The 54,628-nt window shown below is 71.5% G+C and carries 55 protein-coding genes (2 of these 55 running past the window's edge); 26 read left to right on the top strand and 29 right to left on the bottom strand.

The features are described 5' to 3' along the window. Positions 1-426, bottom strand: partial view of an AAA family ATPase gene (locus AC2D9U_RS17625; RefSeq protein WP_484751487.1) — the start only. Its footprint begins 579 nt before the window's first position; 426 of the gene's 1,005 nt are visible here — the first part of the coding sequence; the start codon lies at positions 424-426; the stop codon falls past the left edge of the window. 303 nt (positions 427-729) lie between these two features. On the opposite strand from AC2D9U_RS17625, the gene AC2D9U_RS17620 reads away from it, so the two are divergent. Next, the gene (locus tag AC2D9U_RS17620; protein WP_484751485.1) at positions 730-1,272 is read left to right on the top strand and encodes a DUF1285 domain-containing protein; all 543 of its coding nucleotides are present in this window, start codon (positions 730-732) and stop codon (positions 1,270-1,272) included. Then, positions 1,269-1,868, top strand: a complete 600-nt coding sequence (locus AC2D9U_RS17615) for a CoA pyrophosphatase (protein ID WP_484751483.1) — start codon at positions 1,269-1,271, stop codon at positions 1,866-1,868. Before AC2D9U_RS17620 ends, AC2D9U_RS17615 begins: the two co-directional genes overlap by 4 nt. Before the next feature lie 166 nt (positions 1,869-2,034). Here the strand turns inward: AC2D9U_RS17615 and AC2D9U_RS17610 are convergent, their stop codons facing one another. Both AC2D9U_RS17610 and AC2D9U_RS17605 read right to left on the bottom strand, forming a co-directional pair. Further along, on the bottom strand, positions 2,035-2,481 hold the full coding sequence (locus tag AC2D9U_RS17610) for a MarR family winged helix-turn-helix transcriptional regulator (RefSeq protein ID WP_484751481.1): 447 nt from the start codon (positions 2,479-2,481) through the stop codon (positions 2,035-2,037). Continuing rightward, a complete protein-coding gene (locus AC2D9U_RS17605; RefSeq protein ID WP_484751479.1) occupies positions 2,478-3,584 on the bottom strand; it encodes an Acg family FMN-binding oxidoreductase in 1,107 nt (368 codons plus the stop codon). The genes AC2D9U_RS17610 and AC2D9U_RS17605 overlap by 4 nt, the downstream gene beginning before the upstream one ends. Before the next feature lie 135 nt (positions 3,585-3,719). Between AC2D9U_RS17605 and AC2D9U_RS17600 the strand changes: the two genes are divergently transcribed. Next, on the top strand, positions 3,720-4,952 hold the full coding sequence (locus AC2D9U_RS17600; protein ID WP_484751478.1) for an MFS transporter: 1,233 nt from the start codon (positions 3,720-3,722) through the stop codon (positions 4,950-4,952). Between the two features lie 102 nt (positions 4,953-5,054). Here the strand turns inward: AC2D9U_RS17600 and AC2D9U_RS17595 are convergent, their stop codons facing one another. The 4 genes from AC2D9U_RS17595 to AC2D9U_RS17580 all read right to left on the bottom strand — a co-directional run bounded on the left by AC2D9U_RS17595 (position 5,055) and on the right by AC2D9U_RS17580 (position 8,486). Then, entirely contained in the window at positions 5,055-6,230 is a 1,176-nt protein-coding gene (locus AC2D9U_RS17595; RefSeq protein ID WP_484751476.1) for a cupin domain-containing protein, read from the bottom strand. Between the two features lie 7 nt (positions 6,231-6,237). Continuing rightward, the gene (locus AC2D9U_RS17590; protein ID WP_484751474.1) at positions 6,238-6,762 is read right to left on the bottom strand and encodes a hypothetical protein; all 525 of its coding nucleotides are present in this window, start codon (positions 6,760-6,762) and stop codon (positions 6,238-6,240) included. An 81-nt stretch (positions 6,763-6,843) separates the two neighbouring features. Beyond that, positions 6,844-7,269, bottom strand: coding sequence for an OmpA family protein (locus tag AC2D9U_RS17585; protein WP_484751472.1), 426 nt, complete (start codon positions 7,267-7,269; stop codon positions 6,844-6,846). Then, entirely contained in the window at positions 7,266-8,486 is a 1,221-nt protein-coding gene (locus tag AC2D9U_RS17580) for a cupin domain-containing protein (RefSeq protein WP_484751470.1), read from the bottom strand. Before AC2D9U_RS17580 ends, AC2D9U_RS17585 begins: the two co-directional genes overlap by 4 nt. A gap of 92 nt (positions 8,487-8,578) precedes the next feature. On the opposite strand from AC2D9U_RS17580, the gene AC2D9U_RS17575 reads away from it, so the two are divergent. Both AC2D9U_RS17575 and AC2D9U_RS17570 read left to right on the top strand, forming a co-directional pair. Next, positions 8,579-13,249 carry an NAD-glutamate dehydrogenase gene (locus tag AC2D9U_RS17575; RefSeq protein ID WP_484751468.1) on the top strand — a complete coding sequence of 1,557 codons (4,671 nt, stop codon included), beginning with the start codon at positions 8,579-8,581 and terminating at the stop codon, positions 13,247-13,249. Continuing rightward, positions 13,246-14,490, top strand: coding sequence for an MFS transporter (locus AC2D9U_RS17570; protein WP_484751466.1), 1,245 nt, complete (start codon positions 13,246-13,248; stop codon positions 14,488-14,490). Before AC2D9U_RS17575 ends, AC2D9U_RS17570 begins: the two co-directional genes overlap by 4 nt. Positions 14,491-14,656: 166 nt before the next feature. Here AC2D9U_RS17570 and AC2D9U_RS17565 read toward each other — a convergent pair whose 3' ends face one another. Then, positions 14,657-15,355: a CBS domain-containing protein gene (locus AC2D9U_RS17565; protein ID WP_484751464.1), complete on the bottom strand. Its 699-nt coding sequence runs from the start codon at positions 15,353-15,355 to the stop codon at positions 14,657-14,659. Between the two features lie 167 nt (positions 15,356-15,522). Between AC2D9U_RS17565 and AC2D9U_RS17560 the strand changes: the two genes are divergently transcribed. The 5 genes from AC2D9U_RS17560 (at position 15,523) to dut (ending at position 20,982) form a co-directional block, all read left to right on the top strand. Continuing rightward, complete coding sequence (locus AC2D9U_RS17560; protein ID WP_484751462.1) at positions 15,523-16,500, top strand: TAXI family TRAP transporter solute-binding subunit; 978 nt, start codon at positions 15,523-15,525, stop codon at positions 16,498-16,500. 196 nt (positions 16,501-16,696) lie between these two features. After that, entirely contained in the window at positions 16,697-18,724 is a 2,028-nt protein-coding gene (locus AC2D9U_RS17555; protein WP_484751460.1) for a TRAP transporter permease, read from the top strand. Continuing rightward, positions 18,721-19,311: a YjbF family lipoprotein gene (locus AC2D9U_RS17550; RefSeq protein ID WP_484751458.1), complete on the top strand. Its 591-nt coding sequence runs from the start codon at positions 18,721-18,723 to the stop codon at positions 19,309-19,311. Before AC2D9U_RS17555 ends, AC2D9U_RS17550 begins: the two co-directional genes overlap by 4 nt. After that, the gene (gene coaBC / locus AC2D9U_RS17545; RefSeq protein ID WP_484751456.1) at positions 19,308-20,516 is read left to right on the top strand and encodes a bifunctional phosphopantothenoylcysteine decarboxylase/phosphopantothenate--cysteine ligase CoaBC; all 1,209 of its coding nucleotides are present in this window, start codon (positions 19,308-19,310) and stop codon (positions 20,514-20,516) included. The genes AC2D9U_RS17550 and coaBC overlap by 4 nt, the downstream gene beginning before the upstream one ends. Positions 20,517-20,520: 4 nt before the next feature. Then, positions 20,521-20,982, top strand: coding sequence for a dUTP diphosphatase (gene dut / locus AC2D9U_RS17540; RefSeq protein WP_484751454.1), 462 nt, complete (start codon positions 20,521-20,523; stop codon positions 20,980-20,982). A gap of 150 nt (positions 20,983-21,132) precedes the next feature. Here the strand turns inward: dut and rpsO are convergent, their stop codons facing one another. From rpsO to dapB, 11 genes are all read right to left on the bottom strand, one after another. Beyond that, a complete protein-coding gene (gene rpsO / locus AC2D9U_RS17535; RefSeq protein WP_484751451.1) occupies positions 21,133-21,402 on the bottom strand; it encodes a 30S ribosomal protein S15 in 270 nt (89 codons plus the stop codon). A 2-nt stretch (positions 21,403-21,404) separates the two neighbouring features. Then, positions 21,405-22,412: a tRNA pseudouridine(55) synthase TruB gene (gene truB / locus AC2D9U_RS17530; RefSeq protein WP_484751449.1), complete on the bottom strand. Its 1,008-nt coding sequence runs from the start codon at positions 22,410-22,412 to the stop codon at positions 21,405-21,407. After that, on the bottom strand, positions 22,409-22,789 hold the full coding sequence (gene rbfA / locus AC2D9U_RS17525) for a 30S ribosome-binding factor RbfA (protein WP_484751689.1): 381 nt from the start codon (positions 22,787-22,789) through the stop codon (positions 22,409-22,411). The genes truB and rbfA overlap by 4 nt, the downstream gene beginning before the upstream one ends. Positions 22,790-23,038: 249 nt before the next feature. After that, on the bottom strand, positions 23,039-26,080 hold the full coding sequence (gene infB / locus AC2D9U_RS17520; protein WP_484751447.1) for a translation initiation factor IF-2: 3,042 nt from the start codon (positions 26,078-26,080) through the stop codon (positions 23,039-23,041). A 107-nt stretch (positions 26,081-26,187) separates the two neighbouring features. Beyond that, positions 26,188-26,868, bottom strand: coding sequence for an RNA-binding protein (locus AC2D9U_RS17515; protein WP_484751445.1), 681 nt, complete (start codon positions 26,866-26,868; stop codon positions 26,188-26,190). Next, positions 26,849-28,468, bottom strand: a complete 1,620-nt coding sequence (gene nusA, locus AC2D9U_RS17510) for a transcription termination factor NusA (protein ID WP_484751688.1) — start codon at positions 28,466-28,468, stop codon at positions 26,849-26,851. Before nusA ends, AC2D9U_RS17515 begins: the two co-directional genes overlap by 20 nt. A gap of 10 nt (positions 28,469-28,478) precedes the next feature. Next, positions 28,479-29,084 (bottom strand): ribosome maturation factor RimP, encoded by a 606-nt coding sequence (gene rimP, locus AC2D9U_RS17505; protein WP_484751443.1) that lies wholly within the window; start codon positions 29,082-29,084, stop codon positions 28,479-28,481. Between the two features lie 119 nt (positions 29,085-29,203). After that, positions 29,204-29,944: a tRNA (guanine(46)-N(7))-methyltransferase TrmB gene (gene trmB, locus AC2D9U_RS17500; RefSeq protein ID WP_484751441.1), complete on the bottom strand. Its 741-nt coding sequence runs from the start codon at positions 29,942-29,944 to the stop codon at positions 29,204-29,206. A 164-nt stretch (positions 29,945-30,108) separates the two neighbouring features. Next, positions 30,109-31,296, bottom strand: a complete 1,188-nt coding sequence (metK, locus tag AC2D9U_RS17495) for a methionine adenosyltransferase (RefSeq protein ID WP_484751439.1) — start codon at positions 31,294-31,296, stop codon at positions 30,109-30,111. A gap of 104 nt (positions 31,297-31,400) precedes the next feature. Further along, positions 31,401-31,952 (bottom strand): DUF7002 family protein, encoded by a 552-nt coding sequence (locus AC2D9U_RS17490; protein ID WP_484751438.1) that lies wholly within the window; start codon positions 31,950-31,952, stop codon positions 31,401-31,403. Continuing rightward, positions 31,952-32,728: a 4-hydroxy-tetrahydrodipicolinate reductase gene (gene dapB, locus AC2D9U_RS17485; RefSeq protein WP_484751436.1), complete on the bottom strand. Its 777-nt coding sequence runs from the start codon at positions 32,726-32,728 to the stop codon at positions 31,952-31,954. The genes AC2D9U_RS17490 and dapB overlap by 1 nt, the downstream gene beginning before the upstream one ends. A gap of 69 nt (positions 32,729-32,797) precedes the next feature. On the opposite strand from dapB, the gene AC2D9U_RS17480 reads away from it, so the two are divergent. Next, entirely contained in the window at positions 32,798-33,811 is a 1,014-nt protein-coding gene (locus AC2D9U_RS17480; RefSeq protein WP_484751434.1) for a glycosyltransferase, read from the top strand. On the opposite strand, the gene AC2D9U_RS17475 is transcribed toward AC2D9U_RS17480, so the two are convergent. The 4 genes from AC2D9U_RS17475 to murJ all read right to left on the bottom strand — a co-directional run bounded on the left by AC2D9U_RS17475 (position 33,787) and on the right by murJ (position 37,514). Continuing rightward, positions 33,787-34,530, bottom strand: coding sequence for a GDSL-type esterase/lipase family protein (locus AC2D9U_RS17475; RefSeq protein ID WP_484751433.1), 744 nt, complete (start codon positions 34,528-34,530; stop codon positions 33,787-33,789). The two genes, AC2D9U_RS17480 and AC2D9U_RS17475, sit on opposite strands and share 25 nt — an antisense overlap. A 1-nt stretch (position 34,531) precedes the next feature. Next, positions 34,532-35,203 carry an ABC transporter permease gene (locus tag AC2D9U_RS17470; protein WP_484751431.1) on the bottom strand — a complete coding sequence of 224 codons (672 nt, stop codon included), beginning with the start codon at positions 35,201-35,203 and terminating at the stop codon, positions 34,532-34,534. Next, positions 35,200-35,874, bottom strand: a complete 675-nt coding sequence (locus tag AC2D9U_RS17465) for an SGNH/GDSL hydrolase family protein (RefSeq protein ID WP_484751429.1) — start codon at positions 35,872-35,874, stop codon at positions 35,200-35,202. The genes AC2D9U_RS17470 and AC2D9U_RS17465 overlap by 4 nt, the downstream gene beginning before the upstream one ends. Before the next feature lie 95 nt (positions 35,875-35,969). Continuing rightward, a complete protein-coding gene (gene murJ, locus AC2D9U_RS17460) occupies positions 35,970-37,514 on the bottom strand; it encodes a murein biosynthesis integral membrane protein MurJ (RefSeq protein WP_484751427.1) in 1,545 nt (514 codons plus the stop codon). A 130-nt stretch (positions 37,515-37,644) separates the two neighbouring features. On the opposite strand from murJ, the gene AC2D9U_RS17455 reads away from it, so the two are divergent. Then, positions 37,645-38,208, top strand: coding sequence for a nucleotide exchange factor GrpE (locus tag AC2D9U_RS17455; protein WP_484751425.1), 564 nt, complete (start codon positions 37,645-37,647; stop codon positions 38,206-38,208). 204 nt (positions 38,209-38,412) lie between these two features. Here AC2D9U_RS17455 and AC2D9U_RS17450 read toward each other — a convergent pair whose 3' ends face one another. The 3 genes from AC2D9U_RS17450 to AC2D9U_RS17440 are packed head-to-tail and all read right to left on the bottom strand — an operon-like array spanning position 38,413 to position 41,147. Next, on the bottom strand, positions 38,413-39,300 hold the full coding sequence (locus AC2D9U_RS17450; RefSeq protein WP_484751422.1) for a prephenate/arogenate dehydrogenase family protein: 888 nt from the start codon (positions 39,298-39,300) through the stop codon (positions 38,413-38,415). Next, positions 39,293-40,378: a histidinol-phosphate transaminase gene (gene hisC, locus AC2D9U_RS17445; RefSeq protein WP_484751420.1), complete on the bottom strand. Its 1,086-nt coding sequence runs from the start codon at positions 40,376-40,378 to the stop codon at positions 39,293-39,295. Before hisC ends, AC2D9U_RS17450 begins: the two co-directional genes overlap by 8 nt. Positions 40,379-40,394: 16 nt before the next feature. After that, entirely contained in the window at positions 40,395-41,147 is a 753-nt protein-coding gene (locus tag AC2D9U_RS17440) for a chorismate mutase (protein ID WP_484751418.1), read from the bottom strand. Positions 41,148-41,251: 104 nt separating this feature from the next. Between AC2D9U_RS17440 and metX the strand changes: the two genes are divergently transcribed. Together metX and metW are read left to right on the top strand one after the other, a co-directional pair. Then, positions 41,252-42,403: a homoserine O-acetyltransferase MetX gene (gene metX, locus AC2D9U_RS17435; RefSeq protein ID WP_484751416.1), complete on the top strand. Its 1,152-nt coding sequence runs from the start codon at positions 41,252-41,254 to the stop codon at positions 42,401-42,403. A 98-nt stretch (positions 42,404-42,501) separates the two neighbouring features. Further along, on the top strand, positions 42,502-43,101 hold the full coding sequence (metW, locus tag AC2D9U_RS17430; RefSeq protein WP_484751687.1) for a methionine biosynthesis protein MetW: 600 nt from the start codon (positions 42,502-42,504) through the stop codon (positions 43,099-43,101). A gap of 11 nt (positions 43,102-43,112) precedes the next feature. Here metW and AC2D9U_RS17425 read toward each other — a convergent pair whose 3' ends face one another. Next, positions 43,113-43,313, bottom strand: coding sequence for a hypothetical protein (locus tag AC2D9U_RS17425; protein ID WP_484751414.1), 201 nt, complete (start codon positions 43,311-43,313; stop codon positions 43,113-43,115). Positions 43,314-43,566: 253 nt separating this feature from the next. On the opposite strand from AC2D9U_RS17425, the gene phbB reads away from it, so the two are divergent. Together phbB and AC2D9U_RS17415 are read left to right on the top strand one after the other, a co-directional pair. Next, positions 43,567-44,289 (top strand): acetoacetyl-CoA reductase, encoded by a 723-nt coding sequence (gene phbB, locus AC2D9U_RS17420; RefSeq protein WP_484751412.1) that lies wholly within the window; start codon positions 43,567-43,569, stop codon positions 44,287-44,289. A gap of 124 nt (positions 44,290-44,413) precedes the next feature. Further along, positions 44,414-45,055: a YciI family protein gene (locus AC2D9U_RS17415; protein ID WP_484751408.1), complete on the top strand. Its 642-nt coding sequence runs from the start codon at positions 44,414-44,416 to the stop codon at positions 45,053-45,055. Here AC2D9U_RS17415 and AC2D9U_RS17410 read toward each other — a convergent pair. Both AC2D9U_RS17410 and AC2D9U_RS17405 read right to left on the bottom strand, forming a co-directional pair. Next, positions 45,031-46,521 (bottom strand): amidohydrolase family protein, encoded by a 1,491-nt coding sequence (locus AC2D9U_RS17410; RefSeq protein ID WP_484751406.1) that lies wholly within the window; start codon positions 46,519-46,521, stop codon positions 45,031-45,033. The two genes, AC2D9U_RS17415 and AC2D9U_RS17410, sit on opposite strands and share 25 nt — an antisense overlap. 2 nt (positions 46,522-46,523) lie before the next feature. Further along, positions 46,524-47,567: an ABC transporter substrate-binding protein gene (locus tag AC2D9U_RS17405; RefSeq protein WP_484751404.1), complete on the bottom strand. Its 1,044-nt coding sequence runs from the start codon at positions 47,565-47,567 to the stop codon at positions 46,524-46,526. 122 nt (positions 47,568-47,689) lie between these two features. Between AC2D9U_RS17405 and hisB the strand changes: the two genes are divergently transcribed. The 10 genes from hisB to AC2D9U_RS17355 form a co-directional block, all read left to right on the top strand. After that, positions 47,690-48,322 carry an imidazoleglycerol-phosphate dehydratase HisB gene (gene hisB, locus AC2D9U_RS17400; protein WP_484751402.1) on the top strand — a complete coding sequence of 211 codons (633 nt, stop codon included), beginning with the start codon at positions 47,690-47,692 and terminating at the stop codon, positions 48,320-48,322. Continuing rightward, on the top strand, positions 48,323-48,718 hold the full coding sequence (locus tag AC2D9U_RS17395; RefSeq protein ID WP_484751400.1) for a DUF2628 domain-containing protein: 396 nt from the start codon (positions 48,323-48,325) through the stop codon (positions 48,716-48,718). Then, on the top strand, positions 48,718-49,371 hold the full coding sequence (hisH, locus tag AC2D9U_RS17390; RefSeq protein WP_484751686.1) for an imidazole glycerol phosphate synthase subunit HisH: 654 nt from the start codon (positions 48,718-48,720) through the stop codon (positions 49,369-49,371). The genes AC2D9U_RS17395 and hisH overlap by 1 nt, the downstream gene beginning before the upstream one ends. Further along, positions 49,368-49,946 (top strand): GNAT family N-acetyltransferase, encoded by a 579-nt coding sequence (locus tag AC2D9U_RS17385; protein WP_484751399.1) that lies wholly within the window; start codon positions 49,368-49,370, stop codon positions 49,944-49,946. The genes hisH and AC2D9U_RS17385 overlap by 4 nt, the downstream gene beginning before the upstream one ends. Beyond that, a complete protein-coding gene (gene hisA / locus AC2D9U_RS17380) occupies positions 49,943-50,671 on the top strand; it encodes a 1-(5-phosphoribosyl)-5-[(5-phosphoribosylamino)methylideneamino]imidazole-4-carboxamide isomerase (RefSeq protein ID WP_484751397.1) in 729 nt (242 codons plus the stop codon). The genes AC2D9U_RS17385 and hisA overlap by 4 nt, the downstream gene beginning before the upstream one ends. Before the next feature lie 139 nt (positions 50,672-50,810). After that, complete coding sequence (locus tag AC2D9U_RS17375) at positions 50,811-51,908, top strand: family 8 glycosyl hydrolase (protein WP_484751395.1); 1,098 nt, start codon at positions 50,811-50,813, stop codon at positions 51,906-51,908. Beyond that, positions 51,905-53,095, top strand: coding sequence for a type 2 periplasmic-binding domain-containing protein (locus AC2D9U_RS17370; RefSeq protein WP_484751393.1), 1,191 nt, complete (start codon positions 51,905-51,907; stop codon positions 53,093-53,095). Before AC2D9U_RS17375 ends, AC2D9U_RS17370 begins: the two co-directional genes overlap by 4 nt. An 82-nt stretch (positions 53,096-53,177) precedes the next feature. Next, positions 53,178-53,960 carry an imidazole glycerol phosphate synthase subunit HisF gene (gene hisF / locus AC2D9U_RS17365; RefSeq protein WP_484751391.1) on the top strand — a complete coding sequence of 261 codons (783 nt, stop codon included), beginning with the start codon at positions 53,178-53,180 and terminating at the stop codon, positions 53,958-53,960. Next, a complete protein-coding gene (locus tag AC2D9U_RS17360) occupies positions 53,960-54,499 on the top strand; it encodes a phosphoribosyl-ATP diphosphatase (RefSeq protein WP_484751389.1) in 540 nt (179 codons plus the stop codon). The genes hisF and AC2D9U_RS17360 overlap by 1 nt, the downstream gene beginning before the upstream one ends. A 14-nt stretch (positions 54,500-54,513) precedes the next feature. Next, positions 54,514-54,628: the 5' end (the start) of a histidine triad nucleotide-binding protein gene (locus tag AC2D9U_RS17355; protein WP_484751387.1), read on the top strand. 269 nt of this gene lie beyond the right edge of the window; 115 of the gene's 384 nt are visible here — the first part of the coding sequence; its start codon is at positions 54,514-54,516; its stop codon lies off the right edge, out of view.

Below are 54,628 nucleotides of genomic sequence, written 5' to 3'. Positions count from 1 at the left end.
CATCGCCTGCAGCAGCGCCGATTGGGTGCGCGGGCTGGCGCGGTTGATCTCGTCCGCCATCAGCAACTGGCCGAAGATCGGGCCCTTGATGAAGCGGAAGGCGCGCCGGCCATGCGCGTCCTCTTCCAGCACTTCCGAGCCCAGGATGTCAGAGGGCATCAGGTCTGGCGTGAACTGCACCCGCTTGGCATCCAGCCCGAGCACCGTGCCGAGGGTTTCCACCAGCTTGGTCTTGCCCAGGCCGGGCACGCCGACCAGCAGCACATGGCCACCCGAGAGCAGGGTGATGAGCGTGCGCTCCACCACCGTCTCCTGGCCGAAGATGACGCGACCCACCCCTTCGCGGACACGACCCAGGCGCTGGGCGAGGGATTCAGCTTCCCGCACCAGAGTTTCAGCTTCGAGGGCATCCGCTACTTCAACCATGCGGGTCGGGCTCCCTATATGCGTGCCACGGATATGGGGCGAGGATGCACTTCGCCCACCCGTCGCGCCACTGTCGCGTTGCTGCGATGCGATATTTCGCGCAACGGGTTCCGGGCAGCGGCCGGGTGTCGGGCTGGGGAGCCTGGGCATGTCCGAACAGCGGGGAACTTCCTGCCCGCAGGATCGATGGGTGCAGTGGCGATGAGCGAAGGCCAAGCGGAAAAGACGGTCCAGGGCATGGCGGTGCCCGGCCTCTCCATGCCAGGGGCGACCCGTCGCCCCAGGCAGGGCGCGGGGGGCGGGATGCCCCGGCTGGTCCCGGAATGCGGCCATTTCTCCATGCGCATCGCCCGCGACGGCACCTGGCACTATCGCGGCAGCCCGATCGGGCGGAAGGAACTGGTCTGCCTCTTCGCCTCGGTGCTCAAGCGCGAGGCGGATGGCAGCTACTGGCTGGAAACCCCGGTCGAGCGCGGGCGGATCGAGGTGGATGACGCGCCCTTCGTCGCCGTCGAGATGTGGTGGCGCAATTGCGCCGACCCCTTCTCCCCCAATCCCGAGCCGCGGCAATGCCTGACCTTCCGCACCAACCTCGACGAAATGGTGACGGCCGACGCGCAGCACCCGATTCGCGTGGTGATCGACCCCAAATCGCGTGAGCCGCGCCCCTACATCACCGTCCGCCCGGGGCTGGAGGCGCGCATCAACCGCGCCGTCTTCTACGAACTCGTCGCCCTGGCCGAGCCCGAGACGGTCGATGGCAAGGCCCTGCTCGGCGTCTGGTCCGAGGGCGTGTTCTTCCCGATCGACGAGGTGCCCGCCGCGCAGCGCCAGGCGGCCGAGTGAGGCTGGGGCGGCAGGAGATCGCGGCGCGGCTGGCCGACCCCGCCGCGCTGGCCCGCGCGGTGCCGACCCTCTCCGACGATGCCGAGGCCGCGGCGGCGTCGGGCCGCCTCGTGGCGGCGGCGGTGCTGGTGCCGATCATCTGGCAGCCGGCCGGCCCGAGCGTGCTGCTGACGCTGCGCTCGCCGCGCCTGTCGTCCCATGCCGGGCAGGTGGCCTTCCCGGGGGGGCGGATGGAGCCCGGCGAAAGCCCCGAGCAGGCCGCGCTGCGCGAGGCGGCGGAAGAGGTGGGGCTCGACCCGGCCCTCACCACCCTCACCGGCGCGCTGCCGGAACACCTGACCGGGACGGGCTATCGCGTGACGCCGGTGATCGGCTTCCTCGACGGGCCGGTGCAGGTCACGCCCGATCCGGGCGAGGTCGCGGCGGTGTTCGAATTGCCGCTCGCCGTCGTGCTGGACCCCTCGGCCCCGCAGCGCCGCCGGGCGGAGCATCGCGGGCGGATGCGCGAATTCTGGGTCTGGCCGCATGAGGAACACCTGATCTGGGGCGCCACGGCCTCGATCCTGGTGAATCTGGCGCGGGTGCTGCGCGGGTAGCCCTAGGGCCTGTGGACAATTGGTTTACGGGCGCATCCGGCGGCGCTTTTTTGCGCTGGGTGCGTTGGCCATGCTCGCCGATGGATAGCCATCGGCTCCGCTGTCCGCCTTCCCAGCGCAAAAAATCCCTCGCCGGCCGCATCCCGGCCCCAACTGTCCGCAGGCCCTAAGCCTCATTGTCGCGCGCCGCGTCGAGCACGGCACGCAGCCGCCGCAGCAGGGGCATCGCCGCTTCGATCTCGGCCGGGGTGATGTCCGCGGCGATGGGCTTGATCGCGGCCTCCGCCGCCGCCACCGCCATGGCGCGCGCCGCCCGCCCGGCCTCGGTCAGGAATACCCGCTTGCCGCGCCCGTCCTGCGGGTCGGGCTCGGTGCGCACCAGGCCGCGCGCCTCGAGCTTCTGGATGGTGTTGGTCATCGCCGGGCGCTCGACCTGCACGGCCCGGGCGATGCGCGCGAGGCTGCGCCCGTCGCCCAGCCGCGTGAGGTGGTTGAGCACGACGAAGTGGGAGGCGCGCAGCCCATCCGGCAGGGCGCGTTCCAGCCGGTTGCGCGCAAGGTGCTCGATGATCGCCACCTCGTTCAGCAGGGCGAAGAGCGGCGGATCCTTCATGCCGGGCGAAGACGGGTCTCGACCGGCCAGCGCGGCGTCGGCGGCACGGCCGGGCCATAGCCGAGGCGCCCGAGCATCTGCGTGGTGCCGCCCTCGCCCAGCAGGGCCTGCGCCTCGCGATAGGGGCCGGCCATCTCGGGAAACTCCTGCAAGGCCTGGCTCACCGGGTGCAGCGACAGGCCGAGCCCGGTGGCGGCGAGGTTCACGCGCAGCCAGTCCCGCCCGGCGGCGAGCGCCTCGCTGCGGGTGTTGCCGGGTGTGGCAAGCCAAACATAGGCGGGCGTGGCCTCCAGCATGGTTCGATAGCGTTCCACCATCAGGGCGTAGCCGGGGCGGCCGGGAAGCATCGCTTCAGGCGTAATCTGCCCCGCAGCGACCGCCTGGTCGAGCCCGGGCCCATAGATGCTGATGCCATCCGGCTGCGCCGCCACGGCCGCGCGGCCCAGACGCATGAGGTCCACGCTCTCCTGATGCGCGGCCGGCGTTGCGGCCTCGATCTCCCAGGCGCGCCAGGCGAGATCCCGGATGGCGGCGACGCGCGCGGGCGCCGCCGTGCCGCCGAAGCGCACGCCCGGCCCGGCCGCGGCGGCGAGCGCGTGGAAGGCCTCGACCGGCACGGGCCGGGCCATGTCGAAGGGCCGCTTCACCGAGCGCCGCGCGGCGGCATGGGCGAAGAGCGGGTCGGGCGCGCCGCCGGGGGCGATGCGCATCAGCGCGATCGGCCGGCTGTCGAGCCGCGTACCGGGCTCGCCCTCAGGGAAGGGCGTGATCGTCGCGCGCAGCCCCTCGGCCGCGGTGGCGAGGCGGAACAACTCGGCGAAGCAGCCCAGCCCGATGGTGATCTGCCGGTCGAAGGGATCGGTCACGGGCAACAGGCGGGTGAGGTCGCAGCGCAGCACCACGGTGTCGGGCGCGGCGCGCGGCAGCTCCGCGATCCAGGGCTGGCGGTTGTGCGGGTTGGGCGCGAGCACCGCCCAGGCCAGGGCGCGGATGCGCGGGTCCGGATGCTGCGCCGCGGTGACGCTCTGGCCCTGGGCCGTCGTGGTCAGGGCCAGGCCGGCGGTGCCGGTGGCGCGTAGGAAGAGGCGGCGGGAGAGGGGCATCATCGGCTCCATATGTTCGACATCGAACAAAATAGTTCGACATTTAACATTAGGCAAGTGCCGATTGTGTGACCGCCCCCACGACAGCCCCGTCGAAGAGCGCTAGCCTCCGCCTCGGCAGGAAAGCGGACGCGCATGATGGATGCGGCACGGCGGCAGATCTGGTTCGTCAACGCGGCGCATGTCTTCACCCATTACGGGCTGCTGATCCTCGCCACCGCCGTGCTGGCCATGGTGCTGCAGGAACCCGAGGGCTTCGGGATCAGCTACGGGCCGATCCTGGCGCTCGGCACCACCATGTTCGTGATCTACGGCCTGGGCTCGCTGCCCATGGGCTGGCTGGCCGAGCGTGTTGGCCGGCCGGCGCTGATGGCGGCCTTCTTCCTCGGCACGGGGGGCGCCATGGTCGCCGCCGGCCTCGCGCCGGGGCCGCTCAGCCTGGCGGTGGCGCTCGGCGTGATGGGCGGGTTCAGCGCCATCTACCATCCGATCGGCACGGCCATGCTGGTGGATGCGGCCGGCGAGCGCGTGGGCGCGGCGATGGGCGTGAACGGCGCCTTCGGCAATCTCGGCGTCGCCCTGGCCCCGGCGGTGACGGCCTTCCTCGCCGCCACGCTGGGCTGGCGCTACGGCTTCATCATCCCGGGCGTGCTCTGCGCCCTGGTCGGCCTGCTCTATCTGCGCGAGGGCCCGGCCGACAGCGCCAAGGCGCGTGCCGCCGGCCGGCCCTTCCCAACGATCCCGCCGGCCATCGTCCGCCGCGCCGTGATCGTGCTGCTGCTGCTGGCCACCGTCAGCGGCTTCGTCTTCAACGCCTTCACCCTGCTGCTGCCCAAGCTGATGCAGGAGCGCCTGGCCGATGAACCCGCCCTGCTGCCCATCGTCGGTGCGTTGGCGCTGCTGGCCACACTTTGCGGCGGTGTCACGCAGTTCACCGTGGGCAGGCTGATCGACCGCAATACGCTCAAGCGCGTCTTCCTGCCGCTCGCCTGCGTGCAGATGCCGGGCTTCGCCCTGCTGTCCGTGCTGGAAGGCTGGGCGGTGCTGCCGCTGTCCGGCCTTCTGGCGGCGGCGATCTTCGGCCAGGTCACGGTGAACGAAACGATGACGGCGCGCTACGTGGCCCCCGCCCTGCGCGCGAAGCTCTACTCCATCCGCTTCTTCGTGGGCTTCCTCGGCGCGGCGGCGGCCAGCCCGGTGATCGCCTGGCTGCATGGCACGACGGGCGGCTTGGGTGCCGTGCTGCTGGTGCTGTCGGGCTTCGCGACCGTCACCTTCCTCTGCGCCCTGGCCTTCCCGGACCGGCGCGAGGAGCTCAGCCCCGAACGCTGGGCGGAGGCGATGCCCCGCGGCGTGCCGGCGGAGTAGCTAGAGCACGCTGCGTTCTCGTGAACGCAGCTCGTGCTCTGGAAGTTATTGAGTCTAGAGCAAGAAATGCGTTCAGATGTTTCCATCTGAACGCATATTGCTCTAGGCGGCCTGAACGAGGCCGAGCCGCAGGAGGCGCGTGCAGAAGTCGAGCGCGCCCTCGCCCAAGGCGGCGGGCGTCACACCCTCGGCCAGGGCTTCCACCCAACTGGCCTCGGTGTCGGTCAGCGTGATCGGTTCGCCCGCCCAGCGGAGGCTGGCGCCGCCTTCGGCTTCCGGCACCAGCGCATGCAGCACTTCGGGAACGAGGCGCAGCACGGTCTCCGGCGTCGGGTCTGTCACGAAGAGCCCGCGTCCGAGCAGCGCCGGGCGTTCCAGCGCCAGCCGGTCGAGCAGGGCCAGCGCCGTGCGCTCCAGCGCGGCGGGCTGGGCCAGCCGCGCGGCCAGGGGCTGCGCCAGGGCGGCGAGCGCGCCCGGCCCCTCGGCCAGGCGCCAGGTCGGGAAGGATTGGCGCAGCGCCGGATCCTCGCTCTCCAGCAGATCCACCGCGAGGCGCAGCACCGAGGCGAAGGAGGGCTCCATCAGCCCGATGGTGATGTGCAGGGACGGCTCGGTCCCCTCATGCGCCTGCGCGTCATGCAGCACGCCGCGCGGGACATAGAGCGTGTCGCCGGGCCGAAGGGTGAGGGATTCGGCTTCGCCCAGCGGTTCGACGCCGCCCTGCCAGGGGGTGCGGCGCGTCGGCTGCGGGAAGGGCTGGCCCGGCCAGATGCGCCAATGCTTCTCGCCCGTCACCTGCAGCACCAGCACGTCATGCGTGTCGTAATGCATGCGGAAGCCCTGCGCGCCCGGCGGGGTGAGGTAGATGTTGGCCTGGACCGGATGCAGGAAGACCTGCTCCAACCCCCGGCAGAAGCGCGCCAGCGCCGGGTGGATCTCATGGAATTGCGAGACGACGAGCGTCGCCCCCGCATCGAAGGCGGCAAACAGGCGCGGCAGGTCGGCGCGGCCATCCTCATGCAGGTAGTCGTCCTGCGGCACGGCGGCACTGCCCTGGCGCCGGCCCAGCGCCATCGACAGGCGCGGCGCGCGGGCAGCATCCGTGGCCAGGAAGGCGTCGAGATCCGCGATCGAGAGCAGCGGCTTGTGCCGCCCCGGATCGCGGCCGGGAAAGAGGCGGGAGAGCGCCGCCTCCCGCAAGGCGATGCCCTCTTCCACGGGCAGGTCGCCGAAGGCCTGGGTCCAGGCGGCCTCGGCCGGCGTGCCGCTGCTGCTCACGCGCGGCTCAGTAGCCGCGGCGGCCGCGGCCCGGGGCGTCGGAGGGGTCGGAATCGCTCACGCCGCTGCGGCGGACGCCGCCACGCCCATAGCCTGCCCCGTCGGAGGGATCGGAATCGCTGATGCCGGTGCGCACACGGTTGCTGCCGCGATAGCCGCCCCGTCCCCGGCCCGGGGCGTCGGAGGGGTCGGAATCGCTGATGCCGGTGGCGCGCTGGCCGCCGCGGCCATAGCCGGGCGCATCATTGGGGTCGCTGTCGCTGACACCGCTGCCGCGCTGCCCGCCACGGCCCTGGCCGGGCGCGTCCGAGGGGTCGCTGTCGCTGATGCCGGTGCCCCGGCGCACCTGTGCGGGGGCGTAGTAGACGGGCTGCTGCTGCGGCACGCAGGCCGCGGCCGCGCTGCCGGCACCGCCAAGGGCAGCCAGGCGCAACACGAACAGGCGCCGGCGCAAGGGCGGCTTGGCCTCGTCGGTCGCCACGGCCTCTGCGGCGGGCGTGATCTTCGTGGAGTCGTCCGTATCCTGAGCCATGGCCTGCTCCTCCCCTGACGATTCAGTCTGGACCAGCGATTGCGGCGCGCCCACGGCAGGGTGAGATAAATGACAAAAATTTCAGTTAAGCGACGGCATCACCACGATGGTCACGGCGCGGGCGAGGGGTTCGCGCTGCCGCCCGCTATAGGCGCCCACGCGGGCCTCGGCGCGGATGCGGTCGCGTTCGATGCGTTCCTGCGCCGAGAGCGCGGCCGCCACGGCGCGCGCGCGCTGTGCCGCCGTCTGGGTGCTGGTCGAGGCGCCGGCGGTGCGGTCGGCATGGCCGAGCACGCAGATGTTGCGCTCGGGTGCTTCCCGCGCGAGGGCCGCTGCCGCCGCCACGGCGCTGCGCCCGGCATCGCCCAGCCGCGTGCTGCCCTGGGCGAAGGGCACGGCGAAGACGTCATCTTCCAACTGCTCGGCACCGACGCAGGAAAAGGCGCGCGGCTGCGCCTGGGCGAGGCCAGGCCAGATGAGAATTGCTGCCAGCAGCAGCGCCCTCATGCCGCCGCCACCAGCAGGCCCGCGCTGCCCAGGCGCGCCAGCAGACCTTTTGCGTCGATGCCCGGATGCGCCGCGGCGAGTTCCGCGGCGGTCACGTCCGGCCGCGCGAGCAGCCAGGCGGCCGCCTCGGCCTCGGCCGGGGTGAGCGTCACCACCCCACCCGGCGCCTTCACCACCCACTCCGCGCCGCGCCGCACCGGCTTGGCACCGCCCGCGACGATGCGGAAGGCTTCCCCTTCCGTCGCCGGGCCGGCCGCAGCCGCGGCAATCCCGCGCGCCGCGAGCAGGTCGTAGCCGCCGCGCCCGAACCGGTAATTCGCCACGAACTGGCCCAGCACCTCCATCACCTTGGGGTCGCGGCAGAGCTCCGCCAGGCGCTGGCCGAGCAGCCCGGCACGCTGGGTGAGGGCGAATTTCGCCGGCACCGAGCCATCCTGGCGCGGCAGCGGCTTGCGGAACTCGGCATCGTAGAGAACGCGCTCGACCAGGATGTTCATCAAGTCCATGCCCAGCGGCGCATGCACCCCATAGGCGACGTGCACGCTGGCCTGCCCCTCGGCCAGGGCGTCGTGGTACCAGCCGCGCGGCAGGTAGAGCAGGTCGCCGGGCTTCATGCGCACCACCTCGCGCAGCGCCCCGCGCGCCTGGTCGTGATGCGCCTGGGGCTGGCCCTTGAAGACGGGGTGCGGGATGGGCCACTCGCCACGGCCTTCCCAGATGTTCCAGTCCTTCTCGCCCTCGACCTGCACGGCCCAGACGTCATGCGTGTCGTAATGGGTGCGGAACGCCTTGTGCGCCTGCCAGCTGATGTAGACATTGGCCTGCGCCTTCCCCAGCCCGGCATTCTCCAGCGCGGCGGAGATGCTGGCGAGGCCGGGGGTGAGGCTGTCCACGTCGTTCATCACGAGGCTGGCGCCCTTGGCGATCCAGCCCTGCACGAGCTTCGCGTCCGGCTGCATCACCGGCGTGCCGTCGCGGCTGGTCGCGCGGGTGCAGAACTGCTCGGCCGGCACCGTCACGCTGTCCAGCACCAGCTTGAGCGAGGTGCTGGTCCAGATATGCGTCATGTCCAGCAGCCGGTTGATCTGCCGCCAGGAGAGCACCTGCGCGAACTTCGCCGCGCCGCCCCGTATGTGCAACGGTGCCTTGTCATGGTGCTCGGCGAAGAAGCGCTCCGGCGTGACGGGCGCGAGCAGGGCGGCGAGGTCGTCGATCATGCGCGAATCCTAGCAGCAGAAACGCGGCCCGTGCAGCCGGTGCTTGCGGTGCGCGCCCCTCTGCCCGCACCCTGCGGGTAGAGGAGACCGCCATGACGCAAGCACCGAGCCCCGCCGATGGCGTGCGCGCCGAATTGTTCCGTGCGGCCGAGGCGGCGCTCACGCGCCTTGCCCCCGCCCTGCCGCCCCTGGCCGCCGATTTCCTGCGCCGGCTGCATGAGGCGGTGCCGACTGCCGAACTCGCCGCCACCGCGCCCGAGGCCCTGGCCGAGGCCGCCTCCAGCCTGTTCGGCTTCGCCCAGGCGCGCCGGCCGGGCGAGACCCGGCTGCGCGTGCTGCCGCCCGGCCCCGGGCGCGGCGCCCTGGCGGTCGTCGAGATCGTCACCGACGACATGCCCTTCCTGGTGGACAGCGCCCTGGCCGCGCTCGCCGTGCGCGGGCGGGCCGTGAAGCAGTTCCTGCACCCGATCATGCCGGTAACGCGCGACGCGGCCGGCCGGCTCGTCGCGCTGGGGGAGGGCGCGGCGGAGAGCATCATGCGCATCGCCATCGGCATCGGCGGCGCCGCCCTGCCAGGCACAGGCGGCCCGGCGCCGGCGGCGGACGAGCAGGAATGGGCGGCGGTGGAAGCGGCGCTGACCCGCGCCATGGCTGATGTGCGACGCGCGGTGACGGATTTCCGGCCCATGCTCGCCGCCCTCCAGGGGGCGGCGGTCGAGGCCGCGGGCGAATCGGAGCGCGCCTTCCTCCGCTGGCTGGCCGAGGACAATTACGTGCTGCTCGGCCATCGGCGCCTGGCCATCGAGGCAGGCCTCGTCAGCGTGGTGGCCGAGGAGAATCTCGGCCTGCTGCGCGATCCCGACCTGCCGGTATTCGACGCGCTGCGCGACCTGCCGCGCCTGCCCGATGCGGTGCGCCATGCGCTGGCGGGCTTCGCGACGATCACGGTGGCGAAGGCCAATATGCGCGCGACCGTGCATCGCCCGCAGCACGCCGATGTGGTGATCACCCCGATCCGCGACGGGCAGGGGAAGCTGGTCGGCTTCCGGCTGTTCCTCGGCCTCTTCTCGGCCGAGGCCTACAACCGCAACCCGCGCGCCATCCCGCTGTTGCGTGAGAAGGTCATGCGCGTGCTCGGCCTCGCCGGTGTCGAGCCCGACAGCCATGACGGGCGCGCCCTGCGCAACATCATCGAGACCTGGCCACGCGATGAGCTGTTCCAGGCGCCCGAGGGCGCGATCCTGGAGGGCTCGCGGCTGGCGCTCGATCTCTCCATCCGCCCGCGCAGCGCGCTGCTGCTGCGCCGCGATCCCTTCGAGCGCTTCGTCTCCGCCATCGCCTGGCTGCCGCGCGACCAGTTCGACACCGCGCTGCGCGCGCGCATCGGCGGGCTGCTGGCGCGTGCCTTCCACGGCCGGCTCTCGGCCTTCTACACGCTGCTGGGCGATGGCGCGCTGGCGCGCGTGCACTACGTGATCGGCACGACGCCGGGGCAGGTGCCGGCGGTCGATGACGCCACGCTCGAAGCCGCCATGGCCCAGGCCGCGCGCGGCTTCGGCGAGAGGCTGGAAGAGGCGTTGACGAAAGAGCGCGGGGAGGCCGATGGCGCGCGCGCGCTCGCCCGCTGGCGCGACGCCTTCCCGCCCGCCTATCGGCAATCCGAGAGCGCCGAGCAGGCGCTGGCCGACATCTTCCTCGCGCAGGAACTGACGCATGGCGGACGGGCGAAGGCCGCGCTCTCCCGCCCGCCCGGGGCGGATGCGCGCAGCCTCATGCTGCGCCTCGCCAATCCGGGCGGGCCGCTGCCGCTGGCCGACGCGCTGCCGCTGTTCGAAAGCCTCGACCTGCGCGCGATCGAGGAAGTGCCCTATCGGCTGGATCCGCTCGGCGGGCCGGTGGTGGTGCTGCATGTCTATCGCCTGGAGGCCCGCGCCGATTGCGACGAGGATGTCCTGTCCGACCTGACCGGCGCGCTGCATGCGCTGCTCGCCGGCCATGTCGAGGCCGATGGCTTCAATCGCCTCGTGCTGCGCGCCGGGCTGTCCTGGAAGGATTGCTGGCAGCTGCGCGCGATGTATCGCTGGCTGAAGCAGGTCGGCTTCCCCTTCGCGCAGGAGAGTGTGGAGGCCGCGCTCGCCGCCAACCCGCAGGCGGCGCAGCTGCTGATGGAGCTGTTCCATCTGCGCTTCGACCCGGCCATCACCGATCGCGATGAGACGCGGCTCGACGAGGCCTGGCGCATGCTGCTGGAGAGCGTCGCCAACCCCGATGAGGATCGCATCCTGTCGCGCCTGCGCGCCGTGCTGGATGCGATGCTGCGCACCAACTGGTATCAGGCGAAGCCCTACCTGTCCTTCAAGCTCGACAGCGCCCTGGCCGGTGACATGCCGGCACCGCGCCCCTATCGCGAGATCTTCGTGCATTCGCCGCGCATGGAAGGCTGCCATCTGCGTGCCGGCCCCGTCGCGCGCGGGGGGATCCGCTGGTCCGACCGGCGCGAGGATTTCCGCACCGAGATCCTGGGCCTGATGAAGGCGCAGCGCCTCAAGAACGTGGTGATCGTGCCGACGGGCGCGAAGGGCGGGTTCATCCTGAAGCATCCCCCGGCCGAGCGTGCCGCCTTCATGGAGGAAGGCATCGCGGTCTATCGCACGCTGATCCGCGGCATGCTCGACCTCACCGACAATCTGGCCGAGGACGGGGCGGTGGTGACGCCGTCGAACGTGGTGCCGCGCGACGGGGCGGATCCCTACATCGTCGCCGCCGCCGACAAGGGCACGGCGAGCTTCAGCGACATCGCCAACGGGCTCTCGGCCGAGTACGGCTTCTGGCTCGGCGACGCCTTCGCCTCCGGCGGCTCCGCCGGCTATGACCACAAGGGCATGGCCATCACCGCGCGCGGCGCCTGGGTGATGATCGATCGCCATTTCCAGGAACTGCGCGGCGCGGGCGTGCAGGAGGCGCCCTTCACCTGCGCCGGCGTGGGCGACATGTCGGGCGATGTCTTCGGCAATGGCCTGCTGCTGTCGAAGCAGACGCGCCTGCTCGCCGCCTTCGACCATCGCCACATCTTCCTCGACCCCGATCCGGACCCGGCGGTCTCCTACGCGGAACGCGCGCGGCTTTTCGCGCTGCCGCGGTCGAGCTGGGCGGATTACGAGGCGCGGCTGCTCTCCAAGGGCGGTGCGGTGCTGCCGCGCAACGCCAAGACCCTGCCGCTGAGCGAAGAGGCGCGCGCGCTGCTCGGCATCGCCGAGGAACGCGCCGAGCCGGCCGCGATCCTGCGCGCCATCCTCAGGCTGCCGGTCGACCTGCTCTATTTCGGCGGCATCGGCACCTATGTGAAATCCAGCACCGAAACGAATGCCGAGGCCGGCGACCGCGCCAATGACGCGATCCGCATCGACGGGCGGGAGCTGCGCGCGCGCATCGTGGGGGAGGGGGCGAATCTCGGCATGACCCAGGCCGGGCGGATCGAGGCGGCGCGGGGCGGCGTGCGGCTCAACACCGATGCGCTGGACAATTCCGCCGGCGTCTCGACCTCCGACCATGAGGTGAACATCAAGATCCTGCTCGCCGCGGCCGAGCGCGAGGGCGCGCTGACGCGCCAGCAGCGCGACTCGCTTCTGGCCGAGATGACGGAGGAAGTCGGCGAGCTTGTGCTGGCCGACAACCACGCCCAGTCGCTGGCGATCTCGCTGGAGGCGCTGCACGCGCCCGCCGACCTGCCCGCCCATGCCGCGCTGATCGAGCGGCTGGAACGGGAGGGGCTGCTCGACCGCGCCGTCGCGGGCCTGCCCGACGCCGCCGGGCTGCGCGCCCGCGCCGCAGCGGGGGAGGGCCTCACCCGCCCCGAACTCGCCGCGCTGCTGCCCTTCGGGAAGCTCTGGCTGACCGAGGCGGTGGAGGCGAGCGACCTGCCCGATGCGCCGGCCTTGGCGCCCTTGCTGGTCGCCTACTTCCCCTCTGCCCTGCGCACCCGCTTCGCGGCGCCGATCGCGCAGCACCGGCTGCGGCGCGAATTGGTGGCGATGAGCCTGGTCAATGGCGTGGCCAACCAGCTTGGCGTCGGGGCGCTGGCGCGCCTTGCCGGCGCGGGCGGTTCCGGCGCCGCCGTGGCGCGCGCCGCCTGGCTCGCTTCCAGCCTCTTCGGGCTCGAGGCCGCGGCCGCTGCGATCGATGCCGCGCCCGCCCCGGCGGCGACGCGGCTCGAGGCACTGGCCGGCCTTCGGCGGCTGCAGGAAGGGGCGGCGCGCGACCTGCTGCTGCTGACGGACGCGCCGCTGGAGGATGCGCTGGCCGCCCTCGCCCCGGGCATCGCTGCGCTGCTGGCGGCCGAGGCCGCGGCACCCGGCCCGGCGGCGCAGGCCCTGATCGCGGCCGGGCTGCCGGCCGGGGCGGCGGTGCTGGCCGCCGGTGCGGCGCGCCTCGCCGCCGCGCCGGCCATGGTGCGCCTGGCCGCCGAGGCCGGCGTGGCGCCCAACATCGCCGCCGCCGCCTGGGCCGCCACCGGCGAGGCCTATGCGCTGGAGGCGCTGCGCGCCGCCGCCGAGGCCGCGCCCGCCGCCACGCTGCTCACCGCGCGCGCCAAGGCCGAGGCGCTGACGAGCCTCGCTTCCCTGCAGGCGCGCCTTGCCCGCGCGAAGCTCGCGGGCCATGCGCCGCCGGCCGAGGCGGCCGCGCTGCTGGCCCGCGAGGCGGCGGCGGAGGGTGGGCTGGTCGCCATCGGCGTTGCACTGCGCAGCCTGATGGCCCTGCCATGACCAAACGCGCCTGGGCCTGGGCGCTGTATGACTGGGCGAACAGCAGCTTCCCCACCGTCGTCTCCACCTTCGTCATCGCCGCCTATTTCGCGCAGGGCATCGCTGCCGACCCGGCAACGGGCCAGGCGCAATGGGGCTGGATGCAGTCGGCGGCGGGGCTGTGCATCGCGCTGCTCTCGCCCTTCCTCGGCGCGGTCGCGGATGCGGGCGGGCGGCGGCGATTCATGCTCGGCCTCGCCACGGCACTCACGGCGCTGTTCACGGCGATGCTGTGGTTCGCCAAGCCGGACCCGGCCTTCGCCCTCTACGCGCTGACCTGCGTGGCGCTGGCCACCATCGCCTTCGAACTGGCCACCGTCTTCTACAACGCCATGCTGCCGGAGGTGGCGCAGCCCGGCGAGATCGGCCGCGTCTCGGGCTTCGGCTGGGGGCTGGGCTATGCGGGCGGGCTGGTCTGCCTCGCGCTGTGCCTGGTGCTGCTGGTGCAGCCCAACCCCTCCCTGTTCGGGCTGGACCGTGGCGAGGCCGAGCATGTGCGCGCCACAGCGCTGCTGGTCGCCCTCTGGCTGCTCGTCTTCGGCTGGCCGGTGCTGGTGGCGATGCCCGATCCGCCGGGCGAGCGGCCGCGCTGGGGGCTCGCCATCGCCCGCGGCCTGGCCGAGATCATCGCGGTGGTGAAGGCCCTGCCGCGCAACCCGGACCTCGCGCGCTTCATCATCGCGCGGCTGTTCTACACGGATGGGCTGAACACGCTCTTCGCCTTCGGCGCGATCTATGCGGCGGGCGTCTTCGGCATGGGCATCGACAAGATCCTGATCTTCGGGATCGCGATGAACGTCACCGCCGGCGCGGGGGCGGCGGGCTTCGCGCTGATCGAGGATCGCGTGGGGGCACGGCGCATGGTGGTGCTGGCCCTGGGCGCGATGATCCTGCTCGGCACGGGGCTGCTGCTCGCCACCGAGGAGATGTGGTTCTGGATCCTCGCCCTTGCGCTCGGCCTGTTCTTCGGCCCGGCCCAGGCGGCCAGCCGCAGCTTCATGGCGAAACTCGCCCCGCCGGGCGAGATGGCCGCGCATTTCGGGCTCTTCGCCCTGTCGGGGCGCATCACCGGCTTTCTCGGCCCCGCCGTGCTGGCGCTGGTCACCACCACGACGGGCAGCCAGCGCCTGGGCATGGCGACGGTGCTGGTCTTCCTCAGCCTCGGCGCGGCCATCCTGCTGACCGTGCGGGAGAGGAGATAGCGGCGCCGACACCGACGGCCACTTGCCGTGCCCGTCGGTGCGTTGTTGTGCGCCCTCAAGCGCCGGGCGCGGCCATCCGGCCGCTTGGCTTTCGCGCCATTTGGCGCGGCGCCCATTCGGGCGCTCGGCCCTGCGGGCCGCAGGCCGGAACTTCGTGCGCCTGGAATCACACCGTGGCGTAGAGGTAGGTCGGCATCGGCTGGGTGCTGTCGATCACGCCCTTCACGCCGGGCACGTTCTCGGCCAGCACGCGCAGGCCACGCTGCACCGCGGCCGAGCGCGAGAAGCCGTGATACTCCACCACCCCATCGGTGACGTTCACCATGGTGTAGAAGGTGTCCGCCCAGGGCTCCTTCTTCATCGCCGCCAGCACCGCCTTGCGGATGCGATCGTCGGACAGGGCGCCCGGCTCCTGCACCGGGCTCACCAGGGCGCGCAGCAGGTCGGCGCGGGAGACGAGGCCGCGCAGCCGAGCCTCCTCGATCACCAGCACGCGGCGGACGCCCTGCTCCTCCATCAGATGCGCGACTTCGGAGGCCAGCATGTCGGGGGCCACGCTGATCACGCTCTCCGTCATGATGTCGCGCGCCGTCACGCCATGGGTGCGGGCGTAGGTCTCGGCATCGCGGGCCTGGCTGCTGAACAGGCTGCCGAGCCAGGAGGCGGGCTTGTCCACCTCGCCGGCGAGGCGGCGGATGAGATCGGCCTCGGTGACCACCCCGAGCACGCTGCCCGTCGCATCCACCACCGGGACGGCGGAGATGCCGCGCTCGGAGAGCAGGCGCGCCATGGCGAGCACGGGGGTCTCGGGCGGGACGGTGACGACATCGGTGGTCATCAGGTCGCGGGCGCGGAGGTTGGTCATGCTGCATCTCCCTCATGCTTCGTTGGCACAGTGCTGGAAGACTAGGCCGTTGTCCGATCTTGGGCCTTGACCCAGGTCAATCGCGCAGGCGCGAGCGGGACCCTTCCGCCAGGGGCGCGTGGCCTGTATTCCTGACCCGTCCAAGAACACGGGAGGTCACGCAAACAATGACGACCATCATCAGCCGTCGCGCCCTGGGTGTGGGTGCCGCGCTGCTCGCAGCACCGGCCACGCTGCGCGCGCAGGCGACCACGCAGATGGCGATCGCCACGGGCACCACGGGCGGCGTCTACTATCCGCTGGGCGGGGCGCTGGCGAACTACCTCTCCCGCGGCATTCCCGGCATGTCGGCCACCGTCGAGGTCACCGGCGGGTCGGTGGCGAATTTCCAGCTGCTCGGCGCCGGGCGCGTCGGCATGCTGTTCGGCCAGGTGGACGCCGCGGTGGACGCCATCCGGGGTGCCGGGCCGTTCCGCGGCCGCACCGTGCCGGCGCGCGCCATCGCCGTGCTCTACACCAACCGCATGCAGGTGGTGACGACGGCCGCCACGGGCATCCGCTCCGTCGCCGACCTGCGCGGCAAGCGCGTCTCCACCGGCGCGCCCGGCTCGGCCACCGAGCTTTTCGCCTTCCGCGTCATCGCCGCGGCCGGGCTGGACCGCGAGCGTGATTTCCGCGCGCGGGAGCGTCTTTCGCCCGCCGAGAGCACCAACGCGATCAAGGACGGCAAGCTCGACGCCTATTTCTTCGTCTCCGGCGTGCCGACCTCCGCCATCACGGACCTCGCGGCCACGCCGGGCACCACCATCCATCTGGTGGACCACGCCGATCTGCACCAGCGCATCGTGGCCGAGAACGGCCCGGTCTACTTCCCCGAAGTGATCCCCGCCGGCACCTATCCGGGGCAGACCACGGACAACCGGCAGCTTTCGGTCGCCAATATCCTGGCGGTGCGCGAAGACATGAGCGCCGAGATGGTGACCAACATCCTGCGCATCACCTGGGAGAACCGCGCCGATTGGGCGCGCGTCCATGCCGAGGCGCGCAACTTCACCCTGGCCGGCCAGAAGACCGCCGCGGCGGGCATCCCCTGGCACCCGGCCGCCGAGGCCTTCTGGCGCTCCGCGGGCGCGACACTCGCGTGAGGGTGATGGGTCATGCAGGAGGACGCCGTCCCCCTGCACCCCCTGCCAGAGGGCCCGTGGGCCCGCTGGACTCCCTTCAGTGCGTGGCGAGGGAGAGGCACTTCGGCCCCTCCCTCGCCACGCATGAACGAATGGGTTCAAAGGGTCCACCGACCCTTTGCGGGGTGCGCGAGGGGCAGCGCCCCTCGCATCGCCCATGACCACCCCCCGCGCGCTCCCGCCCGAGGTGCCGGAGGGCGCCCTCGATGCCGCGACCGCCGCGAAGGTCGAGGCGCTGATCGAGCAGGAGGAGGGCGCGCAGAATCGCCTCAGCGGCCTGCTGGGTCATGCCGCCGTGGCCGTGGCGCTCGCGATGAGCCTGTTCCACCTGTGGGCGGCCTGGGACATCGTGCCCACGACGACGCTGCGCTACGTGCATGTCGGCTTCGCGATGGTGCTGGGCTTCGCGCTGTTCCCGGTGGCGGGGCGGTTCCGGCATCGCGTGATGATCTGGGACTGGGCGCTGATCGCTGTCGGCATCTACTGCATCTGGTATCTGATCAGCGGCGGCGACGATCTGCAGGACCGCTACATCTTCCCCGAGCCGATGGACATCGTGGTGGGGTGGATGCTGATCGCTCTGGTGCTGGAGGTCACGCGCCGCTCCACGGGCTGGATCATGCCGGTCGTGGCCATCGCCTTCCTGCTCTATGGCTTCTTCGGCAATCACCTCGCCCCCCCCTGGCGGCACCAGGGCTACGACATGGATCGGCTGATCCCGCACATCACCATCACGCTGGAGGGCATCTTCGGTACGGCGATCGATGTCTCGGCCACGCTGATCGTGCTGTTCACCATCTATGGCTCGATCCTGCAGGCCACCGGCGCGGGCAAGTTCTTCGTCGATTTCTCCTTCAGCCTGACAGGCGGCAAGCCTTCGAGCGCGGGGCGCACGGTGGTGCTCTCCTCCTTCCTGCTCGGCGGTCCCTCGGGCTCGGGGGTGGCGACCACGGTGACGCTCGGCACCGTCGCCTGGCCGATGATGCGCCAGGTGGGCTATCGCGCGGATGATGCGGGCGGGTTGCTCGCGGCCGGCGGGCTGGGGGCGATCCTGTCGCCGCCGGTGATGGGCGCGGCCGCCTTCCTGATCTCGGAATACCTCAAGATCGGCTATCTCGACGTCATCGTCATGGCGATCGTGCCGACGGTGCTCTACTACGGCTCGCTGCTTTTCATGGTCGAGCTCGACCAGCGGCGGATCGAGGCGGCGCGCGTCGCCAACCCGAACCTGCCCCCGCCCGAGCCCATGAAGGTCGATCCGGTCGGCAAGCTGCTGCGCCAGGGCGGCTATCATTTCTCGACCCTGGTCGCGATCGTCGGCTTCATGGCGATGGGCTATTCGGCGACGCTGAGCGTGCTCTACGCCATGGCGGTGGCCATCCTGCTCTCCTATCTGCGGCGGGAGAGTGCGCTGACGCCGCGCAAGCTGATCGACGCGCTGGCGAGCGGCGCCGTGCAGTCGGTGGGCATCGCGGCGACCTGCGCGGCGGCGGGCATCATCGTCGGCGTCATCACGCTGACGGGGCTGGGGCTGAAATTCTCCGACATCGCGATCCAGGCGGCGGGCGGTTCGCTGGTCATCACCGCGATCTACACGGCCCTGATCGTCTGGGTGGTGGGTTTGGCGGTGCCGGTGACGGCCAGCTACATCATCTGCGCCGTGGTCGCCGCCCCCGCGCTGATGAAGCTCGGCGTGCCGGACTACGCGGCGCACATGTTCGTCTTCTACTACGCGGTGCTGAGCGAGGTCTCGCCCCCCACCGCGCTCAGCCCCTTCGCGGCGAGTGCCATCACCGGTGCGGGGCCCTACCGGACGACGCTGCAGGCCTGGAAATACACGCTGCCGGCCTTCGTGCTGCCCTTCGTCTTCGTCACCGATCCCGAAGGGGTGGGGCTGCTGCTCAACCTTGAGGGGTCGATGACCTATTGGGATGTGGCGTGGCAGATCCTGCTGGCGACCATGGGCCTCGCGGTGCTGGCGGCGGCCTGCCAGGGCTATGTGGCGCGCGCGCTCGCGGTGTGGGAGCGGACGCTGATGGTGGTGGCCGGGGTGCTGATGATCTTCCCTGCCTCGCTGGAGGCCCTCGCCCCCGGTCTGGTGCCGCACCCGCATTGGGTCGGCCTCGCGCTTAGCGCCCTGCTTCTCGCCTGGCAATGGCGCGGGCCGAGGCCGGCACCGGCATGAGGCGCGGGGCAGCTTGCCTCGCGCTGCTTCTGCTGGCCGGCTGCGGCGATACGCCGGCGGCTGAATTGCTCCGCCGCCCCGCCCCGCCGCCCGCCCCCGCGCCGGTGCAGGGGCCGGCGCTGATCGTGGGGCAGGGGCGCCAGCAGGCGGTTCTGCTGCCGGTGCAGCAGAGCGGCGCCCGCCAGCTCTGGCGGGGCGAGAACAATGTGGCGCTCGCCACCGAAGGCGCGCGTATCGTCGGCACGGCAGGCTTCGGGCAGATGCTCACCGCGCTGCGCCTCGACGGGCCGGACCCGCTGGAGGATCCGCGCGCCCTGGCCGGCCGGCAGGCCACCGCCCGCCGCAGCGTGGACCTGCAGGGCGCGGGGCGGGAGGCGGAGTCGATGGTCTTCGGCCTCGCCCTGGACTGCACCCTGCAGGGCGAGGCCACCGCGGGCGTGCTGCTGGTGCAGGAGCGTTGCACGGGCCGCGAGGTCGCCTTCACCAACCGTTTCTGGTTCGATGCCGCCACTGGCGCGCCGCTGCGCGCCGAGCAATGGGTGGGCACGGAGGCAGCCGCGCTCAGCATCGAATGGCGGGGACCATGAAGGTATTGCTGGTCATCTCGGGCAGCGTCGCCGCCTACAAGGCGCTGGAACTCATCCGCCTGCTGCGCAAGCAGGGGGCGGAGGTGACGCCGATCCTGACCGCGGGTGGGGCGCGCTTCGTGACGAAGGAGGCGCTGGCCGGGATATCCGGCGCGCGGGTGCATGACGATCTCTGGGCGGCGGAGGCCGAGATCGGCCATATCCGCCTCGCGCGCTGGCCCGATCTGGTGGTGGTGGCGCCGGCGTCGGCCAATCTCCTCGCACGGATGGCGCAGGGCCAGGCCGATGATCTGGCGGCGACGGTGCTGCTGGCCACCCGCGCGCCGGTGCTGGTGGCACCGGCGATGAACCCGGCCATGTGGGCGCACCCGGCGACCGAAGCCAATCTGCGCCTGCTGCGGGCGCGCGGCGTGGCGGTGGTCGGGCCCGAGGAGGGGCCGATGGCCGAGCCCGAGAGCGGGCCAGGCCGGCTGGCGGAGCCCGCCACCCTCCTCGCCGCGATCAACGCCGTGATGGCCCAAGGCCCGCTTTCAGGGCGCCATGTGGTGGTGACGAGCGGGCCGACGCAGGAGGCGATCGACCCCGTGCGCTACATCGCCAACCGCAGCAGCGGCCGGCAGGGCCATGCCATCGCGGCCGCCCTCGCGGCGCTGGGCGCGCGCGTGACGCTGGTCAGTGGCCCCGTCGCGGTGCCGGACCCGCCCGGCGTGGCGGTGCGGCGCGTCGAAAGCGCGCGGGAGATGCTGGCGGCGGTGGAGGCCGCGCTGCCGGCCGAGGCGGCCGTCTTCTGCGCGGCTGTCGCCGATTTCCGGCCCGAGGCCGCGCCCACGCAGAAGATCAAGAAGGAGCCCGGCGCGCCGCCGCCCGAGATCCGCCTCGCGCTCAACCCCGACATCCTCGCAACCGTCGCGCAGCACCCGAGGCTGCGCCCGCGCCTCGTCATCGGCTTCGCCGCCGAGACCGAGCAGGTGGTGGCGCATGCCACCGCCAAGCGGGCGCGCAAGGGCTGCGACTGGATCCTCGCGAACGATGTCTCGGGCGACGTGATGGGCGGCACCGAGAACGCCGTGCATCTCGTCACGGCCGCGGGGGTGGAGGATTGGCCACGCCTGCCCAAGGAAGAGGTCGCGCGGCGCCTGGCCGCGCGCATCGCGGAGGCATTGTCGGCTTCGATGACCGCAGGGCCGAATGGCCCGGAGGTCTGAATCGATGCCGCCCACCAAAATGCCGGAAATTCTTGTTACCCGCCTGCCCCATGCCGAAGGCCTGCCCTTGCCTGCCTATGCCACCCCGGGGGCGGCGGGGATGGATCTGCTCGCCGCCGTCTCGGCGCCGCTGACGATCCCGCCGGGCGGGCGCGCCCTGGTGCCCACGGGGCTCTGCGTCGCGTTGCCGGCCGATCATGAATTGCAGGTGCGCCCGCGTTCGGGCCTCGCGCTCAAGCACGGCATCACCATGCCCAACACGCCGGGCACGGTGGATGAGGATTATCGCGGTGAGTTGCAGGTCATCGTGATGAATGCGGGCAGCGAGCCCTTCACCATCGAGCGCGGCATGCGCATCGCGCAGGCCGTGCTGGCCCCGGTGGTCCGCGCCACCTGGCGCGAGGTCACCGTGCTGCCTGAAACCACGCGCGGGGCGGGTGGGTTCGGCAGCACCGGGACCAGATAGGGACCGACCCGGCTCTCCGGGCCGCGAATGCGGCCCCGCGCACGGGGCAACCTCAATCACCGGTGTGACAGCGCGTAGGCGCGCAGCCAAGCGGCCGGATGGCCGCGCCCGGCGCCTGAGGGCGCAGGAAATCCTGGGTGTTCGTCGCTTTCAGCGACGAATACCCAGGCGCCCGATCAGGCTCTCGTAGCGCTTCTGGTCCTTGCGCTTCACATAGTCGAGCAGGCCACGGCGCTGGCCGACCAGCACCAGCAGGCCGCGCCGGCTGTGGAAATCCTTGGGATGCGCCTTCAGGTGGCCGGTCAGGTGCGTGATCCGGTCGCTGATCAGCGCGACCTGCACCTCGGGGCTGCCCGTATCGCCCGGCTTGGTGGCGAATTCCTTGATGATCGCCGCGCGGCGATCGGCTTCATTCGACATCATCATTCTCCGATTGGGGGTTCATAAAACACCCCTCCATCCCCGTCGCCACGACCGAGCTGGATCAGCCTTTCGGGCTGCATCCATCCCTCCGCGAGCCGGCAGAGACCGAGCAGGCGCTCCCCCGCCATGGCGCGGATCAGGCCCCCATTGGGGTCTGCCGCGTCCGGAATGCGGCCCATCAGATCCACCAGGCTCAGCGCCTGGCCCTGGGTGAGCCGCATGGCTTCCTCCTCGGAGACGGCCAGTGCCGGGATGTCGGCCAGCGCGGTCGTCACCGGAAGAAGGAGGTCCGGGGAAGGGGGCGGCGTATCGCCTGTTCCGAGCAGCCTGTCCAGGGGAATCGCATGGATTTCGTGGAAAGGCCCCACGCGCAGGCGCCGCAGCGCGGTGATGTGCCCCACCGTGCCGCAGGCACGCGCGATGTCGCGCGCCAGCGAGCGCATGTACACGCCCTTGCCGGACTCGACATGGAAGGTCGCGGTATCGGCGTCGGGCCGGGCGATCAGGTCGAAGCGGTCGATGCGCGCGGGGCGCGGCGCGATCTCCACCGCCTGGCCTTCGCGCGCCAGGTCATAGGCGCGCTCGCCGCCGATCTTGATGGCGGAATAGGCGGGCGGCACCTGCATGATGTCGCCGCGGAAGGCCGGCAGCGCGGCCTCGATCTGCGCATCGGTGGGGCGGATGTCGGAGGTCGCGACCACCGCGCCGTCGGCGTCGTCCGTATCGCGCGCCTCGCCGAATTTCAGCGTGAAGTGATAGGTCTTGGTGCCATCCATCACATAGGGAACGGTCTTGGTCGCCGCCCCGAAGGCGATCGGCAGCAGCCCCGTGGCCAGCGGGTCGAGCGTGCCGCCATGGCCCGCCTTCTGCGCCTCGAAAGCGCGCTTGACCTTGTTGACCACGTCGGTCGAGCCGATGCCCGAGGGCTTGTCCACGATCAGCCAGCCATCGAGCGGCCTGCCCTTGGGCTTCTTGCGTTGGTGGCGGTGACGGTTGGGCGCGTTCACGGTTCTTCGGAATCCTGGGCTTTGGCGGGCGGCACGAGATCCTGGAGAACCTCGGGCCGTTGCATGACCTTGCTGATGTGCATGGCGTAGTCGAGCGCGGTGTCCGGCTGGAAATGCAGGTCGGGCGCGAATTTCAGCCTGACCGCCTTGGAGACCTGCGCGCGCAGGAAGGGGGTGACGCGGCGCAGCCCGGCGAACTGCTCGGGCGTCAGATCCTTGCCCAGGCCGCTGACGAAGGCGGTCATGTGCTTGAGGTCGGGTGAGGCGCGGACCTCCGTCACCGTGACATGCAGCCGGGCGAGGGCGGGGTCGTGGAATTCCTCGCGCATGAAGATGGCCGACAGCGCGTGTCGCACCTCCTCTGCCACGCGCAGCATGCGCTGGCTGGGGGCCTCGCCGGCGCGCACCTTCTGGGGCTTGGCGCGCGGTGCGGCGTGCGGGTCGCGCTCGGGCTTGTCGTTCCTGCGGGCCATGATGCGGCTCCTTCATCGCAAAAGGCAGCAGCGGCCGCCGAAGGCGGCCGAGGCCGCGAATGCGGCCCGCGGCCAATGCCGCGCAGCCAAGCGCGCGGCGCGCGCGCCTGGCGTCTGAGGGCTCAAGATGTACCCTATGACCGCTTCACGCGGTCACAGGGTGCCGGCGACCGTCTCGGTCTCGTAGCACTCGATCTGGTCGCCCACGCGGATGTCGTTGTAGTTGGCGAAGGACATGCCGCATTCGTAGCCGTTGGTCACTTCCTTCACGTCATCCTTGAAGCGACGCAGCGTGCTGAGCTCGCCCTGGTGGATGACCACGCCGTCGCGCAGCAGGCGCACGCCGCAGCCGCGCTTCACCACGCCCTCGGTCACGCGGCAGCCGGCGACGTTGCCGATGCGCTTGACCTCGAAGACCTGCAGGATCTGCGCGTAGCCCAGGAACTTCTCGCGCTGCACCGGGGCGAGCTTGCCCAGGACCAGCTTCTCGATGTCGTCGGCGACCTCGTAGATGATCGAGTAGTAGCGGATCTCGACCCCGTCGCGGTTCGCCATCTCGCGCGCCTGGGTGGTGGCGCGCACGTTGAAGGCGACGATGACGGCGTTGGTCGCCTTGGCGAGCTGGATGTCGCTTTCGGTGATCTGGCCGACGCCGGAATGCAGGATGCGCACCCGCACCTCGTCATTGCCGAGCTTGCCGAGCGTGACACCGATGGCCTCGGCGCTGCCCTGCACATCGGCCTTGCAGACGACGGCCACTTCCTTCTGCTCGCCCGCCTGGATGCGCGCGAGCATGTCGGTGAGGCTGCCGCGCCCTGCGCCGATCGCGGCGACCTGCTTCTCGCGCAGCTTGCGCTGGCGGAACTCGCTGATCTCGCGCGCCTGCGCCTCATCCTTCACGGCGATGAAGTTCTCGCCGGCCGTGGGCACGCCCGACAGGCCCAGGATCTCCACCGGCAGGGAGGGCGGGGCCTCCTTCAACTGGCGGCCCTTGTCGTCGAGCATGGCGCGCACGCGGCCCCACTCGGCGCCGGCGACGACGATGTCGCCCTGCCTGAGCGTGCCCTTCTGCACCAGCACGGTCGCCACCGGGCCGCGGCCGCGGTCGAGCTTGCTCTCGATCACGGTGCCTTCCGCGGCGCGGTCGGGGTTGGCGCGCAGGTCGAGGATCTCGGCCTGCAGCGTGATGGCCTCGAGCAGCTTGTCGAGGTTCAGCTTCTGGGTGGCGGAGACCTCGATCTCCTGCGTCTCGCCGCCCAGGCTTTCGACCACGATCTCGTGCTGCAGCAATTCCTGCTTCACGCGCTCGGGGCGCACGCCCGGCTTGTCGATCTTGTTGATGGCAACGATGATCGGCACCTCGGCCGCCTTGGCGTGGCTGATCGCTTCAATGGTCTGGGGCATCACGCCGTCATCGGCCGCCACCACCAGCACCACCATGTCCGTCACGCTGGCGCCGCGGGCGCGCATGGCGGTGAAGGCGGCGTGGCCCGGCGTGTCGATGAAGGTCACCTTCTCGCCCGAGGGGATCGTCACCTGGTAGGCGCCGATATGCTGGGTGATGCCGCCGGCTTCGTGCGCCGCCACATCGGCCTTGCGCAGCGCGTCCAGCAGGCTGGTCTTGCCGTGGTCGACATGGCCCATGATGGTGACGACCGGGGCGCGCGGCGCCAGGTCGACATCGTCATCGACCTCACCCTCCAGCCCGATCTCGACATCGCCTTCCGCCACGCGGCGGACGCGATGGCCGAATTCCTGCACCACCAGCTCGGCCGTGTCGGCGTCGATGGATTGCGTCAGCGTCGCCATCACGCCCATGCGGAACAGCGCCTTCACCACATCCGCGCCGCGCGCGGCCATGCGGTTGGCGAGTTCGGAGACGGTGATGCTCTCCGGCACCACCACGTCGCGCACCACGCGCTCCGTGCCGGAGCGCAGCCGGGCAAGCTCCTGCTGCCGCCGCTCGCGTTCGCGGGCACGGCGGACGGAGGCGATGGAGCGCGTGCGCTCATCCTCGCCCTCGATCGCGGCGTTGACGTCGATGCGGCCCTCGCGCTTGCGGTCGGTCGGCACCAGCGTCTTCTTGGCCGGCGGCAGGACGGCCTTCTTGGCCCCGCCCGGCGCGCCCATCGGGCGGCGGGGGGCGCCGCGGGGTGCGTCCTCATCGTCGTCGCGCGGCGTGCGCGGCTTGAGGCTGAGCTTGGCCGCGGGCGGCGCGTCGGGCGGCGGGATGACGATGGCCGCACCCCCACCACCGGGCGGGCCACCCGCCGGGCGACGGGGGCCGATGCCGGTCGGCACCGGGCCGGGGCGGCCACTGCGCAGCGGCGGCGCCACCGGGCGCATGCCGGCGGGCTGACCCGGGCGGGGGCCGAAGCCAGGCCGCGGGCCATCGCCACGCGGCGAGTCGCCGCGCGGGGCGTAGTCGCCACGGGGTGGCGCGCCGTCGCGGCGCGGCGGGATCGCCCCGTCCCGACGCGGCGGGTAATCGCCCCGCGGCGCCTGCTCGCGCGCCGGCGGGATGAAGGAGGTGGTCTCGCGGCGCGGCGGCGGCGCGGCGGCCGGCGCCTGGGGCGCGGCGGGGGGGGCGGCGCTGGCCGTGACCGGCGCAGCGGCGGGCGGCGTCGCCGCGACGGGGGGGGGCGGGGCCACCTGGTCGGGCTCCGGCGCCGGCGGGGCGCGTCGTGCCTCTTCGCGGGCGCGGCGTGCCGCTTCCGCGGCCTCGGCGGCCTCTTCCTCGGCGCGGCGGCGTTCCTCTTCGGCCCGGCGCGCGGCTTCCTCGGCGGCGGAGCGAAGCTGCAGCGCCTGGCGCTCCCGCTCCTCACGCTCACGCAGCGCCTGGGCGCGGCGCTGCTCTTCCAGCACGCGCTGGCGCGTGGCGAGTTCCGCCTGCGTCAGCGGGCGGCCCGCGGCGGCGGGCGGCTTGCCGGCGGGGCTGGCGCCGCCCGGCTTCGGCGCGGGCGCGCCGGGCCGTGCGATGACCGCGGGCGCCGCCACGGCGGGCGTGCCCGGCTTGGCCGGTGCCGCCGTCGGCGCGCGCTTCTTCAGGACCTCCACCTGCACGACCTTGCTGCGGCCATGGCTGAAGGATTGGCGGACGCTGCCCGCATCCACCGTCTTGCCCAACTCCAGGCGCCCACCTGGCCGAAGAGAGAGCCGGCCCTTGCCTGCATCCTGGTCGTTCTGGTCGCTCATCCGCCGATCCGAACCCGATCTATCGTCCGTCATGTTTCGCCGCGGGGAAACCGCGGCACCCATTTCTTGCTCTGCCGCGGCGCAGGGGACGCGCCAGGGCGGAAAGTTCAGTTATGCCCGTCCCGGCTGTCATCCGGGGCGGGGTCGCCACTTGTTGCGGGCGGCGTCGAGACGCCCGCCAGTCGCGCGGCTTCCGCCGCGATGCTTTCCGCCAGCCGCCCGGGGGCGATGGCGATATGGACCGCGCTGTCGCGGCCGAAAAGCGCCCCGAGCTGGGCCGCCGTCAAGGGGGCCACCACCGGAAGGCGCCGCAGCCCCACCAACCGCGCGCGCTCCGCAGCGCTGCCGTCCGAGGCCTGAACCACCAGGCCGACGCGATCGGCCTGCAGCCATTCGCGCACCACCTGGAACCCACTCACCGCCTGGCCGGCCCTGCGGGCGAAGCCGATGAGATCGCCGATGCGCTGCACCAGGCCATGCTCGATCCGCTGCCGAAGGTCGGGAGGCACGAAAGCCGAACCACGCGTGGCCTTGGCAAAGGCCCCGCGTTTCCCGGCCCGTTCTAACACATCGGCCCGTGCGCTCAACCACATTCCCCGGCCCGGCAGACGCGCCGCGAGATCGGGGACGATCTGACCATCCGGTGCGACGACGAAGCGCAGCATCAGCGCCTTGTCGCCCCGCTCACGCGTGACCATGCAGCGCCGCTGCGGGCCCCGTTCCGCGTCGTCGGCCGCGATCTCCTCCGGCGCCAGATCGGGGGGCTCGTCAGGCAGGGCGGTCCTCACCTTCAGAACCGTCCTCGACCGGCGACTCGCCGTCTTCGGCCGAGTCCTCGGCATAGCCTTGCGCGGCGGCATGGGCGCCGACCACGTCCTCATCGCCGAACCAGCCGGCGGACTGGCGTGCGGCCAGGATGACGGCATTCGCCGTCTCCTCGTCCAGCGCCTCGCTGCCGAGGATCTCGACCAGCTCGTCGCCGGCGAGGTCCGCCAGATCGTCCAGCGTCTTCACGCCCTTCTCGCCGAGGGCGACGAGCATGGCGGCGGAGAAGCCGCCGACCTCGCCCACCGCATCCTCGACGCCGAGTTCCCGGCGCTTCTCATCCGCCTCGCCCTCGCGCTTGTCGAGGAAGGCCTGGGCGCGGCGCTTGAGTTCGGCGGCGACGTTCTCGTCGAAGCCCTCGATCGCGGCGAGTTCCTCGTCATCGACGTTGATGATGTCCTCGATCGAGCCGAAGCCCTCGGTCACCAGCAGGCCGGCGATCACGTCGTCCACGTCCAGGCCCTCGACGAAGAGGCCGCTGCGCTTGCGGAAATCCTCCTGCCGGCGCTCGGATTCCTCGGCCTCGGTCAGGATGTCCACGTCGTAGCGCGTGAGCTGCGAGGCGAGTCGCACATTCTGCCCGCGCCGGCCGATGGCGAGCGAGAGCTGGTCATCGGGCACCACGACCTCGACGCGCCGCGCATCGTCGTCGAGCACCACCTTCGTGACCTCGGCCGGGGCGAGCGCGTTGACGATGAAGGTCGCCTGGTCCTGCGACCAGGGGATGATGTCGATCTTCTCGCCCTGCAGTTCCTGCACAACCGCCTGCACGCGCGAGCCGCGCATGCCGACGCAGGCGCCCACGGGATCGATCGAGCTGTCGCGCGAGATCACCGCCATCTTGGCGCGCGAGCCGGGGTCGCGGGCCACGGCCTTGATCTCGATGATGCCGTCGTAGATCTCGGGCACTTCCTGCGCGAAGAGCTTGGCCAGGAAGCCCGGATGCGTGCGGGAGAGGAAGATCTGCGGCCCGCGCGGTTCCTCGCGCACGTCGTAGATGTAGGCGCGCACGCGGTCACCGTTCTTGAAGGCCTCGCGCGGGATGGTCTCGTCGCGGCGCAGCAGGGCCTCGGCCTTGCCGAGCTCGACCATGAGGTTGCCGTATTCGGTGCGCTTCACCACGCCGTTGATGATCTCGCCGACGCGGTCCTTGTATTCGTGGTACTGCTTGGAACGCTCGACCTCGCGCACGCGCTGGACGATCACCTGCTTCGCCGTCTGCGCGGCGATGCGGCCGAAATCGATCGGCGGCAGCGGGTCCACGATGAACTCGCCCACCTGGATGCCCGGCTTGATCTTCACCGCGATACGGTGGCTGAGCTGCGTGGCCTCGTTCTCCACGGGCTCGGCGGCGACCACCTCGGTCCAGCGGGAGAGACGGACCTCGCCGGTCTTGCGGTCGATGACCGCGCGGATGTCCTTCTCATGGCCATACTTGGCGCGGCCGGCCTTCTGGATGGCCTGTTCCATCGCCTCGAGCACCTCGTCGCGCTCGATCATCTTCTCCCGCGCCACGGCCTCCGCGACCTGCAGAAGTTCCGGGCGTGCGATCGCAACATCCATCGCCATGAAGCTAGTTCCCCTTCTTCGCGGTCTGGTCCCCGGCCTCGTCCGGATCGCCTTCGGCGTCCTCCGCATCCGGGGGGGTGGTGAGCGCCGCCGTGGCGGCAATCAATTCGTCGGTGAGCACCAGCTTGGCGCGGCGGATATTGCCGCGCGGCAGGGTGATGTCGGTGCCGTCCTCGAGCCGCAGCCGCGCCGTGTCGGCGTCGCAGCCCAGCGCGATGCCGCGGAAGCGCTTGCGCCCGTCCTGCGGCACCATCAGCTCCACCGTGGCGAGGTGGCCGGCGTAGCGGTTCCAATCCTTGGCGCGCGTCAGCGGGCGGTCGATGCCGGCGGAGGAGACTTCCAGCGTCCATTCGCCGCGGATCGGATCCTCCACGTCCAGCACCGCGCCGATGGCGTGGCTGATGGCTTCGCAATCCTCGACGCGGAAGGCGCGCTGGTCGGCACGGTCGGCCATGATCTGCACCACCGGGCGTTCCTTGCCCGAGACCTGCACGCGTACGAGTTCGTAACCCATCTGGCCGAGGCTGGGCAGGATGGCGGTGGCGATGCGCGCCTCCAGCCCCTCATGGCGGGGCAGGTCCTGGTCCTCGGGCGGGGTGGTCTCGGTCATGGCGGAATCGCGGTCTCGTCCTGGCTTCCGGGCCGCGGCCAACAAAAAAGGCGGCCCTTTTCAGGGGCCACCCTCCGCAACGCCGGAAAGCAATCTCTGAGCGCTATATAGGCTGCTCATCAAGCCGAAGCAAGCGCCTCGCCCCCTGCCATGCGGCGCTGGAAGATCCAGTAGCGCGGCTGCCGGCCCTCACGGAAGGCCTTGGCCTCGTAGCGCGTCCCGGGCCAGTCGGCGGGGCGGGTGGTGTGGTGCTCGGCCAGGGCGAAGAAGGGCTGGTTGCGGAACACCTCATCGACCCAGGCCTGATAGACCGGGTGGTCGCTGGCGATCCGCCATTCGCCGCCCGGCCGCAGCGCGCGGGCGACCAGCGGCAGCAATTCCGGGTGCACGAAGCGCCGCTTGGCGTGGCGCGCCTTGGGCCAGGGATCGGGAAACATCAGGAACAGCCGGTCGAGCGCGCCCGCCGGCAGGGCCTGCACCAGGTGCCGCGCATCCTCCGGCCAGAGGCGCAGATGGGCAGGCAGGGCGCCCGTGGCTTCCTCCCCCTCGGCCACGAGGCGCGTCAGCAGCGAGCACAGCCCGTTCTCGAAGACCTCCGAGGCGATGTAGGCGACCTCCGGATGCGCCGCGATCTGGTCGAGCGCGTGCTCGCCCCCGCCGAAGCCGATCTCGAGCCAGAGCGGTGCGCCCGGCAGCGCGAAGGCGGCGCGCGGGTCCGCGGCCTGCGCGCGCGTGAGGCGCAGGCGCGGCAGGGTTTCGTCCAGCAGCTTCTGCTGGCGCGGCCGCAGCGGGTGGCCCCGGCGGCGGCCATACATCCGGTCGGGCACGCCCTCGGCGAGGGGGGGGCGGTCGGCGGTCATGGGGCGCTCTTTCAACGAAAAAGGGCGGCAGGCCTGCGCCCGCCGCCCCCCTGAACTCTTCGGCGCGCGGCGCGCGCCCGCGCACAGGCCCTCAGCCTGGCCGGGTGCGACCGCGCGTCGGCGCGAAAGCCAAGCGCGCGGAGCGCGTGCCCGGCGTCTGAGGGCTAACGACCAAAGGCGCGGCGGATCTCATCGGCGAGGTCCGTCCGCTCCCAGGTGAAGGTGCCCTTCTCGGCATCCGGGGTGCGGCCGAAATGGCCGTAGGCGGAGGTCACCGCATAGATCGGGCGGTTCAGGTGCAGGTGCTCGCGGATGCCGCGCGGCGAGAGGTTCACCAGCCCGTCCATCACCTTGGCGAGCTTGGTCTCGTCCACGTCCTTGCCCGTGCCGTGCAGGTCGAAATAGACCGAGAGCGGCTTGGAGACGCCGATCGCGTAGCTGACCTGGATCGTGCACTTGTCGGCCAGGCCCGAGGCGACGACGTTCTTCGCCACGTAGCGCGCGGCATAGGCGGCGGAACGGTCGACCTTGGTCGGGTCCTTGCCGCTGAAGGCACCGCCGCCATGCGGTGCGGCGCCGCCATAGGTGTCGACGATGATCTTGCGCCCGGTCAGGCCGCAATCGCCATCGGGGCCGCCGATCACGAACTTGCCCGTCGGGTTCACGTAGAACTCGTTGTCGGGGCACATCCAGCCCTTCGGCAGGCTGGTCTCGACGATCGGGCGCAGCAGGCGCTTGATCTCGGCCTGCTCCAGGCCCTCGACATGCTGGGTCGAGACGACGACCGAGGTCGCCCCCACCGGCTTGCCGTCCACATAGCGCAGCGTGACCTGCGACTTGGCGTCGGGCAGCAGCCCGGCCACGCCGACATCGCCCGCGCGGCGCATCTCGGAGATGCGGCGCAGGATCAGGTGCGCGTAGTAGAGCGGCGCGGGCATCAGCTCGGGCGTCTCGCGGCAGGCATAGCCGAACATGATGCCCTGGTCGCCGGCGCCTTCATCCTTGTTGCCGGCGGCATCCACGCCCTGCGCGATATGCGCGGACTGGGCATGCAGGTGGCAGGCGATGTCGGCGTTCTGCCAATGGAAGCCATCCTGCTCATAGCCGATGTCGTGGATCGCCATGCGCGTGAGGTGCATGAGCAGTTCAGGCGTCACGCTGCCGGGGCCGCGCGTCTCGCCCGCGAGCACCACGCGGTTCGTCGTCACCAGCGTCTCGCAGGCAACGCGGGAATAGGGATCGGCCGAAAGATAGGCATCGAGCACGGTGTCGGAAATGCGGTCAGCCACCTTGTCGGGATGGCCCTCGGAGACGCTCTCCGACGTGAACAGATACTCGCCCGTATCGCGCATGGCGTGGTTCGGCCTCTTGTCGCGGAGGGCCGGTTTGCCCCGGCCTGGCTTTGCTGCCCCGGCGGATCCGGGACGGGGGCGTATTGCAGCGCCGTATGGCGAGGTCAAGGCAGAGGGCTGAAGGCCAGCCCCGGGGGGATACCGCCCGGTATCGCCACCTCGCATGGCGCCGTGCCTGTCCAGCCTGCCAGCGGCAGGTAGTCGGCCGGTCCGCGCAGCCGCCGCTTCTCTGCCGGCGCGCGATCGATGTAGCCGTTGTTGAAACGGCAGCCGAGCAAATCGCAGCCCGATTGCTCAAGCGCAGCGCGGTCCCAGGCGATGACCACCTGGTCGCGTCCCGATTCCGCCTTGGCGAAGTTGCGGGCCTTGGCCTCAGTCACGAACAGGAAAACCATGCCGTTGAGGAATTCGCGCCAGCCAGCAGGTGTGAGGCCCGGCACCAGCCGGCTCGCGAGCGCGTGGTCACGCATGCCTTGCCGCCGCAGGCTCGCCAGCTTTCGCCCATCAAGCATCAGGTCCACCCAGTGATCGCGGTTTGCCCGCAAGTCTCGTTGCGCCAGCGCTGCCAGCTTCGACGCTGGCAGCAGCCCGAGCCGCGCGATCCCCGGCAGGGCCTCGCGGTCAGTGGCGTGAAACAGGCGGGTGAAGCGCGCCATCATCGCATGCCCAGTACATCCATCATGTCATAAAGCCCCGCTGGCCGGCCGCGCAGCCAGGCCGCCGCGCGGACCGCGCCGGTGGCATAGGCGCGGCGGTCGAAGCTGCGATGGGTCAGCGCGATGTGTTCGGTGGCGCCCGCGAAAAGCAGCGTGTGTTCGCCCACCACCTGCCCACCGCGCAGGGCGGCGAAGCCGATGGTGCCGGTGCCGCGCGGCCCGGTGTGGCCGTCGCGGCCGCTCTCGATGCCGGCCTCCTCCATGGTCTGCCCCCGCCCCCGCGCCACCGCCCGGCCGAGCGCGATGGCGGTGCCCGAGGGCGCGTCCACCTTCTGCCGGTGGTGCATCTCGACGATCTCGGCGTCGTAGCCGGCGCCGGGCAGGGCGGCGGCGAGCCGCTCGGCGATGGCCAGCACGATGTTCACCCCGGGCGCGAAATTCGCCGCGAAGACGATGGCGCTGTGCCGCGCGGCCTCACCCACCGCCGCCTCCTGCGCTGCCGAAAGGCCGGAGGAGCCCAGCACCAGCGGCACGCCGGTGCGGGCCGAGAGCCCGGCATGGGCGGCGGCGTTGGCGGCATGGGTGAAGTCGATCACCACCTCGCTGGCGGCGAAGAGCGCGGCGGCATCGGGCAGCACGGGCACGCCGGGCGGGCCTTGCCGGGTCGAGCCCGGGCGCAGCGTGCCGCCGGCCAGCGCGAAGCCGGCGGCGCGGGTCTCCTCCACCAGCAACTGGCCCATGCGCCCGGCGATGCCGGCGATACTGATACGGAGCATGGCGCGACCCTTTCCCGAGCGACCTCGCCCTGCCTTCGCGCCGCGGGCCAGAGGCGTCAAGCTGTGGCCATGCGACTCGCTTTGGTGATGAGCCACGCCGACCGGCGGATGGAAGGTGCGCGCCGGGAGCTGCATTGGCTGGCGGCGCTGGCCGCGCGCGGCGTCGCCGTGCGGCTGTTTCGCATCCATCGCGATGATGTGAGCGAGGATGTCGATCTTCTCGAGGGCCGCGTGCCCGCCAGCTTCCGTCCGGCCGACGACGCTTCCCTGCCGCACATGGCACGCACCTCGGCCGCGCTGGCGGCGGCGATCCGCGACTTCGCGCCGGACCTGCTGCTGATGAAGGGGCTGGGCTATGCGCTGAACGCCTTCCTGGTCTCGGCGCTGGGCTGCCCGCATGGGGTGATCGCCGGGGGGCTGACGCGCGACCCGGTCGTGGCGGGGGCCTGCGTGGCGCTGGCCGAGCACCAGGGCCAGGTCGAGGGCGATTTCGCCGCCCAGCACGCCGCCGGGCGCTGCCTGATCCTGCCCAAATACTTCGACCCGGCCCTGGTGGGTGAGGGCCCGCCCACCGCGCCCGACTTCCCCATCGTCAATGTCGGCAGCTTCGCCGATGCCCGGAAGAACCAGGTGGCGCTGCTGCCCTTCACCAAGCGCCATCGCGTGCTGTTCCTGGGCGGCGGCCCGCTGCTGGAGCAGGTGCGCGCCCAGGCCGCGCCGCGCGCACGCTTCGCCGGGGCACGGCGGCCGGAGGATGTCTACACCTGGCTGCGCCGCTCGCGCCTGATGGTGCATCCCGCGCTGCAGGAGGGCCTGCCGCGCGCCATCGTCGAAGCCATGGCCTGTGGCCTGCCCGTCGTGGCCTACGCCCATGTCATCCCGGCCGGAGTCCGCCATGGCGAGACCGGGCTGCTGGTGACGCCCGAGACGCTGGTGCCGGAGGTCGAGGCGCTGCTCGCCGATGCGCCGCGCCTCACGGCCATGGCCCAGGCGGCGCGCGCCGATGCCTTCGCCCATCATGGCCCGGCCGCGATCGAGCGCGCCGCCGAGGCCTTCCTTCAGTTGTTCCCCAGCACCGCCTGAACGGTCGGCGCGATGGCCGCGCCCAGGATGGCGTAGCCCACCATGGTCAGGTGCAGGCGGTCGAAGGCCACCTGGTCCGAGAGCCGGCCATCGGCCGAGACCATCAGCCCGCCCACATCCTGGTAGATCGTCGCCCTGCCATCGGCGCAGCGCTGGATCAGCTGGTTCACCCGCTGGTTCACCTGGCGCACCGGGTCGGTCGCATCCGCACCCCGCGGCAGCAGGCCGAGCAGCAGGATCCGCGTGCCCGGCGATCGGCCATGGATGAAGCGGATGATCTCCGCGATGCCCAGCGCGATGTCCTCGGGCGTGCCGCCGGCCTGGGCGTTGTTCGTGCCGATCAGCAGCACCACCAGCGCCGGGCGCATAGTGCCCCATTGCCCCGCCTGCAGCCGCCAGAGCAGCCCTTGGGTGAAATCACCCGAGACGCCGAGGTTGAGCGCGCGCCGATGCCCGAAGAACTGGGCGAACATCGTGGGCTCCCAGGCCTGGGTCAGGGAATCGCCCAGGAAAACGAGGTTCGCGGCATTGCGGTTCACCCGGGCGAGCTGCTGGTCGAGCTGCGCCACGCGCCCGCGCCAATCGGGAATGTCGAGGTTCTCCGCCCGTGCCTCCCGCGGCGCGGGGTTGCGCGGCGGTATGGCGGGGCAGCCGGGCGCGGCCAGGGCCGGCCCGGCCAGGGCGGCGGCCAGCAGGCCAAGCAGCAGGGGCCGGCGCATGTCAGCGCCCCGGCGGGGCGATGGTATCCGTGGAGCGGAACAGCTGCGCCGTGCCATTCGGGGCGATCATCCACACGCTCACCAACTGCCCGGCCTCGAGCCGCCCGAGGTCGATCGGGCCGACGCGCGCGCCCGCGCAGCTGGCGCGCACCCGTGCGGCAGCGGGGGCGACGGTGCGCGCGCGCATCGCCGCCGGCGCCACATCGGCCAGCACACTCTGCCCCCCCGGGTCGAGCGAGAGGGTGGAAGGCCCGCATTCGGTGGTGGCGTTGTAGAAGGTCAGCCGCGCCCGCAGCTGGTTGAACTCGGTCGCGTCGCGGATGACGCGCGCGACAAGCTGGTTGCCCTCGCGCAGCAGCAGCAGGGTGGAGAAGCCGTTGGGCGTGAGCTCGAAGCGCAGCCGCGTGCTCTGCCCCGCCACCGTCACCGTGGTTTCGAGCGTCTTGCCCGCCACATCCTCGATGACATGGAAGGGGGTGACGCGCGCCGCGCCCTCGGTGCCGAGGTTGCGCGGCAGGTCGAAATCGCTGCGGAAGGCGGCCGGCTCGGCCAGGGTGTTGACGTAGCGCAGCAGGCCCCAGCCATCGGGCAGGCGCTGCTCATAGAGCATGGGCGCCTGCGCCCGGGCGGCGAGCGGCGCCAGCAGCAGCAGCGCGAGGAGGATGGCCCTCATCGGCGCGGCAACTGCGCCTGGACCTGCCGGATCACCGGCGAGACCACGATCTGCTGCGAAAGGGCGGCGCCCCAGCGCTGGTAGCCGGGCAGGGTGTGGTGCTGGCCATCGAAGGTCGGCCACTCACCCTGGCGGGACATCGCCGTGCTGTCGATGAACTGGCAGGGCGCGACCTGGGTCGAGAGATAGTCCGCCGCCTCCCGCACCCGGGCGAAGGTCTTGAAATAGGGCCCGCCCTCGGTGCCCCAGCTCGGGCCGACCCAGATGCACGGCATGTTGTTCGCCTGCAGGCGCAGCGTGAGGCTGCGCACCTGCTCGGTGATCCAGCTGCGCGGCAATTCGCGCTGGTGGTAGCCCGCCATCGGGTCGCCGATGCCCACGATCACCGCGTTCGGGCGATGCTCGCGGATCAGCTCGTCGATCGACCAGGACCGCGCCTGGGGCGAGCGGTCGATGCGCGGCGCGGCATTGCCCACGCGGATCGCCGTGCCGCAGCTCACCGGCCGGGGCGAAACCCAGGCGCCGGCTGCGACGCCGCAGGCGCCATAGGTGATGACCCGTGCCCCCTGGCGCGCCAGGTTGTCGTGCAGCGTCGTGATCAGGTAGCCCTGGGTGACGAAGTGGCTGTCGCCGATGACGAGCAGGGTGAGGCCAGCAAGCGCGGCGGACATGGCAACTCCATCGGGCGCGGGGGGATCGCGGGGCTTCGGAACATACCCCGCGAGCCTTTCGGGTCAACAGCGTGCACCGCCACAGCGCTGTGAGGTCAGCTTGTGCCGCGCCGGCGCACAAGCCGTGCGACCTCCCGCAGATCGAGCCCGCCCGTGAGCTGGGCCATGCCGAAATAGCTGGCCAGCCCCGCCGCCACCAGCAGCGCCAGCCCACCGAAGCGCGCCAGCGTGCCGCTGAGCGGGAAAAGCACCGCCGCGATCCCGGCGAGCACCAGGCCCATAAGCGCCGCCGCGAGCAGCAGCCGTGGCACGGCGCGCCGCAACCGCCGGTCCAGCACCAGCCGCCGCCGGCGCATCAGGAGCCAGCCCAGCGCCGCCACATTCACCCAGGCCGCCAGCGCCGTGGCCAGCGCGATGCCGACATGCGCCAGCAGCGGCGTCAGCAGCAGGTTCAGGCCGAGGTTCAGCGCCACGATCACCAGCCCCACCTTCACGGGGGTCGCCGTATCCCCGCGGGCGAAAAATCCCGGGGTGAGCGCCTTCACAAGCACGAAGGCGGGCAGGCCGAGCGCATAGGCCATCAGCGCGGCGGCGGTGGCGGCGGTGGCGGCGCTGTCGAAGGCGCCGCGTTCGAACAGCGTGGCGATGATCGGCCCCGCCAGCACCGCCATGGCCACCGCCGCCGGCAAGGCCAGGGCAAAGGACAGTTCCATCGCCCGGTTCTGGCTGCGGTGCGCGGCGAGCGGCTTGCCGGTGCGCAACTGCCTTGCGAGCAGGGGCAGCAGCGCCGTGCCCACCGCCGCGCCGATCACGCCCAGCGGCAGCTGCGCGATGCGGTCGGCATAGTAGAGGAAGCTCACCGCGCCGGCCGGCAGCAGCGAGGCGATGACGACATCGATGGCGAGGTTGAGCTGCGTCACCCCCGCGCCCAGCAGCCCCGGCAGCATCCGCCGCAGCACGCCCATCACGTCGGGGCCGAAGCGCGGGCGCGAGAGCGGGTTGATCGCCATGCCCGCCCGCCGCACCACGAAAAGCAGCATCGCCAGCTGCGCCACGCCCGAGGCCAGCACGCCCCAGGCCAGGGCGTGGCCGGGCGTCGCCACGAAGGGGGTCAGGCCGAGCAGGGCAGCCATCGAGATCACGTTGAACAGCACCGGCGCCGCGGCCGCCGCCGCGAAGCGGTCCATGCCGTTCAGCACGCCCGAGACCAGCGCGGCGAGGCAGATGAACAACAGATAGGGGAAGGTGATGCGGGTGAGCTCGACGGCCAGCGGAAAGCGCACCGCCTCTCCCACGAAGCCCGGCGCCAGCACGAAGAGCAATTGCGGCATGAAGACGATGCCGAGGATGACCAGGGCCGAGAGCCAGAGGCTCATGATTCCGGCGAGCGCATTGGCCAGCGCGCGGGCCTTGGCCGGGCCCTCCACGGCGTAGCTGCCGGCGAAGGCGGGCACGAAGGCGGCGTTGAAGGCGCCCTCGCCGAACAGGCGGCGGAACAGGTTGGGCAGCTTCAGCGCGACGAAGAAGGCATCCGCCACCGGCCCGGCACCGAGGCGCGAGGCGATCAGCATGTCCCGGGCGAAGCCCAGGATCCGGCTGACCATGGTCCAGCCGCCGACGGTGAAGATGCTGCGCAGCATGTCTCCCGTGTAGTCCGGTTACGGGCCGCGGGGAAACAGGGCCGGGGCAGGGTGCTTGCCGCGGCGCATCCCGGCGCCTAGGTGGGGGCGTCACGACCTGACCCTCACCGTAAAGACCCGATACCCTCCCATGAGCGACAGCACCGAACCCCAGCCCGCCGCTACCCCCGACGCCGAGGCGCAGCCCGCCTCCCCCGCCGAGACCCAGCCCAGCGAGGCCGAGCGGATCGCCAGCCTCGAGGCGGAGCTTGCCGCGATGCGCGACAAATGGCTGCGCGCCGAGGCCGAGATGCAGAACCTGCGCACCCGCACCAAGCGCGAGGCCGAGGAAGCCCGCCTCTACGCCGTGCAGAAATTCGCCAAGGACGTGGTGGAGACGGCCGACAACCTCCGCCGCGGGCTCGACAGCCTGCCCCCCGCGACCGAGGGCGAGCCCGAGCTTCTGGCCAAGCTGCGCGGCGGCTTCGGCGGCGTGGAGCGCGGCTTCGTCGCCATGCTCGAACGCCACGGCATCGCCCGCCAGGACCCGCAAGGCCAGGCCTTCAACCCCGAACTGCATGAGGCGATGGCCGAGCAACCCGCGCCGGAAGGCGTGGAGCCGGGCACGGTAATCCAGGCCTGGACCCCGGCCTGGACCCTGCACGGGCGGCTGCTCAAGCCCGCGATGGTCGTGGTCGCGGGCAAGGCGGGCTGAGGGCGCGCGCTGGAGGGGGCGCTGCCCCCTCCAGACCTCCCCAGCCAGGAGGCTTAGCCTCCTGGACCTCGATTCAAACGCCAAGGGGGAGGGGGGCGAAATGCCCCCCTCCCCCTTGGCGTTGAAAACGAACGGGTTCCAAGGGGCCACTGCCCCTTGGTGGGTGGAGTTTGAGGAGGGCAACGCCCTCCTCAAGGCGCCCGCTCACGCCTGCTTGCGCTCGATGAGCCCCTTGCGGATCTTGCGCCCCCGCCGGATGCGGTCCTCGATGAAGTCGGCCTGGCCCCAGCGCACGGCGCGGCCCAGGGCGTGGGCGTCCTCGGTGAAGCGCGCCAGCATTTCCAGCAGCGCCTCGCGGTTGTTGAGGAACACGTCGCGCCACATGGTCGGGTCGCTCGCCGCGATTCGGGTGAAGTCGCGGAAGCCCGAGGCGGCGAATTTCAGCACGGCCTCCTTCGTCTCCTCCGCCAAATCGTCGGCGGTGGAGCAGATGGTGAAGGCCAGCAGGTGCGGCAGGTGGGAGACGATGGCCACGACCTTGTCATGGGTCGCGGGGTCCATGGTCTCGATCATGCTGCCGCAGCGGCGCCAGAGTTCGCGCACCTTCTCGACGGCGGCGGGGTCGCTGTCCGGCAGCGGGGTGACGATGACGTAGCGGCCCTGGAAAAGCTCGGCGAAGCCGGCATCGGGGCCGGAGTATTCCGTGCCCGCCATCGGATGCGCCGGCACCAGATGCACGCCGGGCGGAACCAGCGGGGCGAGGTCGCGCACCACCGAGCCCTTGGTGGAGCCGACATCGGTGACGATGGCGCCCGGCATCAGATGCGGGGCGATCTGCGCCATCACGCCGGCATAGGCGCCGACGGGGACGCAGAAGATCACCGCGTCGCAGCCTTGCACGGCCTTGGCGGCATCTTCCTCGATCACATCGGCGATGCCGAGTTCGCGCACGCGATCCAGCGTCGCGCCGGTGCGGGCATGCGCCACCACGGTGCGCGCGATGTCGCCGCGCGCCTGCGCGACGCGCGCGAGGGAGGAGCCGATCAGCCCGATGCCGAGCAGGCAGACCCGGTTGAAGAGAACCTCACCCACGCGAACAGAAATCCGTCAGCGCGTCGATCACCATCTGGCATTCCTCGGCGGCGCCGATGGTGATGCGCAGGCAATGGCCGAGGCCATAGCCGCCCATCGCGCGCACGATCAGCCCGCGTGCGCGCAGATGCGCGTCGGCGGCCTTGGCGCGCGCGGCATCGCCGAAATCCACCAGCAGGAAATTGCCCTCGCTCGGCCAGACCTTCAGGCCCGCGGTGGTCAGCGCCGCGGCCATGCGGCCGCGCCACTCATTGTTGTGCGCGACCGACTTCTCGATCCAGCCCGGCTCGGCCAGGGCGGCGATGCCGGCCTGCATGGCGGCGGCGTTGACGTTGAAGGGCCCGCGCACGCGGCCCAGCACGTCGATGATCGCCGGCGGCGCGTAGCACCAGCCCAGCCGCATGCCCCCGAGGCCATAGATCTTCGAGAAGGTGCGCGTCATCACGACGTTGTCGTTGGCGTCCACCATGCCCTGGCCGGGGTCGTAATCAGGCTGCGTCACGTATTCGGCATAGGCGCTGTCGAGCACCAGCAGCACGTCCGGCCGAAGCCCGGCGCGCAGGCGCTTCATCTCGGATTGCGGCAGGATCGAGCCGGTGGGGTTGTTCGGGTTCGCCAGGAACATCAGCCGCGTGCGCGGGCCGACGGCGGCGAGCAGCCCATCCACATCGGCGGTCAGGTTGCGCTCGGGCACCTTGATCACCTGGCAGCCGGCCCAGCGGCCGGTCAGGTCGTACATCATGAAGCCATGGGCGGACATGACGATCTCGGTGCCCTCGCCGCCATAGGCGAGGATCAGCATCATCAGCAGCTCGTCCGAGCCATTGCCGCAGACGATGCGCGCGGGGTCGAGGCCGAAGCGCGCGCCGATCGCCTCGCGCAGCTTCGTCGCGCCGCCATCGGGGTAGCGATGCGCCTCCTTGGCCGCCTCCATCATCGCGGCGATGGCGCCGGGCGGCGGGCCGAAGGCGCCCTCATTGGAGGAGAGCTTGATGATCCGGTTCACGCCCGGGATTTTCGACTCGCCCCCGACATAGGGCTCGACCGAGAGGATGGAGGGGCGCGGCATCACGGTCATGGCAGGGATTCCGTGTTCAGGCGGGAAGGGGAAGGGCGAAGGCGCCGAGCGGCGTGCCGAGGTCGTGGCGGTCCGTGTGGAAGCCCGGGATCTCGGCGAGGGCGAGGTCGCCCGCGACGATCAGCGTGGTGGGGCTGAGGCCGGCCGCCTGAAGCGCGGCGGCCGCACCTTCGGCCGGCAGGCGCAGCAGCGTGGCGTCGTCGCCGGAGGGGTCGGGCGGGGTGGGGGAGAGCAGCGCGACGGGGGCGGAGGCCGGGCCGAAGAAGGGCAGGCGCGCGGTGATGAAGGCCTGGGCGGGATCGAGCGTGGTCCACCATCGGCCGGCCGCGGCATCGGGCCAGGGCAGGGCGCCGAGCGCGCTGCGCCCCGCCGCCATCGCCGCCAGCACGCCAGGCGCATCGGCCACCGGCGTGAACGGGGAGGCGAGGCCGAAATGGTGGCGCAGCACCTCCAACCCCGGCCCGTCCAACGCCGAAGCCACGCCCAGCGGGGCCTGCATGGCGGTGGTCGCGGCCAGCAGTTCCCGCCAGAGGCGGAACAGCGCCGCGCGCGGCAGCGCACCTTCATGGCGGCCGAGCAGGCGGCGCAGGATCACCGCCTCCCGGCCCGGCCGCAGCGCCGGACCCTGGCCCTTGGCGCGGCTGGCCGCGAGGCGCGCCACCACATCGGCGCGGCGCATCAACAGGTCGTGCATGGCATCGTCCAGCCGGTCGATCTCGGCACGCAGCGCGTGGATGTCGGCGGTGGTGGGCAGGGTGCTGTCGGGCATGGGAAGCGCTGCATAGACGCGCCCGCGCCCCCCGCCAAGCGAGGCGCGGTTGCCCCCGCCCTCCGCCCCGCCTATTTCTTGCCCATGCCAGCCCCCCAAGCCGCATGACCAACGCCCTCGCGCCGCTGCCACGGGTCGCGCATCAGCGCGCGGTCTTCCCTGATGGCCTCGCCTTGGACAGCGGCGCGGTGCTCGCGCCGCTGGCGGTCGCCTATCGCACCTATGGCACGCTGAACGCCGCGCGCAGCAATGCCGTGCTGATCTGCCACGCCCTGACCGGCGACCAGTATGTGGCCGAGCCGCACCCCGTGACCGGCAAGCCCGGCTGGTGGGAGGCCGTGGTCGGCCCCGGCCGGGCGGTGGATACCAACCGCTATTTCGTGATCTGCGCCAATGTGCTGGGCGGCTGCATGGGGTCTTCCGGCCCGCCCGAGCCGATGAGCGATGCCACCGGCCAGGATCTCGGGCGTCCCTGGGGCACGGATTTCCCCTCCATCACCATCCGCGACATGGTCCGTGCCCAGAAGCGGCTGGTGGAGCATCTGGGCATCGCGCGGCTGCTCGCCGTGGTCGGCGGCTCGATGGGCGGGATGCAGGTGCTGGAATGGGCTGCGACCTACCCCGAGATGGTCGCCGCCGCCGCCCCCATCGCCTGCGCGACGCATCACTCGGCGCAGAACATCGCCTTCCATGAGGTCGGCCGTGCCGCCATCCATGGCGACCCGGCCTGGAAGGGCGGGCGCTACTGGGAGGATGGCGGCATCCCCGAGAAGGGTCTCTCGGTGGCGCGCATGGTGGCGCACATCACCTACCTGTCCGAGGCCGCGCTGGGCCGGAAATTCGGCCGCAAGCTGCGCGGCGCCTCGGCGCTGACCTTCCTGGAAGACGTGTTCGAGGTGGAGAGCTACCTGCGTCACCAGGGCAGCACCTTCGTGCGCCGCTTCGACGCCAATTCCTACCTGACCATCACGCGGGCGATGGATTACTTCGATCTCGCGGCCGAGCATGGCGACGTGGCCAGCGCCTTCCGCGGCACGGCCACGCGCTTCCTGGTGGCCTCCTTCAGCTCGGACTGGCTCTTCCCCACCGAGGAAAGCCGCGCCCTTGTGCGCGCGCTGAACGCGGCGGCGGCGAATGTCTCCTTCGTCGAGATCGCGACCGACAAGGGGCATGACGCCTTCCTGCTGGATGAGCCGGTCTTCCACCGCGCGCTCGGCGGCTTCCTGCGCGGTGCGGCGGAACGGCTGGGCGTGTAGCGCCCTTGGCCGGTCCCGCGTAAACTCCCTTCGCCACAGTCACAGGACAGCAGCAGGTGCCGGACGCCGCGGGCGAGGTTCGCTTCGTCGCCAAGAACATGCGCCTCGACCTCCGCCTGATCGCGGAGATGATCGAGCCCGGCGCGCGCGTGCTCGATATCGGTTGCGGCGACGGTGCGCTGATCGAGCATCTGACGCGCGTGAAGCGCGCCGATGCGCGCGGCATCGAGATCGACATGGCCGAGGCGACCGAGGCCGTGGCCGCCGGCCTGCCCGTGATCCATGGCGACGCCGACAGCGACCTCGCCTTCTATCCCGATGGCGCCTTCGACTATGTGGTGCTCAGCCGCACGCTGCAGGCGGTGGAACGCCCACGCGAGGTGCTGCGCCAGATGCTGCGCATCGGCCGCCATGCGGTGGTGAGCTTCCCGAATTTCGGCCATTGGCAGTTGCGCTGGCGGCTGCTGCTGGAAGGGCGGATGCCCGACACCGATACCTGGGACCGCCCCTGGTATGAGACGCCCAATATCCACCCCTGCACGATCCGCGACTTCTTCGCGCTCTGCACCATGGAGAATTACGTGGTGGAGCGCTGGCTTGCGGTGGACGACAAGGGGCTGCGTTCACCCTGGAAGCGTTCGCCCTGGCTGGCGAACCTGTTCGGCGAGCAGGCGCTGTTCCTGCTGCGCCGCAAGTAGCGCCCGCGCGCTCAGTTCAGCCGGGCGGCCGCGGCGGCGCGCTCCAGCGCCGTGGTGCCAGCTGGCAGCAGGGAAGCCGCGAGCGCGGCATGGCGCGCCGCGCCCTCGGCGCCCAGGCGACGGCACTCGGCCTCGACATAGGCCAGCATCAATTGGATGGCGATCCGATCCTCGTCAGAGACATCCGGCGCGGGGGGCGGGCGGTGCTTCATGGCAGGGGCGCGTACTTCAACAAGGGTGAGGGGGGTAGCCAGCGGTCTGCCCGCCCTGGTTGCGCTATCAGCGGGCCGGACAACCATACGCTCCCACACATTCACGCCGCCGTGAAGAGGAAAGCCGTTCAATTTCAACTCTACCTCCGGTTGTGTCCTGGCGGCCACGCGCATGGTTTGCGCTTCTGCCCTCTTGGCGCGACAATGGGGGGCGACCCGGGCAGAACCTGCGTCGTCTTCAGGGAGAGCAATCATGGCACGTGTGGCACTGGTGACGGGTGGGCAGCGTGGGATCGGCGCCGCGATCAGCGAGGCGCTGCAGGCGGCGGGGCGCAAGGTCGTGGCCTCCTATGCCGGCAATGACGCCGCCGCCGCCGCCTTCACCGAGCGCACGGGCATCCCCTGCTACAAATTCGACGTCGGCGATTTCGAGGCCAGCCTGGCCGCCGTGGCGAAGATCGAGGCGGAAGTCGGCCCGGTCGAGATCCTGGTGAACAATGCGGGCATCACGCGCGACGCGATGATGCGCAAGCTGACGCGCCAGATGTGGGACGACGTGATCGATACCAACCTCGGCAGCTGCTACAACATGTGCAAGGCCGTCTGGGACGGCATGGGCGCCCGCAAATTCGGCCGCATCGTCAATATCGGCAGCGTGAACGGCCAGGCCGGCCAGCTCGGCCAGGTGAACTATGCCGCCGCGAAGTCGGGCATCCACGGCTTCACCAAGGCGCTGGCGCAGGAAGGCGCGCGCAACTCCATCACCGTGAACGCCATCGCGCCCGGCTATGTGGATACCGAGATGGTGCGCGCGGTGCCGGCCGACGTGCTCGAGAAGATCATCGCCCGCATCCCGCGCGGCCGGCTCGGCACGGCGCAGGACATCGCCCGGGGCGTTGCCTTCCTCACCGCCGATGAGGCCGATTTCATCACCGGCTCGACGCTGTCCATCAACGGCGGGCAGCACATGTATTAGCCCTCAGACGGCGGGCGCGCGCTCCGCGCGCTTGCCTTCGCGCCGACGCGCTGTTGCGCCGGCGCTCAGGTTTCTCTGCGCGCGGGGCCGCCAAAGCGGCCCTGCCGGGTTGTGAGGGCAGTTCGTGACCCATGTGATTCTCGCCTTCGACGGGACGGATGAAGGCGCGCCGGCCCGGCGCGCCGCATCCATGGCGGCGCATGTGGCGCATATCGGCGCTTCGGCGGCGGCGGGGCAGTTGCTGCTTGGCCTGCCGCTGCATGACGAGGAAGGGCGCAGCCGCGGCTCGCTGATGTTCGTCGCCGGGGATGCGGCGGCGCGCGACGCCTATCTCGCGGCCGAGCCCTTCGCGCGGCAGGGCGTGTGGCAGCGCATCGAGACGCATGGCTTCCGCATCGCGCCCTTGCCCTATCGCCCCTGGCCGCCGGCTGATTCGCCCGGCCCCACGGCGCGCACCCACAGCATCGTGATCGCCTGGGACGGCACGGATGAGGCGGCGCTCGACCGCCGCCTCGCCGCGCGCGCCGCGCATTTCGACCGGGTGCGCCCCCTGGCGGCGGACGGCACGCTGCTGATGGGCGGCGCCATCCTGTCGCCTGAGGGGCGCATGGTCGGCTCCATCGCCATCACCAGCCACCAGAGCCATGATTCGGTGCGCGATTGGCTGGCGGCGGATCCCTATGTCACCGGCGATGTCTGGCGCGACATCACCCTCTACGCGACCCGCCTGCGCCCGCTGCCCTACGCGCCGCTGCCGCGGGACTGAGCGTCCGCGACCCGGCGATTGGCCTCGAGCAGCGCCGGGATGGCCGGCGCCTGGCGCGGCACAAGCTGCGCGTAGTCGCGCTCGACCTTTTCCATCACCTCGGCGAGTTCGGCGCGGAAGGCGGCCTCATCGACCGTGGTGAGGCGCCCCTCGCGCAGCACGATGCGTCCATCGACGATCACCGTCCGCACGCCGCGCCCCGTCTCGGCGAACACCAATTGTCGCGTGGCACTCGCGAAGGGCTGCCAGGCGAGATCCTCGAGATCGATCAGCACGAGGTCCGCCTTCATCCCGACCGCGATGGCGCCGATCTGCCCGGCGAGGCCCACCGCCTGCGCGCCCCCGGTCGTTGCCGCCGCCACCGCATCCGCGGCCAGCACGCCGGCGGGGTTGGGATCCTGCCCGGCGGCCAGCAGGCACATCAGCTTCATCGCCTGGAACAGGTTCTGGCAGTCGGAGCAGGAATTGTTGTCGCAGCCGAGCGCCAGGCGCACGCCCTCCGCCTTGAAACGCGCGACGGGGGCGACGCCGTTCTTGAGCTTGAGATTGGCGAGCGGGTTGTGCACCACCCCCGCCCCCGCGCGCGCCACCTGCGCGATCTCGGCCTCGTTGATGTAGACGGCATGCGCCAGCGTGGTGCGCGGCGTCAGCAGCCCGACCTCCGCCATGTGCGCGATCATCGACCCGCCGGGGTAGATCCGCCGCGCCTTGGCGAGCTGCGCGCGCGTCTCATACACATGGGTGAACACCGGCAGGCCGTGATCCTGCGAGAGCGCTGCGATGCCCTCCAGCAGCGCGGTGGAGGATCTTTGCGGGCCGGAGGGACTCAGCGCCCAATGCAGCCGCGGCGGCAGCGGCGTGAGGCGCTTAAGCTGCGCGGCCACGAAAGCGAGGTCGGCGGCCGGATCACCCGGCTTGCCGCCGACGATGGCGGCAATCTCGGGCGGGATCTCCGGCAGGAAGGGCGCGATGTCGAGGTCCGGCAGATCCCGCAGCGCGATCGAGAACACCACGCGGATGCCAAGCTCCGCATAGGCGCCAAGGATGACATCCAGCGTCTCCTCATCCTGCGGCACCAGGGAGTTCATGTCCTGGATGGTGGTGATGCCGCAGCGCAGCGCCTCCATCGCGCCGAGCAGCGTGCGCGCGCGCAACTCCGCACGCGACCGCCTGCCCCAATAGGCGGGCTGCGAATGCAGCGCCCAGAGGTCGAAGGGCATGTCCTCGAACCGGCCCTTCAGCAGCGTGTCGTAGGAGTGGTAATGCGCGCTGACGAGGCCCGGAATCAGCAGCCTGCCGGTGCCGTCGAGGATCTCGGCATCCGGCGCGGCGTCCAGCGCCGGGCCGATGGCGGTGATGCGATCGCCCTCCAGCCGCACATCGGCGATCGGGGGGCGATGGATGTCGCCCCCCGGCAGCAGCACGCATGCGCCGCGGATCAGCAGCGGCCGCGGCTTCGGGGTCATGCTCAGGCGGCGCGCGCCGTGAGGGTGCGCTCGGCGAGAGGCGGCAGGAAGTCACGCGAGAAGACCTCGCTGGTCGCGGGCGTGCGGGGCAGGCCGAACACCTCCACCACCTGCGCGATGGCACGGCCCAGCCGCGCATCGTCGAGATCGCCCGCGCCGAGGCGCACGCCTTCCTCGGTCGCGATGATGGTGCGGAAGGCGAATTCGATCCGCCGCGCCTCGAGGTCGAGGTTGAAGGTCGGGTCCACGCGCTGCATCGCCTGCACGCCCACGGTGGGGTTGCGCCCGCATTCGAGCATCGCGCGGTTGATGGCGGCGACCATGCCGCGCACCTGCTGCGGCCGGTCGCGGATCAGGCGCGGGGAGACCATGACGCCGTTCGAGTAGATGTCGATGCCGTGGTCGGCGAACAGGAAGAAGCGGTAGTCGCGGTCCGGGTTCTGGTTCAGCGCCAGCAGGTTGATGTAGGCGGTCACGGTGAACACCGCGCCTACCTCGAAGCCGTCGCGCATCAGCATCGGCTCCTGCATCGCGGGGGCGATGTTCATCACCTCGTTGCGCGCCATGTCGAGGTTGTTCAGCCGCGCGAAGAGCGGGATCAGGCGCAGCGCGGGCGAGCCGGGCGAGCCGCCGATCTTGCGGCCCTGCAGGTCCTGGATGGTGCGAATGCCCGAGGAGTTCTTCACCAGCAGCGCGAAGGGCGCCTTGTTGTAGATCTGGTAGACCATCACCGGCGCCTCGCCCGGCCGGGCGGATGCCTGCTGGATGATCGCATTCATGTCGCCGAAGCCCGCATCATAGGCATTGCCCATGATCCGCGTGATGGTGTTCGCCGAGCCGTCGCCCTGGTCGATCGTCACATCCAGCCCGGCCTCGCGGAACCAGCCACGCTCGCGCGCCAGGTAGTACCAGGCATGGATGCCCTGGAAGCGCCAATCGAGGGTGAAGCGGACCGGCGTCAGCGCCTGCGCGAGGGCAGGCGCGGCCAGGGGAGCGCCAAGCAGCGCCGGCGTGGCGGCAAGCAGGGTGCGGCGGGAAAGACGCATGGGCGGAGCCTTCGGCTGGGGGGGAGATGAGCAATGTGCAATGGCTCAGCAATTTCCGGGCCATGTGCCCCGGGCGCGCCAACCCCCTCGCCAAGCCCAGCCTCGCAGCGTAGGAAGGCGCCATGGAAGCGACCCCCACCCCGGCAGGAATCGAGGCGCCGCGCCGCGTGGCGAGCCTCGCGCGCAGCACCTCGGAAACCGCCATCCGCCTGAGCCTCGACCTCGACGGCAGCGGCCGGTCCGAGATCTCGACCGGCATCGGCTTCCTCGACCACATGCTGACCGCCTTCGCCCGGCATGGGCTGTTCGACCTGGAAGTCGCGGCCGAGGGCGATTTGCACATCGATTTCCATCACACGACCGAGGATGTCGGCATCGTGCTCGGCCAGGCGCTGCGCGCCGCACTCGGCGACAAGCGCGGCATCCGCCGCTTCGGCCAGTGCCTGCTGCCGATGGACGAGGCCCTGGCCGAGGCCGCGATCGACATTTCCGGCCGGCCCTTCCTGGCCTGGTCCGTGCCCTTCGCGCGGCCCAAGATCGGCGAGTTCGACACCGAACTGGTGGAGGAGTTCTTCCGCGCCTTCGCCTTCAATGCGGGCATCACGCTGCATGTCACGCTCAAGGCCGGCACCAATGCGCATCATGTCGCGGAGGCCTGCTTCAAGGCCGTCACCCGCGCGCTGCGCATGGCCGTGGAACCCGACCCGCGCGCGGCGGGGCATATCCCCTCCACCAAGGGCATGCTGGAGGGCTGAATGCGTCTCTACACGGTCCATGCCCCCGCGCCGCGGCCCGCCTCGGTGCCGAGCACCCATGCCGGCCCGGCCGCCCCGCCCGTGCTGCTGGCCGAGGGATTCTGCCTGTTCGCCTTCCTCTTCGGGCCGTTCTGGTTCCTGTGGAATCGCCTGTGGCGGGAAGCCGCGATCCTGATCGCGCTCAGCCTTCTCGCCGCCCTGTTCCTGCCCGCGGCGGTGGATGGCGTGGCGCTGCTCGCGCTCCATCTGCTGGCCGGCTTCGAGGCGCGGGACCGGCTGCGCGCGCGCCTCGCCCGGCGCGGCCTGGCGCTGCAGGGCGTGGTGGTTGCGCCGAACCTCGACTTCGCCTGGTTCCGTCTGGCCGAGGCCCGGCCCGATCTGGTGCGCGGATCATGATGCGGATTGCCATCGTCGATCCCGGCTCGGGCAACCTTGCCTCGGTGCAGCGCGCCCTGACCCGTGTCGCGGCCGAGCAGGGCATTGCCGCGGACATCCACCTCACCGGGGACGCCGCCGAGGCCGCCGCCGCGGATCGCATCGTCCTGCCCGGCCAGGGCGCCTTCGCCGCCTGCCGGCGGGGGCTCGACGCCATGCCCGGCATGGTCGCGGCGCTGAACGACTTCGTCCTGGTGCGCAGGAAGCCCTTCCTGGGCATCTGCGTCGGCATGCAGCTGATGGCCGAGCGCGGCCTCGAACACGGCGTCACGCCGGGGCTGGGCTGGATCCGGGGCGAGATCGCGCCGATGGACCCCCGTGACGCCGCCGGCGCGCCGCTGCCCTTGCCGCAGATGGGCTGGAACGGGCTGGTGCTCGACCAGCCCACCCATCCGCTGCTGGCCGGCATCGCGCCGGGCAGCCACGCCTATTTCGTGCATTCCTTCGCCCTGGCCGGCGGCGACCCGGCCGAGTTGCTGGCCAGCACGGCCTATGGCGGCGTGGTGCCGGCCATCGTCGGGCGCGGCAATTTCGCCGGCACGCAGTTCCACGTCGAGAAGAGCAGCCTGGTGGGCCTGCGCATCCTCGCCAATTTCCTGCGCTGGACGCCATGACCGTGAGCCGCACCCATGGCCATGGCATGAGCGTCGAGATCGCCTCCGAACTCGACGACAACGACATCGCCGATCTCTGCGAGGCCACCAACGCCGCGATCATCGAGGGCGGCGGTTTCGGCTGGGTGCAGAGCCAGGATCGCGCCGTGCTGGCGCGGCATTTCCGCGGCGTGATGCTGGTGCCCGACCGCGCGCTGTTTGTCGCGCGGCTCGACGGCCATGTGGTGGGCAGCGCGCAGCTGGTCCGCCCGCCGCGCAACAACGAGGCGCAGGCCTTCGCCGCCCATCTCACCCACGCCTACATCGCCCCCTATGCGCGCGGCTTCGGCCTGGCGCGCCGGCTGGTGGAGCGTGTCGAGGAACATGCCGCCGCCGCCGGGGTGCGCGTGCTCAACCTCGATGTCCGTGCCACCCAGACCAGCGCCATCGCGCTGTTCGAGGGGCTGGGCTATGTCCGCTGGGGCAGCCACCCCGCCTATGCGCGGGTCGAAGGCCGCACCGTGGAAGGGCATTTCTACTACAAGCTGCTGGAGCCCGGCCGCGGCCGCACCACCGAAAGCCTGATGGGCGCATGACCTTCCAACTGTATCCCGCCATCGACCTCAAGGCCGGCCAGGTCGTGCGCCTCAGGCGCGGCGAGATGGACCAGGCCACGATCTACAGCGACGACCCCGGCGCCCAGGCCGCGCGCTTCGCCGCCCAGGGTTTTTGCTGGGTGCATGTGGTGGATCTGGACGGTGCCTTCGCCGGCAAACCCGCGAACGCAGCGGCGGTGCGCGCCATCATCGGTGCCGTGCCAGGACTGAGCGTGCAATTGGGCGGGGGGATCCGCGACATGGCAACCGCGCAGGCCTGGCTCGAAGCCGGGGTGACCCGCATCATCCTCGGCAGCGCGGCGGTGAAGGACCCGGACTTCGCCCGCGCCGCCTGCCGTGCCTTTCCGGGGCGCGTGGCGCTGGGCATCGATGCGCGCGACGGCTTCGTGGCCACTGAAGGCTGGGCCGAGACCTCCAGCACCACCGCCACCGCCCTGGCGCAGGGCTTCGCCGAGAGCGGCGCGGCGGCGATCATCTACACCGACATCGCTCGCGACGGCATGCTGAGCGGCGTGAACGTCGCCGCCACCGCCGCACTCGCCCGCGCCGTGCCCATCCCGGTCATCGCCTCCGGCGGGCTGGCCTCCACCGACGACATCGTGGCGCTGAAGGCCGAGGGCGTGGTGGCCGGCGCCATCCTGGGCCGCGCGCTCTATGACGGGCGCGTGGACCCCGCCGCAGCTCTGGCGCTGGCGCGCGGATGATCGTTGACAGCCCGGGATGAGAAACGCAGGCTCCGCAATCTGAGGTTGCCGGAGGGCGGTGATGTTTCGTGCTGCGGTCAGCCAGGCGGGGCGTCCGCACTTCCTACATTTGGCGCAGGCTTCCACGCCTGCGCCGCCGGTGGCGGCGCCGCGCCAGTTCCAGGCCGATTGGGTCGCCTTCAAGCGCCGCTACCTCGCCCCTGACGGGCGGGTGATCGACACCGGCAATGGCGGCATCTCCCACAGCGAGGGCCAGTCCTACGGCATGCTGCTCGCCGTCTGGCTGGATGACCGCGAGTCCTTCGAGGCGATGTGGCGCTGGTCCAACCGCCGCCTGCGCCGCCCGCGCGACAGCCTCTATGCCTGGCGCTACGACCCGCATGCGCGGCTGCGCGTGAACGACATGAACAACGCCACGGATGGCGACCTCGTGCTGGCCTGGGCGCTCTATCGCGGCGCGCTGCGCTGGGGCGAGGCCGAGATGGCGGAGGCCGCCTTCGCCATCGCGCGCGACATGCTGACGCTCTGCACCACCACCTATGTGGACCGCCAGGTGCTGCTGCCCGGCGCGGCCGGCTTCCGCCATGCCGACCATGTGGTGCTCAACCCCTCCTATTACGTGTTCAACGCGCTGCGCAGCCTCTCCCGGCTCGTGCCGGATGATCGCTGGGGACAGCTCGAGGAGGGCGGGATCGACATCCTCAACGCCTCGCGCTTCGGCCGCTGGGGCCTGCCGCCGGATTGGGCGGAGGTGCGGCCGAGCGGCGACATCAACCCGGCGCCCCGTTGGCCGCCGCGCTTCTCCTGGGACGCGATCCGCGTGCCGCTCTACCTGGCCTGGGCCGGGCTCGGTCTGCCCACCCTCGGGGCCACGGTGGAGTATTGGCGCTCCAGCTCCCATGCCCGGCGGCCGCCGGCCTGGGTGGATCTGCGCAGCGGTGCCATCGCGCCCTATGCCGGCCATGCCGGGGTGCAGGCGGTGGCGAACCTCGTCGCTTGGCGCACCGGCCAGGCCGGGCCGCCGCCGCACATCCCCGTCACCGCAGCGACCGACTATTATGGCGCCTCGCTGATCCTGCTCGCGGCGCTGGCCGCGCATGACCCGCCCGAGCCGCCCGCGATTCCCGCCGCGGTCGTCGCCCCGCCGCCGCGTGGGGGCATGCTCAGCCGCGCCATGGACTTCATGGGCTTCGGCGGTGAGTCGACGACCCCCACCACCGCAAGGATGGTCCGATGAGGCAGGTCCCGAAGCTGCCCCGGCGCGGCCTGCTGGGTGCCGGCGGGGCGCTCCTCGCGGCGCCGGCGCTGGGCCAGGTCGCCCCGGAGGTGCCGCCCCTGGTGGTGATGGAGGTGACGGGGGCGGGGCTGATGCTGCCGCTGCTGCGCGATTTCGTCGCCGCCAACCCCGCGCTCGCCAGCGACGTCGCGCTGCAGCAGATCAGCGTGGACGACATCGCCCAATCCCTCGCGGATGAGGTGGAGAGCGGCACCTCCGGCGTCGATCTGGTCTTCGCCGGCGATGCCGGCATCCTGGCGGGCATGGTGGCGGAGCTCTGGCTGAACCCGAGCCCCTGGGCGCTGGAGGGCCTGCCGCCGCTCGAGACGCTGGTGACGCCGTCGGCGATGGGACTCTGGCGTGGCTCCGAGGGCCTGGCCGTGCCGATCCTGGCCGGGCCGAACGGGCCGCTGCTGGGGGCGCGCCCCGGCGGGCCGGCCCGGCTGCCGCGCAACCCTGCGGAGTTGCTGGATTGGGCACGGCAGAATCCCGGCCGCTTCCTCTATTGCCGGCCGACCCTGGTGACCAGCGGGCGGCTCTTCGTGCGCGTGCTGCCCCTGCTGCTGGGCGATGCCGACGTGACCCAGCCTGCCACCGGCTGGGAGAAGACCTGGAGCTATCTCGAGGAACTCGGCCGTCACATCGCCTACTACCCGACCAGCATGGTCGCGGCGGCGGCCGAGTTCACCGAGAATGCCTGCGACCTGCTGATGTTGAGCGTGGCGGGCGACCTGGAACTCCGCGCCAGCGGCCTGCTGCCGGAGACGATCGAGGTCGCCACCTTCGAGAACCAGGTCTGGGCTGTCGCGGGCATTTCCGCCGCCATCCCGCGCGACCTGCCCGCGGCGCGGCGCCCGGTGATCCAGGCGCTGTTCCGCCACCTGCTCTCCCCCGCCGTCCAGGCGAAGCTGCTGTTCGGCCGCGGCGCGCGCGCCGAGGACGCCATCCGGCTTGATGTGGAAGGCGCGGCCCAGGGCACGCTGCACGCCGCCTCCCACCGGAGCGGCACGCTGCTCATGCGCCCCCGGGCCGAGTTGCGGGCGCCGATGGCGCAGGCGGCGCTGGTGCCGCCCATCGCCTGGGCAGACGCCGTGGAGGCCGGGCGGATCTGGGATGAGCGCATCGGCAGCACCCATGGCCGGCTTTGATGTGACCAGCCACCGCGCTTGACCGCAGCGCAGCATCGGCGCAATCACGCAGGCCCGTCCACGGCCCTGCGGAGTGGTGACAATGCTGGCGCTCCGCGTCATTCCCTGCCTCGACGTGAAGGATGGCCGCGTCGTCAAGGGCGTGAATTTCCTTGAACTGCGCGATGCCGGCGACCCGGTGGAGCAGGCCCGCATCTATGACCGCGAGGGCGCGGACGAGATCACCTTCCTCGACATCACCGCGAGCCATGAGGGGCGCGACACGATGCTCGACGTCGTCTCGCGCACCGCGGCCGAGGTGTTCATCCCGCTCACCGTGGGCGGCGGCATCCGCGCGGTGGAGGATATGCGCCGGCTGCTGCTGGCCGGTGCCGACAAGGTCTCGATCAACTCCGCCGCGATCGCCGATCCGGCCCTGATCACCCGCGGGGCCGAGGCCTTCGGCAGCCAGGCCATCGTCGTCGCGGTCGATGCGCGGCGGCGCGAGGGTGGAGGCTTCGAGATCTTCACCCATGGCGGGCGCCGCCCCACCGGCATCGACGCGATCGCCTGGTGCAGGGAGGCCGAGGCGCGCGGCGCGGGGGAGATCCTGCTGACCTCGATGGACCAGGACGGCACGAAGCGCGGCTTCGACCTCGACCTGCTGCGCGCCGCACGGGCGGCGATCCGCCTGCCGATCGTGGCCTCGGGCGGGGTGGGCACGGCCGCGCATTTTGTCGATGGCGCGCAGGCGGGCGCGACCGGCCTGCTGGCGGCCAGCGTGTTCCACTATGGCGAGATGCGGATCGCCGAGGCGAAGGCGGCGCTCGCTGCCGCCGGCCTGCCGATCCGCCCCCTCGATGAGATGATGAGCGAGGCAGGCTGATGGCCAAATCCACCAAGACGCCGGCCAAGGCGGCCAAGCCTGCCAAGCCCGCGAAGAAGAAGAAGGCGCGCGCCACGCCCCTGCCGCTGCCCGCCAACCTGCCGCCCCCGGCCGAGGTGAAGCCGCCCAAGGCGCTGGTCGCGGGGCAGGGCGCGCTCGAGCCCTTCGCCGTCGCGCCCGCCGGGGCCGACATCCTCGATGGGCTGTGGCGCACCGTGGAATCGCGCCGCCATGCCGGGGATGTCGAGCATTCGCACTCCGCCCGGCTGCTCGCGCGCGGCACGCCCAAGGTGGCGCAGAAGCTGGGCGAGGAAGCGGTGGAATGCGTGATCGAGGCCACGCTCGGCCATCGCCGCAACACCATCCTGGAAAGTGCCGACCTGCTCTATCACCTCGTCGTCGTCTGGGTCGATGCGGGCATCCGGCCCGAGGAGGTCTGGACCGAACTCGCCCGCCGCCAGGGCATCTCCGGCATCGCCGAGAAGGCGGCGCGGCCGAAGGCGCTGGTGCGCGCCGCCCAGACCACCAAACTCCCCTAACCCCGGAACCCGCCATGCTCGTCACCGGCCTGCCGCCCTATGATCCGCAGAACGTCTTCGCGCGCATCCTGCGCGGCGAGATCCCGTGCAAGCGCGTGGCGGAGAACGACCACGCGCTGGCCTTCCACG

It is taken from the genome of Roseomonas sp. TF40 (assembly GCF_057219975.1).
The sequence above is the reverse complement of the archived record's forward strand: the minus strand, read 5'-3'. Positions and strand labels throughout refer to the sequence as shown.

Coding starts and splice junctions, on each gene's coding strand:
- AC2D9U_RS17620 (WP_484751485.1), top strand. CDS start 730: ATGCCCCGGCTGGTCCCGGAATGCGGCCATTTCTCCATGCGCATCGCC.
- AC2D9U_RS17610 (WP_484751481.1), bottom strand. CDS start 2,481: ATGAAGGATCCGCCGCTCTTCGCCCTGCTGAACGAGGTGGCGATCATC.
- AC2D9U_RS17605 (WP_484751479.1), bottom strand. CDS start 3,584: ATGCCCCTCTCCCGCCGCCTCTTCCTACGCGCCACCGGCACCGCCGGC.
- AC2D9U_RS17600 (WP_484751478.1), top strand. CDS start 3,720: ATGATGGATGCGGCACGGCGGCAGATCTGGTTCGTCAACGCGGCGCAT.
- AC2D9U_RS17590 (WP_484751474.1), bottom strand. CDS start 6,762: ATGGCTCAGGATACGGACGACTCCACGAAGATCACGCCCGCCGCAGAG.
- AC2D9U_RS17585 (WP_484751472.1), bottom strand. CDS start 7,269: ATGAGGGCGCTGCTGCTGGCAGCAATTCTCATCTGGCCTGGCCTCGCC.
- AC2D9U_RS17580 (WP_484751470.1), bottom strand. CDS start 8,486: ATGATCGACGACCTCGCCGCCCTGCTCGCGCCCGTCACGCCGGAGCGC.
- AC2D9U_RS17575 (WP_484751468.1), top strand. CDS start 8,579: ATGACGCAAGCACCGAGCCCCGCCGATGGCGTGCGCGCCGAATTGTTC.
- AC2D9U_RS17570 (WP_484751466.1), top strand. CDS start 13,246: ATGACCAAACGCGCCTGGGCCTGGGCGCTGTATGACTGGGCGAACAGC.
- AC2D9U_RS17565 (WP_484751464.1), bottom strand. CDS start 15,355: ATGACCAACCTCCGCGCCCGCGACCTGATGACCACCGATGTCGTCACC.
- AC2D9U_RS17560 (WP_484751462.1), top strand. CDS start 15,523: ATGACGACCATCATCAGCCGTCGCGCCCTGGGTGTGGGTGCCGCGCTG.
- AC2D9U_RS17555 (WP_484751460.1), top strand. CDS start 16,697: ATGACCACCCCCCGCGCGCTCCCGCCCGAGGTGCCGGAGGGCGCCCTC.
- AC2D9U_RS17550 (WP_484751458.1), top strand. CDS start 18,721: ATGAGGCGCGGGGCAGCTTGCCTCGCGCTGCTTCTGCTGGCCGGCTGC.
- coaBC (WP_484751456.1), top strand. CDS start 19,308: ATGAAGGTATTGCTGGTCATCTCGGGCAGCGTCGCCGCCTACAAGGCG.
- dut (WP_484751454.1), top strand. CDS start 20,521: ATGCCGCCCACCAAAATGCCGGAAATTCTTGTTACCCGCCTGCCCCAT.
- rpsO (WP_484751451.1), bottom strand. CDS start 21,402: ATGTCGAATGAAGCCGATCGCCGCGCGGCGATCATCAAGGAATTCGCC.
- rbfA (WP_484751689.1), bottom strand. CDS start 22,789: ATGCTGCGCGTGGCAGAGGAGGTGCGACACGCGCTGTCGGCCATCTTC.
- infB (WP_484751447.1), bottom strand. CDS start 26,080: ATGAGCGACCAGAACGACCAGGATGCAGGCAAGGGCCGGCTCTCTCTT.
- nusA (WP_484751688.1), bottom strand. CDS start 28,468: ATGGATGTTGCGATCGCACGCCCGGAACTTCTGCAGGTCGCGGAGGCC.
- rimP (WP_484751443.1), bottom strand. CDS start 29,084: ATGACCGAGACCACCCCGCCCGAGGACCAGGACCTGCCCCGCCATGAG.
- trmB (WP_484751441.1), bottom strand. CDS start 29,944: ATGACCGCCGACCGCCCCCCCCTCGCCGAGGGCGTGCCCGACCGGATG.
- metK (WP_484751439.1), bottom strand. CDS start 31,296: ATGCGCGATACGGGCGAGTATCTGTTCACGTCGGAGAGCGTCTCCGAG.
- AC2D9U_RS17490 (WP_484751438.1), bottom strand. CDS start 31,952: ATGGCGCGCTTCACCCGCCTGTTTCACGCCACTGACCGCGAGGCCCTG.
- dapB (WP_484751436.1), bottom strand. CDS start 32,728: ATGCTCCGTATCAGTATCGCCGGCATCGCCGGGCGCATGGGCCAGTTG.
- AC2D9U_RS17480 (WP_484751434.1), top strand. CDS start 32,798: ATGCGACTCGCTTTGGTGATGAGCCACGCCGACCGGCGGATGGAAGGT.
- AC2D9U_RS17475 (WP_484751433.1), bottom strand. CDS start 34,530: ATGCGCCGGCCCCTGCTGCTTGGCCTGCTGGCCGCCGCCCTGGCCGGG.
- AC2D9U_RS17470 (WP_484751431.1), bottom strand. CDS start 35,203: ATGAGGGCCATCCTCCTCGCGCTGCTGCTGCTGGCGCCGCTCGCCGCC.
- AC2D9U_RS17465 (WP_484751429.1), bottom strand. CDS start 35,874: ATGTCCGCCGCGCTTGCTGGCCTCACCCTGCTCGTCATCGGCGACAGC.
- murJ (WP_484751427.1), bottom strand. CDS start 37,514: ATGCTGCGCAGCATCTTCACCGTCGGCGGCTGGACCATGGTCAGCCGG.
- AC2D9U_RS17455 (WP_484751425.1), top strand. CDS start 37,645: ATGAGCGACAGCACCGAACCCCAGCCCGCCGCTACCCCCGACGCCGAG.
- hisC (WP_484751420.1), bottom strand. CDS start 40,378: ATGACCGTGATGCCGCGCCCCTCCATCCTCTCGGTCGAGCCCTATGTC.
- AC2D9U_RS17440 (WP_484751418.1), bottom strand. CDS start 41,147: ATGCCCGACAGCACCCTGCCCACCACCGCCGACATCCACGCGCTGCGT.
- metX (WP_484751416.1), top strand. CDS start 41,252: ATGACCAACGCCCTCGCGCCGCTGCCACGGGTCGCGCATCAGCGCGCG.
- metW (WP_484751687.1), top strand. CDS start 42,502: ATGCGCCTCGACCTCCGCCTGATCGCGGAGATGATCGAGCCCGGCGCG.
- AC2D9U_RS17425 (WP_484751414.1), bottom strand. CDS start 43,313: ATGAAGCACCGCCCGCCCCCCGCGCCGGATGTCTCTGACGAGGATCGG.
- phbB (WP_484751412.1), top strand. CDS start 43,567: ATGGCACGTGTGGCACTGGTGACGGGTGGGCAGCGTGGGATCGGCGCC.
- AC2D9U_RS17410 (WP_484751406.1), bottom strand. CDS start 46,521: ATGACCCCGAAGCCGCGGCCGCTGCTGATCCGCGGCGCATGCGTGCTG.
- AC2D9U_RS17405 (WP_484751404.1), bottom strand. CDS start 47,567: ATGCGTCTTTCCCGCCGCACCCTGCTTGCCGCCACGCCGGCGCTGCTT.
- hisB (WP_484751402.1), top strand. CDS start 47,690: ATGGAAGCGACCCCCACCCCGGCAGGAATCGAGGCGCCGCGCCGCGTG.
- AC2D9U_RS17395 (WP_484751400.1), top strand. CDS start 48,323: ATGCGTCTCTACACGGTCCATGCCCCCGCGCCGCGGCCCGCCTCGGTG.
- hisH (WP_484751686.1), top strand. CDS start 48,718: ATGCGGATTGCCATCGTCGATCCCGGCTCGGGCAACCTTGCCTCGGTG.
- AC2D9U_RS17385 (WP_484751399.1), top strand. CDS start 49,368: ATGACCGTGAGCCGCACCCATGGCCATGGCATGAGCGTCGAGATCGCC.
- hisA (WP_484751397.1), top strand. CDS start 49,943: ATGACCTTCCAACTGTATCCCGCCATCGACCTCAAGGCCGGCCAGGTC.
- AC2D9U_RS17370 (WP_484751393.1), top strand. CDS start 51,905: ATGAGGCAGGTCCCGAAGCTGCCCCGGCGCGGCCTGCTGGGTGCCGGC.
- hisF (WP_484751391.1), top strand. CDS start 53,178: ATGCTGGCGCTCCGCGTCATTCCCTGCCTCGACGTGAAGGATGGCCGC.
- AC2D9U_RS17360 (WP_484751389.1), top strand. CDS start 53,960: ATGGCCAAATCCACCAAGACGCCGGCCAAGGCGGCCAAGCCTGCCAAG.